Annotated in this window: 50 protein-coding genes and 3 pseudogenes; 29 read left to right on the top strand and 24 right to left on the bottom strand. The window is 71.0% G+C overall.

Annotated elements, in window-relative coordinates; all coding sequences use genetic code 11:
- The first annotated feature begins 208 nt into the window (after window positions 1-208).
- The 3 genes from ACF1AG_RS28730 (at window position 209) to ACF1AG_RS28720 (ending at window position 3597) form a co-directional block, all read left to right on the top strand.
- Window positions 209-1273: a PP2C family protein-serine/threonine phosphatase gene (locus ACF1AG_RS28730; protein ID WP_359600866.1), complete on the top strand. Its 1065-nt coding sequence runs from the start codon at window positions 209-211 to the stop codon at window positions 1271-1273.
- 290 nt (window positions 1274-1563) lie between these two features.
- Window positions 1564-2904, top strand: coding sequence for a transcriptional regulator (locus ACF1AG_RS28725; RefSeq protein ID WP_359600867.1), 1341 nt, complete (start codon window positions 1564-1566; stop codon window positions 2902-2904).
- Between the two features lie 165 nt (window positions 2905-3069).
- A complete protein-coding gene (locus tag ACF1AG_RS28720) occupies window positions 3070-3597 on the top strand; it encodes an NUDIX hydrolase (protein ID WP_359600868.1) in 528 nt (175 codons plus the stop codon).
- Window positions 3598-3777: 180 nt separating this feature from the next.
- Here ACF1AG_RS28720 and ACF1AG_RS28715 read toward each other — a convergent pair whose 3' ends face one another.
- Window positions 3778-4638 (bottom strand): 3-hydroxybutyryl-CoA dehydrogenase, encoded by an 861-nt coding sequence (locus ACF1AG_RS28715; protein WP_359605532.1) that lies wholly within the window; start codon window positions 4636-4638, stop codon window positions 3778-3780.
- Window positions 4639-4800: 162 nt separating this feature from the next.
- On the opposite strand from ACF1AG_RS28715, the gene ACF1AG_RS28710 reads away from it, so the two are divergent.
- The gene (locus tag ACF1AG_RS28710; protein ID WP_391810615.1) at window positions 4801-6090 is read left to right on the top strand and encodes a glycoside hydrolase family 10 protein; all 1290 of its coding nucleotides are present in this window, start codon (window positions 4801-4803) and stop codon (window positions 6088-6090) included.
- On the opposite strand, the gene ACF1AG_RS28705 is transcribed toward ACF1AG_RS28710, so the two are convergent.
- Both ACF1AG_RS28705 and ACF1AG_RS28700 read right to left on the bottom strand, forming a co-directional pair.
- Entirely contained in the window at window positions 6091-6291 is a 201-nt protein-coding gene (locus tag ACF1AG_RS28705) for a DUF1918 domain-containing protein (RefSeq protein ID WP_033275010.1), read from the bottom strand. It lies immediately after the preceding gene.
- 223 nt (window positions 6292-6514) lie between these two features.
- Window positions 6515-7432: a DMT family transporter gene (locus ACF1AG_RS28700; RefSeq protein ID WP_359605536.1), complete on the bottom strand. Its 918-nt coding sequence runs from the start codon at window positions 7430-7432 to the stop codon at window positions 6515-6517.
- Between ACF1AG_RS28700 and ACF1AG_RS28695 the strand changes: the two genes are divergently transcribed.
- The 3 genes from ACF1AG_RS28695 (at window position 7431) to ACF1AG_RS28685 (ending at window position 10077) form a co-directional block, all read left to right on the top strand.
- Window positions 7431-8867: a PLP-dependent aminotransferase family protein gene (locus ACF1AG_RS28695; protein ID WP_391810614.1), complete on the top strand. Its 1437-nt coding sequence runs from the start codon at window positions 7431-7433 to the stop codon at window positions 8865-8867. The genes ACF1AG_RS28700 and ACF1AG_RS28695 overlap by 2 nt on opposite strands.
- 40 nt (window positions 8868-8907) lie before the next feature.
- Entirely contained in the window at window positions 8908-9351 is a 444-nt protein-coding gene (locus tag ACF1AG_RS28690) for a GNAT family N-acetyltransferase (RefSeq protein ID WP_359605540.1), read from the top strand.
- Between the two features lie 132 nt (window positions 9352-9483).
- Window positions 9484-10077: a histidine phosphatase family protein gene (locus ACF1AG_RS28685; RefSeq protein WP_359605542.1), complete on the top strand. Its 594-nt coding sequence runs from the start codon at window positions 9484-9486 to the stop codon at window positions 10075-10077.
- A gap of 550 nt (window positions 10078-10627) precedes the next feature.
- Here the strand turns inward: ACF1AG_RS28685 and ACF1AG_RS28680 are convergent.
- On the bottom strand, window positions 10628-12460 hold the full coding sequence (locus ACF1AG_RS28680) for a beta-galactosidase (RefSeq protein ID WP_391810613.1): 1833 nt from the start codon (window positions 12458-12460) through the stop codon (window positions 10628-10630).
- Window positions 12457-12561, bottom strand: a pseudogene (locus ACF1AG_RS28675) (carbohydrate ABC transporter permease); the annotation flags it as partial. The pseudogene ACF1AG_RS28675 and the gene ACF1AG_RS28680, both read right to left, overlap by 4 nt.
- Window positions 12562-12849: 288 nt before the next feature.
- On the opposite strand from ACF1AG_RS28675, the gene ACF1AG_RS28670 reads away from it, so the two are divergent.
- Window positions 12850-13890 carry a LacI family DNA-binding transcriptional regulator gene (locus ACF1AG_RS28670; RefSeq protein WP_391810612.1) on the top strand — a complete coding sequence of 347 codons (1041 nt, stop codon included), beginning with the start codon at window positions 12850-12852 and terminating at the stop codon, window positions 13888-13890.
- A 23-nt stretch (window positions 13891-13913) separates the two neighbouring features.
- On the opposite strand, the gene ACF1AG_RS28665 is transcribed toward ACF1AG_RS28670, so the two are convergent.
- Window positions 13914-14363, bottom strand: coding sequence for a DUF6314 family protein (locus tag ACF1AG_RS28665; RefSeq protein ID WP_359605548.1), 450 nt, complete (start codon window positions 14361-14363; stop codon window positions 13914-13916).
- A 201-nt stretch (window positions 14364-14564) separates the two neighbouring features.
- On the opposite strand from ACF1AG_RS28665, the gene ACF1AG_RS28660 reads away from it, so the two are divergent.
- A complete protein-coding gene (locus tag ACF1AG_RS28660; RefSeq protein WP_387796712.1) occupies window positions 14565-14876 on the top strand; it encodes a hypothetical protein in 312 nt (103 codons plus the stop codon).
- 139 nt (window positions 14877-15015) lie between these two features.
- Here ACF1AG_RS28660 and ACF1AG_RS28655 read toward each other — a convergent pair whose 3' ends face one another.
- From ACF1AG_RS28655 to ACF1AG_RS28640, 4 genes are all read right to left on the bottom strand, one after another.
- Entirely contained in the window at window positions 15016-15597 is a 582-nt protein-coding gene (locus ACF1AG_RS28655) for a hypothetical protein (protein WP_387796714.1), read from the bottom strand.
- 146 nt (window positions 15598-15743) lie between these two features.
- Window positions 15744-16514 (bottom strand): transposase, encoded by a 771-nt coding sequence (locus ACF1AG_RS28650; RefSeq protein WP_387796716.1) that lies wholly within the window; start codon window positions 16512-16514, stop codon window positions 15744-15746.
- 39 nt (window positions 16515-16553) lie between these two features.
- Window positions 16554-17288 carry a hypothetical protein gene (locus tag ACF1AG_RS28645; RefSeq protein WP_387796718.1) on the bottom strand — a complete coding sequence of 245 codons (735 nt, stop codon included), beginning with the start codon at window positions 17286-17288 and terminating at the stop codon, window positions 16554-16556.
- A 789-nt stretch (window positions 17289-18077) separates the two neighbouring features.
- The gene (locus ACF1AG_RS28640; protein ID WP_391810611.1) at window positions 18078-19166 is read right to left on the bottom strand and encodes a TetR/AcrR family transcriptional regulator; all 1089 of its coding nucleotides are present in this window, start codon (window positions 19164-19166) and stop codon (window positions 18078-18080) included.
- On the opposite strand from ACF1AG_RS28640, the gene ACF1AG_RS28635 reads away from it, so the two are divergent.
- Together ACF1AG_RS28635 and ACF1AG_RS28630 are read left to right on the top strand one after the other, a co-directional pair.
- Window positions 19165-19323, top strand: coding sequence for a hypothetical protein (locus tag ACF1AG_RS28635; RefSeq protein WP_387796722.1), 159 nt, complete (start codon window positions 19165-19167; stop codon window positions 19321-19323). The two genes, ACF1AG_RS28640 and ACF1AG_RS28635, sit on opposite strands and share 2 nt — an antisense overlap.
- 520 nt (window positions 19324-19843) lie before the next feature.
- Window positions 19844-20587, top strand: a complete 744-nt coding sequence (locus ACF1AG_RS28630) for an IclR family transcriptional regulator (protein ID WP_391810610.1) — start codon at window positions 19844-19846, stop codon at window positions 20585-20587.
- Window positions 20588-20704: 117 nt separating this feature from the next.
- Here ACF1AG_RS28630 and ACF1AG_RS28625 read toward each other — a convergent pair whose 3' ends face one another.
- The 3 genes from ACF1AG_RS28625 to ACF1AG_RS28615 form a co-directional block, all read right to left on the bottom strand.
- Window positions 20705-21265: a nitroreductase family protein gene (locus ACF1AG_RS28625; protein ID WP_387796725.1), complete on the bottom strand. Its 561-nt coding sequence runs from the start codon at window positions 21263-21265 to the stop codon at window positions 20705-20707.
- Between the two features lie 142 nt (window positions 21266-21407).
- Window positions 21408-23027 (bottom strand): long-chain fatty acid--CoA ligase, encoded by a 1620-nt coding sequence (locus ACF1AG_RS28620; RefSeq protein WP_391810609.1) that lies wholly within the window; start codon window positions 23025-23027, stop codon window positions 21408-21410.
- A complete protein-coding gene (locus ACF1AG_RS28615) occupies window positions 23024-23905 on the bottom strand; it encodes a TIGR03620 family F420-dependent LLM class oxidoreductase (RefSeq protein ID WP_387796729.1) in 882 nt (293 codons plus the stop codon). Before ACF1AG_RS28615 ends, ACF1AG_RS28620 begins: the two co-directional genes overlap by 4 nt.
- A gap of 236 nt (window positions 23906-24141) precedes the next feature.
- On the opposite strand from ACF1AG_RS28615, the gene ACF1AG_RS28610 reads away from it, so the two are divergent.
- From ACF1AG_RS28610 to ACF1AG_RS28580, 7 genes are all read left to right on the top strand, one after another.
- A complete protein-coding gene (locus tag ACF1AG_RS28610) occupies window positions 24142-24972 on the top strand; it encodes an oxaloacetate decarboxylase (protein WP_391810608.1) in 831 nt (276 codons plus the stop codon).
- Window positions 24973-24985: 13 nt separating this feature from the next.
- Window positions 24986-26227, top strand: a complete 1242-nt coding sequence (locus ACF1AG_RS28605) for an aconitase/3-isopropylmalate dehydratase large subunit family protein (RefSeq protein WP_387796732.1) — start codon at window positions 24986-24988, stop codon at window positions 26225-26227.
- Window positions 26224-26727 (top strand): 3-isopropylmalate dehydratase, encoded by a 504-nt coding sequence (locus tag ACF1AG_RS28600; protein WP_387796734.1) that lies wholly within the window; start codon window positions 26224-26226, stop codon window positions 26725-26727. Before ACF1AG_RS28605 ends, ACF1AG_RS28600 begins: the two co-directional genes overlap by 4 nt.
- 195 nt (window positions 26728-26922) lie before the next feature.
- Window positions 26923-27486 carry a cupin domain-containing protein gene (locus tag ACF1AG_RS28595; RefSeq protein ID WP_387796736.1) on the top strand — a complete coding sequence of 188 codons (564 nt, stop codon included), beginning with the start codon at window positions 26923-26925 and terminating at the stop codon, window positions 27484-27486.
- On the top strand, window positions 27479-28237 hold the full coding sequence (locus tag ACF1AG_RS28590; RefSeq protein ID WP_387796738.1) for a hypothetical protein: 759 nt from the start codon (window positions 27479-27481) through the stop codon (window positions 28235-28237). The genes ACF1AG_RS28595 and ACF1AG_RS28590 overlap by 8 nt, the downstream gene beginning before the upstream one ends.
- Window positions 28237-30270 carry an FAD-dependent oxidoreductase gene (locus ACF1AG_RS28585; RefSeq protein ID WP_387796740.1) on the top strand — a complete coding sequence of 678 codons (2034 nt, stop codon included), beginning with the start codon at window positions 28237-28239 and terminating at the stop codon, window positions 30268-30270. Before ACF1AG_RS28590 ends, ACF1AG_RS28585 begins: the two co-directional genes overlap by 1 nt.
- A gap of 102 nt (window positions 30271-30372) precedes the next feature.
- Window positions 30373-31836: an MFS transporter gene (locus tag ACF1AG_RS28580; RefSeq protein WP_391810607.1), complete on the top strand. Its 1464-nt coding sequence runs from the start codon at window positions 30373-30375 to the stop codon at window positions 31834-31836.
- Between the two features lie 230 nt (window positions 31837-32066).
- On the opposite strand, the gene ACF1AG_RS28575 is transcribed toward ACF1AG_RS28580, so the two are convergent.
- The 4 genes and pseudogenes from ACF1AG_RS28575 to ACF1AG_RS28560 all read right to left on the bottom strand — a co-directional run bounded on the left by ACF1AG_RS28575 (window position 32067) and on the right by ACF1AG_RS28560 (window position 36015).
- Entirely contained in the window at window positions 32067-32660 is a 594-nt protein-coding gene (locus ACF1AG_RS28575) for a TetR/AcrR family transcriptional regulator (protein WP_391810622.1), read from the bottom strand.
- Window positions 32661-32706: 46 nt separating this feature from the next.
- Window positions 32707-33994, bottom strand: a pseudogene (locus tag ACF1AG_RS28570) (YhgE/Pip domain-containing protein).
- A gap of 267 nt (window positions 33995-34261) precedes the next feature.
- Window positions 34262-35173 carry a fumarylacetoacetate hydrolase family protein gene (locus ACF1AG_RS28565; RefSeq protein WP_387796746.1) on the bottom strand — a complete coding sequence of 304 codons (912 nt, stop codon included), beginning with the start codon at window positions 35171-35173 and terminating at the stop codon, window positions 34262-34264.
- A gap of 296 nt (window positions 35174-35469) precedes the next feature.
- On the bottom strand, window positions 35470-36015 hold the full coding sequence (locus tag ACF1AG_RS28560; RefSeq protein WP_387796748.1) for a cupin domain-containing protein: 546 nt from the start codon (window positions 36013-36015) through the stop codon (window positions 35470-35472).
- A 225-nt stretch (window positions 36016-36240) separates the two neighbouring features.
- Between ACF1AG_RS28560 and ACF1AG_RS28555 the strand changes: the two genes are divergently transcribed.
- Complete coding sequence (locus ACF1AG_RS28555) at window positions 36241-36924, top strand: TetR/AcrR family transcriptional regulator (RefSeq protein ID WP_359605554.1); 684 nt, start codon at window positions 36241-36243, stop codon at window positions 36922-36924.
- A 443-nt stretch (window positions 36925-37367) separates the two neighbouring features.
- On the opposite strand, the pseudogene ACF1AG_RS28550 reads toward ACF1AG_RS28555, so the two are convergent.
- Window positions 37368-38159: pseudogene (locus tag ACF1AG_RS28550) on the bottom strand (hypothetical protein); the annotation flags it as partial.
- Window positions 38160-38869: 710 nt separating this feature from the next.
- Between ACF1AG_RS28550 and argC the strand changes: the two are divergent.
- Genes argC through ACF1AG_RS28525 form a run of 5 tightly spaced genes read left to right on the top strand, consistent with a single transcriptional unit; the run spans window position 38870 to window position 43721 of the window.
- Window positions 38870-39898 carry an N-acetyl-gamma-glutamyl-phosphate reductase gene (argC, locus tag ACF1AG_RS28545; RefSeq protein WP_391810606.1) on the top strand — a complete coding sequence of 343 codons (1029 nt, stop codon included), beginning with the start codon at window positions 38870-38872 and terminating at the stop codon, window positions 39896-39898.
- Entirely contained in the window at window positions 39895-41046 is a 1152-nt protein-coding gene (gene argJ, locus ACF1AG_RS28540) for a bifunctional glutamate N-acetyltransferase/amino-acid acetyltransferase ArgJ (RefSeq protein ID WP_359605815.1), read from the top strand. Before argC ends, argJ begins: the two co-directional genes overlap by 4 nt.
- On the top strand, window positions 41043-41954 hold the full coding sequence (gene argB / locus ACF1AG_RS28535; protein ID WP_391810605.1) for an acetylglutamate kinase: 912 nt from the start codon (window positions 41043-41045) through the stop codon (window positions 41952-41954). The genes argJ and argB overlap by 4 nt, the downstream gene beginning before the upstream one ends.
- Window positions 41951-43156: an acetylornithine transaminase gene (locus ACF1AG_RS28530; RefSeq protein WP_391810604.1), complete on the top strand. Its 1206-nt coding sequence runs from the start codon at window positions 41951-41953 to the stop codon at window positions 43154-43156. The genes argB and ACF1AG_RS28530 overlap by 4 nt, the downstream gene beginning before the upstream one ends.
- A gap of 7 nt (window positions 43157-43163) precedes the next feature.
- Entirely contained in the window at window positions 43164-43721 is a 558-nt protein-coding gene (locus ACF1AG_RS28525) for an arginine repressor (protein WP_391810603.1), read from the top strand.
- Between the two features lie 123 nt (window positions 43722-43844).
- On the opposite strand, the gene ACF1AG_RS28520 is transcribed toward ACF1AG_RS28525, so the two are convergent.
- The 6 genes from ACF1AG_RS28520 to ACF1AG_RS28495 form a co-directional block, all read right to left on the bottom strand.
- Complete coding sequence (locus tag ACF1AG_RS28520; protein WP_359605833.1) at window positions 43845-44582, bottom strand: FAD:protein FMN transferase; 738 nt, start codon at window positions 44580-44582, stop codon at window positions 43845-43847.
- Window positions 44583-44637: 55 nt separating this feature from the next.
- The gene (locus tag ACF1AG_RS28515) at window positions 44638-45405 is read right to left on the bottom strand and encodes an FMN-binding protein (protein ID WP_391810602.1); all 768 of its coding nucleotides are present in this window, start codon (window positions 45403-45405) and stop codon (window positions 44638-44640) included.
- Between the two features lie 53 nt (window positions 45406-45458).
- Window positions 45459-46841, bottom strand: a complete 1383-nt coding sequence (locus ACF1AG_RS28510; protein WP_359605824.1) for a ferredoxin reductase family protein — start codon at window positions 46839-46841, stop codon at window positions 45459-45461.
- 88 nt (window positions 46842-46929) lie between these two features.
- Complete coding sequence (locus ACF1AG_RS28505) at window positions 46930-47634, bottom strand: L,D-transpeptidase family protein (RefSeq protein ID WP_359750328.1); 705 nt, start codon at window positions 47632-47634, stop codon at window positions 46930-46932.
- Between the two features lie 3 nt (window positions 47635-47637).
- Window positions 47638-48225 (bottom strand): pyridoxamine 5'-phosphate oxidase family protein, encoded by a 588-nt coding sequence (locus ACF1AG_RS28500; RefSeq protein ID WP_359605827.1) that lies wholly within the window; start codon window positions 48223-48225, stop codon window positions 47638-47640.
- A gap of 122 nt (window positions 48226-48347) precedes the next feature.
- Complete coding sequence (locus ACF1AG_RS28495) at window positions 48348-49223, bottom strand: hypothetical protein (protein WP_387796759.1); 876 nt, start codon at window positions 49221-49223, stop codon at window positions 48348-48350.
- Between the two features lie 216 nt (window positions 49224-49439).
- On the opposite strand from ACF1AG_RS28495, the gene ACF1AG_RS28490 reads away from it, so the two are divergent.
- The 5 genes from ACF1AG_RS28490 to ACF1AG_RS28470 all read left to right on the top strand — a co-directional run bounded on the left by ACF1AG_RS28490 (window position 49440) and on the right by ACF1AG_RS28470 (window position 55687).
- Window positions 49440-50633 (top strand): argininosuccinate synthase, encoded by a 1194-nt coding sequence (locus tag ACF1AG_RS28490; RefSeq protein ID WP_181383152.1) that lies wholly within the window; start codon window positions 49440-49442, stop codon window positions 50631-50633.
- 103 nt (window positions 50634-50736) lie between these two features.
- The gene (gene argH, locus ACF1AG_RS28485; protein ID WP_387796760.1) at window positions 50737-52167 is read left to right on the top strand and encodes an argininosuccinate lyase; all 1431 of its coding nucleotides are present in this window, start codon (window positions 50737-50739) and stop codon (window positions 52165-52167) included.
- 368 nt (window positions 52168-52535) lie between these two features.
- Window positions 52536-53513, top strand: a complete 978-nt coding sequence (locus tag ACF1AG_RS28480; protein ID WP_359608001.1) for an aldo/keto reductase — start codon at window positions 52536-52538, stop codon at window positions 53511-53513.
- Between the two features lie 84 nt (window positions 53514-53597).
- On the top strand, window positions 53598-54167 hold the full coding sequence (locus ACF1AG_RS28475; RefSeq protein ID WP_359608003.1) for a TetR/AcrR family transcriptional regulator: 570 nt from the start codon (window positions 53598-53600) through the stop codon (window positions 54165-54167).
- Window positions 54164-55687 (top strand): MFS transporter, encoded by a 1524-nt coding sequence (locus ACF1AG_RS28470; RefSeq protein WP_387796762.1) that lies wholly within the window; start codon window positions 54164-54166, stop codon window positions 55685-55687. Before ACF1AG_RS28475 ends, ACF1AG_RS28470 begins: the two co-directional genes overlap by 4 nt.
- Window positions 55688-55903: the final 216 nt, after the last annotated feature.

Raw genomic sequence — 55903 nt, 5'->3', positions numbered from 1 at the left:
GGTGGGTTCCGGTTCGGGCATATGCGGGGGTGGGCGAGGGCATGTCAGGGCTGGTCAGTGAGCGGAACTCCGGCGTCCTACCGGTTACTCACTCGTTCGGGTGACTGAGCCGGGTGATGCGTCCGGAACGGCCGTCACGGTCGACAGAATCGGACCGGCCTCTCGAGGCCGGTCTGCGCTGTCCGGGCCTATTTGGGGGGCCATCGGCATGATCCGCTTCATTCCTGGGGCTCCCCGCGGGGCGCCACCCCGGTTCCTGTCACGGCTGCGCTCCCTCGCGGTGCCGACGGCGTGGGGCGCCGTCGCGGTGGCCTACCGGCTGACCTGCCCGCTCGCCCGGGACGACGCCCTCGGCGCACGCCTGGTCAGCAGCGCCGTGCTGTGCGCCGTGGGGACCGGGATCGTCCTGCACTTCCGGCGCCGCATGCTCCGCGAGGTCCGGCACGCCCGCCGGATCGCCGAGGCCGCCCAGAGCGTGCTGCTTCGGCCCCCGCCGCCACGGGTCGAGGGCCTGGCCGTCGCCGCCGTCCACCTCTCCGCGGAGCGGGGCGCCCGCATCGGCGGCGACCTGTACGACGTGACGGCCACCGAGCACGGCGTACGGGCCGTCATCGGGGACGTCCGCGGTCACGGTCTCGGCGCCGTCCGTACCGGCGCCGCCGTCCTCGGCAGCTTCCGCGAGGCCGCCCACGACGAGAAGACCCTCGCCGGGGTGCTGCGCCGCCTGGAGCGCGCCATGGACCGGCACCTGCGCGAGCGGGCGCACAGCGACCACCACGCCCCGGACGGCGCACCCGCCGCCGAGGACTTCGTCACCGTCCTGCTGCTGGAGATCCTCCCGGACGGCGAGGTGTACGCCCTCAACTGCGGCCACCCGTGGCCGTACCGGCTGACCGGCGCGGGCGCCGAGCCGCTGGCCCACGCCGAGCCTTTCCCGCCGCTCGGCCTGTTCCCGCTGCCCGGCGAGCCGGCCGCCACCCCGTGCGGCCGGGTGCTCCCCGGCGACATCCTCGTCCTGCACACCGACGGCGCGGAGGAGGCCCGCGACGCCGGCGGCCGCTTCTTCCCGCTCGGCGAGGTCCTCGCCGAAGCGGCCCGCGACCGCCCGCAGACGCCCCAGGCCGTCCTGCGGACGGTCCTCACCGCCCTGCTCGACCACAGCGCCGGCCCGCCGAAGGACGACGTGGCCCTGCTGATCATCAGAAACGAACGCTGCTCCCCGCCCACGCGGCAGACCCGCGGTGTCTCCCGCTCGGCCACGGCGGACCGGTAACCGCACGCGTCGCCCGGCCACGGCCGGCCCGGGGGCGCCGCGCGAGGCCGGCGGCCGTCCGCCCCGCCACGGAGTGTCGGGCAGGCGGCCGGGCGGACGGCGAACATTCGGGCCGCCGCTGTACGAGGGGGAGCCGGCGGCCCGGCCGGCCTCTTTCGAGGCAATTCAGTCAACCGGCCGGGCACGCTCTGCGACAGCGCGTGCACACTGCGGATGCGGGCACTCCGTTCACACCCCGTGTGAACGCGCAGCCACTACCCTGTCCGCACCGAGCCACCGGGGGGCCCGACATGCAGCCCAACACTCTGCTGGACGCGATCCTCGACGAGGCCGGCATCTCCCACGCGGGGCTGGCCGCACACGTCAACCAGGCGGGGCGGGCACGCGGCCTGACGCTGCGCTACGAACACACCGCCGTGGCCCGGTGGCTGAAGGGACAGCGCCCCCGGGGTCAGGTGCCCGACCTGATCTGCGAAGTGCTCGCCGCCCGGCTGCGCCGCCCCGTCACCCTCGACGACATCGGCCTGGGCGTCCCCGGTGACCCGGCCGTCCCGCACACCGGTTCGCTCTCCGGCTTCGTCGAGCGGGCCACCGCCCTGTGGCGTTCCGACCAGCAGGGCCGCCCGCACCTCCTCGGCGCCCCCGCCGTCACCGGCACCCCGGCCGTGATGCCCGTCTGGGAGTGGGAGAACCCGCCCGAGGACGTGGACGTCTCGCGCGGCGGACCGCACCGGGTCACCCCCGCCGACCTGGAGATGCTGCGTGCCGCCCGCGCCCACTACGAGCAGATGTACCGCAAGGCCGGTGGCATGGCGACCCGCGCCCGTGTCGTCGGCTTCCTCAACGCCGAGGCGGCCCCGCTGCTGCGCGGCAGCTACACCGACGCCACCGGCCGCCAACTCCACCGCGCCACAGGCGGGTTGGTCGCCATCGCGGGGATCTGCGCCTACGACTCCGACGCCCACGGCCTCGCCCAGCGCTACTTCCACCAGGCACTGCGGCTCGCCAAGGCGAGCGGCGACCGGGGCCTCGGCGCGTACGTCATCGCTCTGCTCGTCAACCAGTCCCTGTACATGCGGGAGTTCCGGCAGGCCGTCGCCTTCGCGGAGGCCGCGCTGCGCGCCGCCGGTCGCCGCATCACGCCCGCGCTCGCCTCGGACCTGTACGCGATGCAGGCGAAGGCGTACGCCCATCTCGGAGACGCGGCAGGCGCCTTGTCCCGCATCCGGCGGGCCGAGGAGTCCGCCGAGCGCATTCACCGCGGCCACGAGCCCGACGAGACCGGCTATGTCCAGCCGGGCCTGGTCAACGTGCAGGTGGCGGAAGCGCTGTTGAGCCTCGGCGAGCTGGCGGCGGCGGGCGAGCACGCGGCGGCGGCCGTGGACACCCCGGCGCACGACCGGGGCCGGGTGCACCGGCTGGCCATGCTGTGCACCGTCGAACTGCGCCAGGGCAACGCCGACCGGGCGGTGGCCGTCGCCGTACAGATGGCCGAACAGGCCCGCGGCATGGAGTCGCAGCGGCTGCGCGACCGGCTGCGCGAGGTGCGCGAGCATCTGATCCGCAGCGGGTGCGCGGACACCGCCGAGGCCGCCGAACTCATCGACGGAGCCCTGCGGGTACCGCTGTAGACGGCCGGGGCGGCCTCCGGCGTGCGAGGGGCGGCCGTGACCGGGCCGCGCCCGGCGCGTGCCTCGCCGCGCCGCCCCATGCGTCACGGGCGGCCCTCCGTGCGCCTGCTGTACGGCCGCCGCTGCTGCGATATTGCCCCTTACCCATCGGAAGGCGGCAGAACCATGCAGTGGACGAAACAGAACGAACAGCCTGTGTACTCAAACCGCTGGTTCAGCGTCAATCTGGCGGATGTCGAACTCCCCGACGGCCGACACCTCGACCACTTCCTCATACGGCTGAGGCCCGTCGCCGTGGCCACGGTCGTCAACGACGCCAACGAGGTCCTGCTGCTGTGGCGGCACCGCTTCATCACCGACAGCTGGGGCTGGGAGCTCGCGGCGGGCGTCGTCGAGGACGGCGAGGACGTCGCCGACGCGGCGGCCCGGGAGCTGGAGGAGGAGACCGGCTGGCGTCCGGGCCCGCTGCACCACCTGATGAGCGTGGAGCCGTCCAACGGCCTCACCGACGCCCGCCACCACATCTTCTGGTCCGACGAGGGCGAGTACGTCGGCGATCCCGTCGACGCGTTCGAGTCGGACCGCCGCGAGTGGGTCCCGCTGAAGGTGGTCCCGGACCTGATCACCCGCGGCGAGGTCCCCGCGGCCAACATGGCGGCCGCCTTACTCCTCCTGCACCACCTGCGCCTCTAGGAAGAGGGACGGACGAACGGCGCGCACGTACCGGCCCTGCTCACCCTGGTCCGGCGCCCCGCCGGCCCTCCGCGCTGCACGCCCTGCTCACCCACTGCCGGCGGGCGTTCGGCGGAGACACCGCGGGTCCCCGGCCGGACGACCGGCCGGGGACCCGCGGTGTCTCCGAGATTCGTACGGTCACTCGTACGAGTAGAAGCCCGACCCCGTCTTGCGGCCCAGGCGGCCCGCGTCGACCATGCGCTGGAGCAGCGGGGGAGCCGCGTACAGCGGCTCCTTGTACTCCTCGTACATCGAGTAGGCGACCGAGGCGACCGTGTCCAGGCCGATCAGGTCGGAGAGCTTGAGCGGGCCCATCGGGTGGGCGCAGCCCATCTCCATGCCGTTGTCGATGTCCTCACGGCTGGCGATGCCCGACTCGAACATCCGGATCGCGGAGAGCAGGTACGGGATCAGCAGCGCGTTGACCACGAAGCCGGAGCGGTCCTGGGCGCGGATCGCGTGCTTGCCCAGCACCTTCTCGGTGAAGACCTGCGCGCGGCTCAGCGTGCCCTCGGAGGTGGTGAGCGCCGGGATCAGCTCGACCAGCTGCTGCACCGGGGCGGGGTTGAAGAAGTGGATGCCGATGACGTGGTCCGGGCGGGACGTGGCGACGGCCAGCTTCACCAGCGGGATGGAGGAGGTGTTCGACGCCAGGATCGCGTCGGGGCGGGTCACCACCTGGTCGAGCACCTGGAAGATCTCCGTCTTCACCTGCTCGTTCTCGACGACGGCCTCGATCACCAGGTCACGGTCGGCGAACTCGCCGAGGTCCGTGGTGAAGGTCAGCCGGGCCTGCGTGGCCTCGAGCTCCTCCTCGCTGATCTTGCCGCGCTCCGCCGCCTTCGACAGGGAGTTGAACAGCCGGGTACGGCCGATCTCCAGGGCTTCGCCGGTGGTTTCGGCGACCTTGACGTCCAGCCCGGCACGGGCGCACACCTCGGCGATACCCGCGCCCATCTGACCGCAGCCCACCACTCCGACGCGTTCGATGTCGGTCACATCGTCCCTTTCGCTACTGCTTACGGCTGTGGCAGGGTGCCGGGTCCCGGCGCCTGCTCCGTTCGTGCACGTTACTCCGAAGTATCGATGATCGATCGCGGGGGTGGGGCATCCTGGCCGGGGACCCGCCCTGGCCAGGCGGTTCTACGACGATCGTGACAGATGTCGCCACAGCGGAGGCAGGGGGCGAGGGTGCGGGTGTCACGCAGGAACTTCACGGCGGCGGTGCTGGCCGTGCTGGCGACGACGGCGCAGGGGTCCGCCGCACCGCGGCGGGTGCCGGACGCGGGCACGGCGGGCGGGCCCGGGCGGGGAGGCGCGGCGAGCGGTGAGATGCGGGGCATGTGGGTGGCCACCGTCACCAACCGGGACTGGCCGTCCAGGCCCGGCCTGAGCGCCGGCCGGCAGCGCGCCGAACTGCTCGCCCACCTCGACGCGGCCGTCCACGCCCGCCTCAACACGGTGATGCTCCAGGTGCGGCCGACGGCCGACGCGCTGTGGCCGTCGCCGCACGAGCCGTGGTCGGAGTACCTCACCGGCGCGCAGGGCGCCGACCCCGGCTGGGACCCGCTCGGCACGGCTGTCGCGGAGGCGCACGCCCGCGGGCTGGAGCTGCACGCCTGGTTCAACCCGTACCGGGTCGCCATGCACGCCGACCCCACGCGGCTCGCCGCCTCCCATCCGGCTCGCCGCAACCCCGGCTGGGTGATCCCGTACGCCGGGAAGCTCTACTACGACCCGGGGCTGCCCGAGGTCCGGGCGTTCGTGCGGGAGGCGATGCTGGACGCGGTGCGCCGCTACCCGGTCGACGGGGTCCACTTCGACGACTACTTCTACCCGTACCCGGTGGCCGGGCAGACCTTCGACGACGACGCCGCCTACGACCGGTACGGGGCCGGCTTCCCGGACCGCGCGGCCTGGCGGCGGGACAACGTCGACCGGCTGGTCCACGAGACGGCCGAGGAGATCCGGACGGTCCGCCCCGGCACGCGCTTCGGCATCAGCCCTTTCGGGGTGTGGCGCAACGCCGACGTCGACCCGCGGGGCTCCGCCACCCGCGCGGGCGTGCAGTCGTACGACGACCTGCACGCGGACACCCGGAAGTGGGCGCTGGAGAACTGGATCGACTACATCTGCCCGCAGCTGTACTGGAACATCGGCTTCGCCGCGGCCGACTACGCGAAGCTGCTGCCCTGGTGGGCCGACGTCGTGCGCGGCTCGGGCACGCGGCTGTACGCCGGGGAGGCGCTGTACAAGGCGGGGGACCCGGCGCAGCCCGCTGCCTGGCAGGACCCCGCCGAACTGTCCCGTCACCTCACGCTCGTGAAGATGTACCCCGAGGTGCGGGGACACGTGTTCTTCGCGGCGCGCGAGGTGACGGCCGATCCGGTCGGGGCGATGGCACGGGTGGTGGCCGACCACTACGGCCGCCCCGCCGGGCCCCCGTCCTGATCAGTGCCGGGTCACGACCTCCCGGTGCCGGATCTCGGTGTCGGGGCCGGGGGAGCAGATGCCCTCGTGCCCGTCCTCGAACCGGACCCGGTAAGGCGGGTCGCCGTCCCGGCCGAGCACTTCGACGATCTCGCCGGCCTTGTCGTGCTGGCCGACCACCCTGCCGTGCTGGACAAGCCGGTCGCCCACGGTTGCGCGCATCGTCGCCTCCTCACCTGACGGGAGCAGCGGTTCATGCTCCTACGAGTCTACGGCGGGGGCCCCACGACGGCAGCGGTCCGACCGCGACGCCGGGCCACGCGGCCGGATCCGGACCCCCTCGACAGGAGCGCAGCTGCCGGGTGCCGTGTCCCGGACGACACGCCCCCGCCGTGCCGCGCCCCGTTCAGCCGGCCGCGTCCGTGGACCGGCCCCACGCCGTGGGCTAACCCCGCGCCCGCTGGGTCACCGCGATGCACACCAGGACCGCCACCGCCGTGAGCGGGGCCGCCAGGGGGAGGTGTTCGCCCAGGAGGAAGACCGACCAGAACAGGGTCAGCAGGGGCTGCGCGAGCTGGAGCTGGCTGGCCTTCGGGATGCCGATGGAGGCCATGCCCCGGTACCAGACGATCAGGCCGAGGAACTGGGAGCCCGCCGCCACCCACAGCAGGCCGGTCACGCTGTGCGCGGTGAGGTGGACCGGCTCCGCGGTCAGGGCCACCGCGGCCACCGGCACCGTGAGCGGCAGGCACAGCACCAGCGCCCAGCCGATGACCTGCCAGCCCGGCATGGCGCCGGCCAGCCGGCCGCCCTCGGTGTAACCGGCAGCGCAGATCAGCAGGGCGCCGAAGAGGTAGAGGTCCGCCGTCGTCAGCGCGCCCCCGCTCTGCTGCACGGTGAACGCCACCACCGCCGCCGCGCCGGCGAGGGCCGCCGCCCAGAAGGTGCGCGAGGGCCGTGTGCCCGTCCGCAGGGACGAGAAGAGGGCCGTGGTGAGCGGCAGCAGGCCGACGACGACCGCGGCGTGCGCCGTCGTGGACGTCTGCAGCGCCAGCGTGGTCAGCATCGGGAAGCCGAGCACCACACCCGCCGCGACCACCGCGAGCCCCGCCCAGTGGCGGCGGACGGGGAGCGGGACGCGCAGGGCCAGCAGACAGCCCCCGGCGATCACCGCAGCGAGCACGCTGCGCACCGCCACCAGCGACCAGGGACCGAAGCCCTCCAGGCCCCAGGCGGTGGCGGGGAAGGTCAGGGAGAAGGCGACCACCCCGAGGGCGGCCTGCAGGGTGCCGAAGCCAGGGCCGCGCGAGGGAGCGGGAACTGCTATCGGAACCGCGGCAGTAGCGCTACTCTGTGCTCTCATGCAAGAGCGTAGCAGCGTCGGCGAACTGGCGGAACAGCTTCGACAGGAGCTCGATCGCTACTCTCCTGGTGAGAAGCTCCCGTCCAGCCGTGCCCTCGTCGAGCGGTTTCGCGTCAGCCCCGTCACCGTCTCCAGGGCCCTGGCGCGGCTCGCCGCCGAAGGGCTGGTCGTCACCCGCCCCGGCGCCGGCGCCTTTCGTGCCGCGCCCCGCACACCGGCCGCCCCCACCGGTGACACCTCCTGGCAGGAGGTCGCCCTCAGTGCCGACGGCGCCGCCGACCTCGTCCCGCGCTCGGTCGACGCGTCCGGCGTCCTCGTCTCGCTCGCCGCCCCCGCACCCGGAGTGATCGAGTTCAACGGCGGCTACCTGCACCCCTCGCTCCAGCCGGAGCGCGCCATGGCCGCCGCGCTGGCCCGCGCCGGGCGCAGGCCGGGGGCATGGGGGAGGCCGCCCATGGAAGGCCTGCCCGAACTGCGCGAATGGTTCGCGCGCGCCGTCGGCGGGCCCGTCACGGCGGCCGGCGTGCTGGTCACCGCAGGCGGACAGTCCGCCCTCACCACGGCCCTGCGCGCCCTCGCCCCACCCGGCGCGCCCGTCCTCGTCGAGTCGCCCACCTACCCCGGCATGCTCGCCATCGCCCGCGCCGCCGGACTCCGCCCGGTGCCCGTCCCGGTCGACGCCCACGGCGTACGCCCGTCCCTGCTCGCCGACGCCTTCCGCGCGACCGGCGCCCGCGTCTTCGTCTGCCAGCCCCTCTTCCAGAACCCGACCGGCGCCGTCCTCGCCCCCGAGCGGCGCGCCGAGGTGCTGCGCATCGCCCGGCAGGCCGGCGCGTTCGTCGTTGAGGACGACTTCGTACGGAGGCTCGTGCACGAGGACGCGGGCCCGCTGCCGCGCCCGCTCGCCGCCGACGACCCCGACGGCGTGGTGGTGCACGTCAGCTCGCTGACCAAGGCCACCTCGCCCAGCTTCCGGGTGAGCGCCCTCGCCGCGCACGGCCCGGTGCTGGAGCGGCTGCGGGCCATCCAGATCGTCGACACCTTCTTCGTGCCGCGCCCGCTCCAGGAGGCCACCCTGGAACTGGTCGGCTCCGCCGCCTGGCCCCGTCACCTGCGCTCCATCGCCGCCGCCCTGCGCACCCGCCGCGACGCCATGACCGCCGCGCTCCGCCTCCAGCTGCCCGACCTCGCCCTGCCGCACGTCCCCTCCGGCGGCTACCACCTGTGGCTGCGCCTCCCCGACGGCGCGTCCGAGTCCGCCCTGACCGCTGCCGCCCTGCGCGCGGGGGTCGCCGTCACCCCCGGACGTCCCTACTTCAGCGCCGAACCGTCCGCCGGGCACCTGCGCCTGAGCTTCGCCGCCGTGGCCGGCACGGGTGAGATCACGGAGGGCGTGCACCGGCTGCGCTCGGCCTGGTTCCAGGTGGTGGGATAAGAGGTCGACGCCCGCCGCCACCGGCTGCCAGCATCGGCGCATGACTGCCGCCCCACGCCTCCCCGAAGGCTACGAGATCTCCACCGACCCCGCCCGGATCGACGCCGGCACGGTGCACCGGTGGCTGTCCACCGACGCGTACTGGGCCCTCGGCCGCCCCCGCGAGACACAGGACAAGGCGATCGGCGGCTCGCTCAACTTCGGCGTGTACGACACCGTCACGGGCGCGCAGGTGGCGTACGCCCGCGTCATCACCGACCGGGCCACCTTCGCCTGGCTGTGCGACGTGTACGTGGACCCCGCCGTCCGCGGCAAGGGCCTCGGCACGGCGCTCGTCACCGTGGTACGGGACGACGTGCGCGAGTACGGCGTACGGCGCGTCCTGCTCGCCACGCACGACGCGCACGAGGTGTACGCGCCCCTGGGGTTCCGGCCACTGGAGCGGCCGGACCAGTGGATGGCGCTCATCTTCGAGCAGGCCTGACACCGGCTCAGGTGGGTGCGTACGGCCGGGTTGTGCCGTATGCCCCCGGCGGAGGGTGAGGGCTGGGCCACCATGCGTCATGGCCGGCCGACGCCTCTTGACCAGCCGACCCCGGCGGCTGACCATCGCGGCATGGCACTTCGGGTCACGTTCGTCGCCGCAGCGGGGAGCTCCACGGTGCTGTCCGAGCGCTTCGAGGACCCCCGGCCGCTGGACCAGGCCGGATGGAGCGAGGTGCAACGCGTCGCGCACGACCTGCTGCCGCTGGCCGCGGCCGACCTGCGCTACTGCTCCCCGGCCCCGCGCAGCCGCGCGACCGGGGAAGGTCTCGGCTACGCGCCGCTCGTCCAGCTCGCCCTTCGCGACTGCGACATGGGGCGCTGGCGCGGACTGACCCTCGGCGAGGCGATGGCCCGTGAGCCGGAGGCGGTGGACGCGTGGCTGGCCGACCCGCGGTCCACGCCCCACGGCGGCGAGTCCCTGCTGGACTTCATCGGACGCGTCGGCAACTGGCTCGACACCCGGCCCGCCGAGGACGGCTGCCGGGTGGTCGCGGTGGCCGAGCCGTCGGTGATCCGCGCGGCGCTCGTCTACGCGCTGAGGGCGCCGCCCGCCACCTACTGGAGCATCGACGTGCGGTCGCTGTCGACGATCAGTGTCGCCGGTCTGCCGGGCCGGTGGAGCCTGCGGCTGGAGAGCGTGTGCGGCCAGCCCACCCGCGCGTAGGCCCGACGTGCCGGGCCCCGGCCCACCCGCCCGTACCGGTCGACGAGGTCCGGTATCCCCGGCCGGCCCGCGCACCAGCGGCCCGCGTCGCCGACGGCGAGCCGCCCCGGTGCGGGCCGCCCGAGCAGGGCGGCCGGCGCCACCGGGGGTCACCGAGTCAGGGCAGGGCAACGGCCGGCCTGCCACTTGCGCGGACGCCGCTGCCTCACGGCGCCGGGGTCCTCCCTTGCCCGGGGTGTGCCGTGCCCCGGGGCCGCCTCCTGCCTGGGGTGTGGTTCCCGGCAGCGGGGTCCTCTCTCGTCTGGGGCGTGGCCCCTGGCAGCGGGATTCTCTCCTGTCTGGGGTGTGGCCCCTGGCAGCGGGATTCTCTCCTGTCTGGGGTGTGCCGCCCCCGGCACCGGGACCCTCCCTTGTCCGGGAGGGACCGCCCGCCCCGGAACCGGGGTGGTCCCGCCGGTCCCCGTGACGACGAGCGCGGCGCACCGCGACGCCCGTGGCCGCGGTGCATACGTGCCGCAGCTCGGGGGCGACGCCGTGGCCACCGTCGCCGTCAGTCGAAGGTCTCGACGTACTCCTCCGGCGGGCCGAGCTCGGGGCGGTCGCACAGGACGATCCGTTCGCCGAAGCGCTCCGTCTCCAGCACCGTCAGAGTGTTGTCACCGGCGCGCAGCAGCGGCCGCGGGAGGTAGAGCGTCCGCTGCGGGCCGGTCTCCCAGTAGCGGCCCAGCAGGGTGCCGTTGATCCAGAGGAACCCCTTGCCGAAGCCGGGGAGGGCGACGAAGGCGTCCGCGGGCTCGGCGACCTCCAGCCGTGCCTCGGCGAAGCCCGCCCGCCCACGGGGGGCCGCGGCGGAGGCGGCCCGGGAGATGTCCCCGGGTGTCCACTCGTCCAGCGGCAGCCGGTGCATGCTCCAGTTGTGCACCTGCCGGCGGTCCACCAGCACACTGCCGAGGATGCCCTTCCCCTGGCCGAGCAGCGGGCCGTAGTTGATCCTGCCCTGGTTCTCCACCAGCAGCTCGAGCCGCACGCGTCGTCCGGCGCCACGCACGGTGACCGAGGCGGAGTCGCCGTCCAGCACGCCCACGGGTTCTCCGTCGACGAACACCTGTGCACGGTCGTGCAGTTGCCGCACGGACACGGTCACGTTCTCCGGCGGGAGGAGCGGTTCCGCCGTGTACAGCACCAGGCCGGCGGCCTGCCCCAGTTCGCCGAAGCTCAGCGGCACGGGTGCGCGTACCGGCTCGGCCGCGGCGCGCAGCCCTTCCAGCAGGGCCGCACGCCGGGTCAGCTCCAGTGTGTGCGGCTCCAGCAGGGGCGGGTCCGCGGGCACGGGCCGGCCCGCCACGGTGGGATCGACGGCGGCCAGCCGCTCCCGCAGGGCGAAGAACTTCGGGGTGAGGGCGCCGTGTTCCGCGACCGGCGCGTCCGAGTCGTAGCTGGTGACGGTCGGCCGGAGCCGCTCGCCGTCGTGATTGGCGCCCGACCAGAGGCCGAAGTTGGTGCCGCCGTGCGCCATGTACAGACTCACCGAACCGCCCTCGGCGAGGATTCCGTCCAGGGCGTCCGCCGCGCTGTCGGCCGAACGCACGTGGTGGTGCTCCCCCCAGTGGTCGAACCAGCCGTTCCAGAACTCCGCGCAGAAGAAGGGCTCGCCCTGCCGCCGTGCCCGCATCAGTGCCGCGGCCTGAGCGGGTCGGGAACCGAACGTGGCGGCCGCCAGTTCCCCGGCCAGCGAGCCGCCGTCCTGCATCAGCGTCGTCGGGCCGTCGGCCGTGTAGAGGAGTTCCGTGATCCCCCGCCCGGTCAGCGCGTCCCGCACCCAGCGCACGTAGGAGTGGTCGTCGCCGTAGCTGCCGTACTCGTTCTCGATCTGCACGGCCACCACCGGACCGCCCCGGCCGGCCTGGAGGGCGGCGATCCGGGGGATCAGCTCGTCGAACCACCGGCCCACCGCCTCCAGGAAGGGCGGATGGGAGGTCCGCAGCCGCATGCCGGGGGTGTCCGTGAGCCAGGCCGGCAGCCCGCCGTTGTCCCATTCCGCGCAGATGTAGGGGCCCGGCCGCACGACGGCGTCCAGCCCCTGCTCCTGGGCGAGCCGCACGAAGCGTTCCAGGTCGCGCGGGCCCGTGAAGTCGACGTCACCCCGGGCGCGCTCGTGGAAGTTCCAGGGCACGTAGGTGTCCACCGTGTTGAGCCCGAGGGCGGACAGCCTCCGGAGCCGGTCGGCCCACTGATCGGGATGGACACGGAAGTAGTGCAGGGAGCCCGCCAGGACGCGGTGCGGGTGCCCCTCGCGCAGCAGCACCCCGTCGGTGGAGGTGAGGGCGGGCGGTTCGCCGGCAAGGGAGCCGTGTTCCACGGCGCCGGGCTCGGAGACGGTCATTTCAAGGCTCCCGCGGTCATGCCCGCGCGCCAGAACCGCTGCAGTGAGAGGAAGGCGAGCAGGAGGGGGACGACGGACACGAGCGAGCCCACGACGACGAGCGCGGGCGGTACCGCGACATGGCTAGGTGTCGACGATTCCAGCAGACCGGCTGATCGATCTCTTCACGACTCCTCTTCGAGGGAGGCGAGACAAGGGGTGACCGCCGCGCGATCCGGGGGAGTCGGCGTGCAGTCGAGTGCCGAGTGACCGTCGACGGCTCGAACTATGGCAGATGTTGTTATCGATGCCAACGGTGTGACAGAGCTGGGGCGTTCGAAGGCAGAAGGGCAGGCTTTGCCCGGTGTGTCAGCGATATCGTCGAGGACCACGGTCTCGAGGAAGGACCCATGGTGAAGCAGAATGCCGGCGCGAAGCGGCCACCAGGGATGGCGGACGTGGCGCGAGCCGCCGGGGTGTCGGCGCAGACGGTGTCCCGTGTGCTCTCGGGCCGTCCGAACGTTCAGGAGCGCACGCGCGACAAGGTCATGGCGGCCGTGGAGCAACTCGGGTACCGGCGCAACAACGCCGCCCGGGTGCTCTCCTCGGGGCGCAGCCGCACCATCGGGGTGGTGACGCTGCGGCCCCACTACTACTCGGGCGCCCTCCTCACCTCCGGCATCGAGAGCGCGGCCCGCGAGGCCGGGTACACGGTGAACGCGGCGGCGACCTCCTCGCTCGACACGTCCGCGATCGAGGACGCCCTGTCCCGGCTGGCCGACCAGGACGTCGAGGGCGTCGTCCTGGCCGTGCCGCTCATCCATGCCAGCCGCCGGATCGAGCAGCTGACCGCGTCGGTCCCCACGGTCACGATCGACGGCTCCCGCACCTCCGCGACCGAGGTGGTGGCCGTCGACCAGGCGCTCGCCGCGCGTCTGGCCACCCAGCACCTGCTCGACCTGGGCCACGACTCGGTGTGGCACGTGACCGGTCCCGAGGAGTGGCTGGAGGCCGCCGGCAGGCGTGACGGCTGGCGCGACACCCTCGCGGCGGCCGGCCGGCCTGTGCCTCCCGCGCTGGAAGGCGACTGGTCTCCCGCATCCGGATACCGCAACGGCCTCGTCCTGGGACGCATCCCCGACGTGACCGCTGTCTTCGTCGCCAGTGACGAGATGGCCTTCGGGGTGATCAAGGCGCTGCACGAGGCCGGCCGCCGGGTTCCCGAGGACATCTCGGTGGTGGGCGTGGACAACATCGAACTCGCCGAGTACAGCTGGCCGCCGCTCACCACCGTGGCACAGCCGTTCGCGGAGATGGGGGCGCTGGCGGTGACGCAGCTGCTGCGGTCCATCGCCGCTCCGGGCGCCCTGTCGGGACCGAAGCCGGTGGAACCGCGCCTCGTCGTCCGTTCGAGCACCGCACCGCCCCGTGCCTCGGGGGGCGATGGCTGAGCGCGGCCGTGGCCCGCAAGGGCCTATGCCCCGTCGGCGCGCGTGTGGTCGGTGACGAGTTCCAGATCTTTCGCCGGGCCCCGCACCCGCCACACCATGCGCCAGTGGTCCGCGTCACGGACGGTGAACTCGCCCCGGTAGAGGTCGGCCGAGCAGGGGTGGTCGGCGACGTGCCGGCCGGACCTGAGGTCCAGGCCGTGGAAGAAGCGGCCGTCCGCGAACCGTACGTCAGCCGTGCCCTCCGGGCCCCGTAGAAAGCGGAGCGTGCGCTCGGCGGGCCGGGTGACGCCCCGCCAGGTGAAGTCGCCCGACTCCCGCTGGAGCAGGCCGTCGCCGTCCTCGAGCGGCTCGAACACCACGCTCCCGGTGAACCGCCCCTCGTCCCCGCTCGCCAGGTCCCGCACGACACGCTCGGCCCGCCAGGTGCCGCCCAGATACGCCAGTACGTCGGGTACCGGCCAGAACTCGCCCATGGCGTCCCGCTCTCCCGTGCTCTCTCGTGCTCCGCCGTGCCGCACGCCCCATTGACGTGCTCCTGCCCCTCCCTATCTTGCCGTTCGTTCCGGGGCGTGGCGCCCACGTTCGAGTTCACCTTCCCGCCGCACTCGGTGACGTTCATGAAGATCGACCGGTGCTGACACCGGCCGGCCCCGCAGGGCTAGTCTCTGGTTCTCATGAGCGGCATAGCGGTCTGGAAGCGGGTGCGGCGGTCGGACAGGGCCGTCGCGCCCTTCGCCGGCGCGGTGAGCGCGCTGGTGGGTGTGGTGCTGCTGTGGGTGGCGATCGGCGGCATCGGCAACCCCACCACACGTGAGGAGGAGAACGCCGCGCAGGAGCTGGCGTTGCGGATCTTCGGCTGCTGGCTGCTGGGCGGAGCGGTGCTGTACGGGGTGCTCGGCATGTTCCGCGCCCTGCTCGGTCACCTGGCCGCCCTCCTGGTCGCACCCCTCGCGGTGATCGTCGCCCTCCTGGTCCTGGCCGTCTGAGTACGAGCCGGTGCCGGTGGTTGTGACCGAGAGTTTTAGCTGGCGGATCATGGTCTGAACCATGCAGGCCGGGAGCCCGTGGGGAATTCTTGTTGGCGGATCTTGAGGGGGTTAGTTGGCGGATCAAAACTCTCAGTGTTCACTGTGCGTGAGCGTCGGGCTGCTCATTGGGTATGGAGGGGCTGACTGCACCCGAGTCGATGTCCCGGGCGAGCTGTTGGGCATATTCGGCGAGGAGTTTCCGCAGGTCGGCATAGTGTCGAAAGGTGTCTGGGCGGACGAGGTTGTACCAGGTGGTGTTGCGGCGGAGGGCCCATTCGAGCTGGATGTGTTGAGGCTGTTCGGCCTCGATGGTGCGCGGGGCGAAGAGATGCTCGCCTTGTGTGACCTGTACCCAGATGTAGACGGAGGCGTCCTGGCGTTTGCGGTCACCGACCGGTGGCCGGATGGGGCCGGGAAGCGGTGACAACTCGCTGACCAGGGCATCCCAATCGTCCCCAGGAAGAGCCCAGTCCCTGAGTGCCTCGCGTCGGCGCTGGTAGTCGATGAGCGGTCGCCGGGGTGCTCGGAGTTCGGCGCCGAGCTCGCGGAGGACTCGTTCGAACTCGGCTGGACTGCGTCCTGCGCGCTCCCAGCGTTTGAAGTCGGTGTTGGTTCTGAACCGCACCAGGCCCGGGGTGATGCCGAGGTAGCGCGCAGCATCATCGAGGGGTCCGCCCATTACCTCCTGGACGAGCCGGACTGCAGCGGTTCGGCGTAGCACCTTCGGGGCGATTCCGGTAATGGGTGCGAAGTATCTCTCATGCCAGGCTAAGCGCTGTCCCGTAATGATCTACGGCATGCTGGGTGACCAGCGTCGTTCCCCGGTCACCCGGCGAGGGTGAGGTTGTGGAGGCGGGCGATGCCGAGCATGGCGTGGTGGACGCCGTCACCTTTGAGACGGCAGTCGCGGAGGATCTTCCAGGTCTTCATGCGGGCGAAGGCGTGCTCGATGCGGGCGCGGACCTTGCGGTGTGAGCGGTTGTGCTCCTCTTTCCAGGCCGGAAGGCCAGCCTGGCCGGGTGCTCGGCGGTGCGGGATGACCAGGCCGGTGCCCCTGTAGCCGCCGTCGGCGATCACCATGGTGCGGCCGACGGCGGCCTTGGCACCGGACAACTCCCACGCCTTGCAGTCGTTGCGGTTGCCGGGCAGCGGTCGACCGACGGCGACGACGAGCCGAGTATCGGCGTCGATGACGACCTGGTGGTTGGTGGAGTACCGGTAGTCCTTGGACTGCTCGGCGATGCTGTGGTCGCGGGTGGGGACCAGAGTGCCGTCCACGATCAGGACGGTGTCCGTGCGGAACCGCTTGCGCTGCCGGGGTGCGAGCGCTGGTCCGAGGTGGTCGATGATGCGGTCGGCCGCGGACTTGGACACCCCGAACAGCGGTGCCAGTTGGCGCAGGGTGAGGTTGGTGCGCCAGTAGGCGGCGACCAACAGCACCCGGTCCTCCAGCGGCAGGCCCCACGGCCGGCCCCTGCGGACCGGGTCGGCGCCCTCGCGCCGGAGCGCGGTGATCAGCTTGCCGAATTGCCTTGGGCTCAGCCCGCTGAACGGGGGTATCCACGCGGGATCCGAAGCCGTGATGACGCCAGCCATTTCAAGATCATCGCAAGTGGCCGGGGCGCCTCTCCCTGTTCAGTACGTTTCAAGGGCTGGAGGAAGGTTCGCGGTCGTGTGCGCTTCCGCGATGTTGAACACACTGGCGCAAGCCGGGCACTCTGCCCGGCCAAAGAGGTATCTGATGCCCTCGGCGAGCCGCTGCTGCCCGTCCCGGTCGGCTGTGGCGTGCATCCATCGGCCAGGGTCGCGAAGCTCCTTGGCCGGGGCAGGCCGCAGCGACCGCCGCTCGATGTCGCCCTGATCCCAGTCTCGAATGGCCGCGTAGCAGCCGTAGTCGCCGACGGCGATGGTTACCTCTGCTTCGCAGCCGGGGCAGGAGACGGCATAGAAGTCGTCGGCGAAGTCTCCCAAGGAGGCGCTCCAGTGGTACTGCCCTGCAAGGGCGAGCAGATCACCGAAGAGCCGGTTGTAGTCGGCCGGAGGCGTCCGAAGCCGCTGGTCCACGAGTTCCCGCAACCGGTCGACCTCGTTCGGACAGCCCGCGAGCAGAGCTTCACCGTCGGGGTGCCGCAACGTGCCACGCACGATGGCACTGGCCAATTCGAGTGCCTGGGTACACGCGGGAGCTAGAGCTGCCAAGCGCGGGAGAGCTGCGAAGCTCGCCGCGGAGACTGTCTCACCGTGGAGGCAGAGACGGTCCCACAGCTCGTCCCACGCCTCCGGTGCTACCTCTCGCTCCACCTGATCCAGGAGCAGGGGTACCCGCCCAACCGCCCCGTGAGCATCGACCACCTGCGTCCAGTTCGTCACGAGGGCATTCAACTGTTCCCACAGCCTTGCTGCCAACCTGCAGAATGGCAGGGCCATGAGCTCCCAAGCCATTGCGGGACAGCCCTTACTCACGGCAGCACACTTTTTCCGCGAAGAGGGCCCAGCACTGGAATTACGTACAAGACGGCGTGGGCGCACTACTATTCGCCTGCGAACGCGCTCGCCCCAGGCCCGTGTTGCGGCTGATGAAGGTGTGCGGTGTGGTGTCGAGGCGGACACGGGCCCACCCTCTGTGTACGGGGATGGCATCCGGTGGGTGCGCAGGTGCCGATGACCGCGGACCGGCGAGCCATGGATGGCGGAAGCAGCCCGCGGGGTGCTGCGGCGGGCCGAACTGCCCGGCCGTATCAAGCCACACGCGTTCCGGCACACGACCACCAACAAGATCCCTCGACGTCACAGACAACGACCCCTGGGTGGCCAAGGAGCACTCCCCGGAGTTCACCTCCGCGCTGAAGACGGCCTGGGGTGAGGAATCATGAACGAGCGCGTCCGCACCCTGCTGCCCGTCATCACCTCGGATCAGCCGAGCCGTACCACCGGTGACAGCCTGGAGGTCCTCATGCACTGATGCAGGCGCCCGGCTTCGACGTCGCGCTGTTCCGCCGGGACGTGATCCGCATCCCGGCGGAGCACGAGGCCTACGGGTGGATCTGCAGGGTTTCCCAGTGCGAGCGGGCTCACGGAGCCGTGCCGGTCGTTCTGCGCGAACCATGGGCTGCGAGGCGCAAGCTCAAAATCTCACGCGGATGCCGCAGCGAAGATCTGCTACTCAAGGCGCTGAACCGTGGACAGGCAGGCTGGCCAGCCGCGGCTGAGCAAGTCGATGACGACGTCGAGGGTGTGGCGAGGGGCAGTGTCATCTTGGGCGAGGAACGGGATCTGCAGGATGCAGCAGGCCAGTAGGCGTGCAGTCATGTCGTCAGGGGCGAGGCCGGCTTCCTTGGCGATCGCGGTGGCGAGCGTGTCCTGGCTCGCGATCGAGGAGTTCAGCGCGAAGTCGCGCAGTTCCGGGGTGGTGCGCACCAGTTCGAGTACGCGTTGCTGGTCGGCGTTCAGGTCGCTGGCGAAGGGTCCGCGGGTGGACATGTGGTCACGTACGGCCTGCGGGATGGTCTGCCCAGTGGAGCGCTGTCGCACCGCGTCCACCAGTGCGGCCGAGCGGCTGGTGAGCTGGCCGCCGGGGAACACGAGGCTGGCCTTGCCGTCGGGGAAGTACGTGAAAAGTGTCGCGATGGAGACGCCGGCGGCTTCGGCGATCTCGCGGACACCGACCTGGTCGTAGCCGCGCTCGGTGAACAGGTCCACGGCGGTGTCGGTGATGGCCCGGCGGGTGAGGGCCTTCTTGCGTTCCCGTAGACCGGCGGGACGGGCTGGTGACTGCGGCTCGGTCACGGGGGCGGGCCGGGGCGTGTGTCCCAGCTCGGGGGCAGGCCAGCCGTTCTTGAGCAGGTCGATGGTGCTGTCGATCGCGCGCTGCGGGTCCTCGCGGTGCCAGGGCTGGGCGCGGTCGAGGATGAAGCGCGCTATCGCCCGTGCCGCGATGACCGCATCCGGGGCGTTCGGACTCTTTTCGATGAGGGCATCCGCCAGGGCCTGTTCATTGCTCAGCCCTATCCGCCGGGCGTAGCTGCGCAGTGCCGGAGTGCTGGCGGTGAGCTCGGTGAACGCCTGCTGCTGCGGATCGTCGGGGACGGTGCCGATGCTCAGCAGCATGTCACGCAGGCAGTCCAGGGCGCAGGTTCCGCTGGGGCAGTCGCGAACCGCTGTGGCGAGTCCGGCGCGGATGTCGTCCTCGCGATCGAAGACCAGGGCCTCCTTGGTCGGGAAGTGCTTGAACAGGCCGCTCATGGACATGTCCGCAGCCTCGGCGACGTCCTTGACGCTGACCTTCCCGCGCAGCGAACACACCCAGAGGGAATCCGCCACCGGCCAGGAGCTGATCTTCCACCCGGACGCCCCGCAGCCCCTCCTCGACATGTTCACCGCCGGTCCGGACCAGGCAGCGCACTGACGCCACACGAGGTGCTGCACCGTCAGACCGGCTCATTCAGCACAGCTGCCTTCACTCAAGGATCGAGGCAAGTCATGACCATGACTGCTATCACCGGTGCCTGGGCCTTCGACGGCGAGACGCCCGGAGGCCACCCCCAGTGAACTGTTCCCCGAGGGGTTCCGCCCCGACCCGCCTGCCGGCGCAAAGCCCAGCGGCAAGGCCCCGGTCATGCCCGCCTCCACCACCCCGGAGGAACTAACTCCGTGTCCAGGGCGCGAACCGTCGTCGTGCCTGATCGTGCCGCTCTTCGGCAACGATAGGGAATCGTCGCCGGTCATCCCGAGCCGACGGCCGCAGGGCCCGGGGTACGCCCGGGATCGGACATGGTCGCCGGTATCCGGCAGTCCGCCGAACGGGCCGACCGGGCCCGCACGGTGGCGGTTCGGCGTCACCGGCGCGTCCCCAGGCGGCCGACCAGCTTGGCCAGGAAAGGCAAGACGCTCCCGGCACCGTCGATGTGCACCTTTAGACTGAGCGTATGCCTGAGACCTCTAAGGCGCGCCCCGGGGGAGCGGACACGGCGAAGCGCGCCCTGCGCGTACTCGACGTCGTGGGCCGGTCGGAACAACCGCTCATGCTGGAGGAGGTCGTGAGGCAGACCGGCTTCGGCAGGAGCATGACCTACCGGCTGCTGCGGGCACTGCAGGAAGAAGAATTCCTTGAGCACGCCCCGGGCGGCGGCTACAGCGTCGGAGGTCGGCTGTACTCGCTCGCCGCTGCCGTCCTGCCCAGCTTCGACACCGACAACGCCTACCTGCCCCTGCTCCAGACGATCGCCGCCGAGAGCGGGGAGACCTGCACGCTGCACCGGCGGGTCGGTGCCAGCGTCGTCCTGGTGCTCGGTGCCGAGTCGACCCTGCACCCGCTGCGCCGGGTCTGGACCCCGGGCGAACTGACCCCGGTCGTCCGCGGGAGTGCAGGGACGGCGCTCCTGGCCAACCTCGGCCAGGACGAACTGACCGCGGTGCTGGACACGTTGCCCGCCGAAGCAACCAGCGGGGTGCGGGAACGAGCCGCCGAGGCGCGCAAGTTGGGCTACGTCCTGTCCTTCGGCGCCAACCACCCCGGGGTCCACGGTGTGGCGACCCCGGTGCCGGGCGCCGACCTGGCGGTATCGGTGTCCGGTCCCGGGCACCGATGGACCCAGGAGCGGATGACCGCGTTTGCTCCCCATCTGATCGAGCTGGTGCACACCTTCTCGCGGCCTGCCCCGCGCGGCTGAGACGCGCCTCGCAGTGCTGCGCCCAGGCCTGGGCGCAGCAGATGTCGTACGGGCTGGGAGCAGGCGGGCGGCGCTGGTGGTTGCTGCGTTCACCTCGCCGTGCCACATGTTCGGCTGTTACCGCGCCGGTACCCATGGGGCGGATCGCAGGTGCGCGATGCTGTGCCGGTCACGATCCTGTGCGGGGCCGTCTGCTGGCTTGCCCACGGCGACCATGGAGACGATCACCCAGCCGGGGTTCGGGTTCAACTCCTTGGTGAGCCCTTCCAGGTCGAAGGCCCGGAATTGGCGCGCGGCCAGTTTCAGGGCCTGGGCTTGTACCGTCAGGTGAGCGGTGGCCTGGCCGAGGTCGTAGTCCGCGAAGCCGGAGAAGAGCAGCTCCGTGTCGTCGACGTGCCGGTGCGCCAGGGTGACGACGAGCAGACCGGCATCCGTCGCCCAGCGCGCCGAGCTCGGCGCGAGGTGCGGCAGTACACGGTCGTACTCCGGCTCACCGGGCCTGGCGGTGAAGAAGCCCCACGGCTGGGTGTTCCCCGCCGACGGCGCCCACCGTGCGGCTTCCAGCAGCAGCTTCAGGGCGCGGTCGTCGACAGCCGCCGACGGATCGAATCGGGAAGGGCTGAAGCGCCCGGCGAGCAGCGGGTGTATGCCGCTGGGCGGCTCTTGAGGGTGGTGCATATCGGCTACAACCGGCGCCCGCGAGGGCGTATTCCGGTCGGCTAGACCGGGGCGGACCAGGCATCCGGCCGCCCGGGCCCAGCGCATCCCGGATCTGCTGAAGCGCAGTATGAGCAGCGAGTCGCCGGGCGGGACGAGTGCGTCATCCGCTGGTGCTGCCGCCCTCGCGTGCGCCCAGGCCGCGCTTGAGGATCTTGCCGGTGGCGGTCATGGGCAGCGTGGCGGCGAACTCGACGATCCGCGGATACTTGTAGCCGGCCATCTTCTCCTTGCACCAGGCGATCAGTTCCGTCTCGCTCAGGTCGGATCCCGGCCGACGGACGACGACGGCTTTGATCTCCTCGCCGTGGCTGGGGTGGGGTACGCCGATCACGGCGCACAGCGAGATGTCCGGGTGGGTCAGGAGACGTTCTTCGATCTCGCGCGGGTACACGTTGAAGCCGCCGCGGATGATGAGGTCCTTGGAGCGGTCGACGATGTAGTACCAGCCGTCCGCGTCGCGGCGTGCCAGGTCGCCGGTGCGCAGCCAGCCGTTCCTGAGGGCCTCGGCGGTGGCTTCCGGGCGGCCGAAGTAGCCCTTCATCACGTTGTGGCCGCGTACGGCGATCTCGCCGACGTCACGGCCGGGCGGAAGGTCTGTCCAGGAGCCGGGCCGCAGGAGTTTCATTTCCACGCCGGGCACCGGCAGCCCGATCGAACCCGCCTTGGCCGGGGCGCCGAACGGCGAGAACGCCGCGATGGGGCTGGTCTCGGAGAGGCCGTACCCCTCCAGGATGGTCACGCCGAAGACGCGCTCGAAGGCGGCGTGGATCTCGCCCGGGAGTGCGGCACCCCCGGAGTTGGCTACCCGCAGGTGCTGGGTGAAGGCGGCGATCGAGGAGGCACCGCTGTTGTCGCCGGCCTCCTTCTGCATCTGGTCGATCGCGTTGAGCAGGGCCCAGTACATGGTCGGAACGGCGGCGAAGACGGTGATCTTCTCGTCGGCCATCAGGGTCAGCGCCGCCTGGGGTTCGAAGCGCGGCATGAGGACGCTCGTGCCGGCGAAGGCGATGACGCCGTTCTGGCAGACGGTCTGGCCGAACGAGTGGAACAGCGGCAGGGCGGACAGGTGCCGGTCGGGACGGTCGGGGCTGGCTTCGAACAGCAGCCGGCCCAGCAGGGCGTTGTCGCGCAGGTTGCGGTGGCGCAGCTCGGCGCCCTTGGGCGTGCCGGTGGTGCCGGAGGTGTAGAGGATGACGGCGGTGTCGTCCTCGTCGACCGCCACCATGGTGTGGTCGACGGGGGTGTCGGCGAGCGCGGAGCCCAGGGTGCGCGCCTCGGGGTGCGGCGGGGCGCCAGCGGGGTCGGTGGTGATGCTGACGAACTGCCGGCACTGGGGGGCGTGCTGGAAGCCGGCCCAGCCTTCGGAGTCCATGGCCAGCCCGGCGACGTCTTGGTGGCAGAAGTACACCGAGGCGCCGGAGTCGTTGAGGTGGTAGGCGATCTCGCTGCGCTTCAGGAGCGTGTTGAGCGGGACGACGGCCGCGCCGGCTCGGAGGATCCCGTAGTAGGCGATCGTGAACTCGGGGATGTTGGGGCAGGTGAGCGCGACAACATCGCCGCGGCCTACGCCCAGTTCGGTGAGCAGGTTCGCGCATGCGCGGGATGCGAGGTCGAGTTCGCGGTAGGTCAGGCGCCGCGCGCCCGCCACGATCGCCTCGCGGCCGGGGAAGTGGGCGGCGGTCGTCTCCAGCAGGTAGGCGAGATTCGCGGTGGGGTTCACGGCCGGATCTCCTCGGCGAGAGCGGCCAGTTGGGCCAGCCCTCCGTCGTGGGCGTGCAGGGGGTGTGCGGCCACGCGCGTGGCGCCGGCGGCGAGGTGCTCCTCGATCCTGCGGGCCACCGCATCGGGGCCGCCGATGGCGACCATCTCGTGGACCAGCTTCTCGGTGGCCTGCCCGTTGACCTCGACCTCCGTGTGTCCCAGGGCCTGCAGGTGGTGGACGTAGTTGGGCAGGGCGAGGCGTGAGGCGACGTAGGCGGCGCCCAGCGGCATCGCCGCGTCGATGTCGTCGGTGATGATGAACGCCTGCTGGGGCACCAGCAGCGGGCGGTCGCCGAGCAGGGTGCGTGCCGCCGCGGTGTGGTCGGGGGTGACGAAGAAGGTGTGCACCCCGGCGGCGCGTTCACGGGCCAGGTCCTGCATCCTCGGCCGCAACGCGGCCAGTACCACCGGGGGTCTTGCATCGCCGGTGTCGAACCGTCCGGTCTGGTCCAGGGAGTCGAGGTAGGAGGCCATGTAGGCCAGCGGCTTGGTGTGCTGGTGGCCCCGCTCGGCGTTGCGCACGGCGTGGCTGGTGCCCAGCCCCATCACGAACCGTCCGGGGAAGGCGAGTTCCAGGGTGTGCCCGGCGGCGGCCGCGGCCGTGGCGTCGCGTGCGTAGACGTTGGCGATGCCCGTCGCGACGCCGAGCCGCTCGGTGGCCGCCAGCAGTAGTGCGGCCTGGGTGAACGCCTCGCGGCTGGTGGGGGTCTCCGGGAACCACAGGCGGGCGAACCCCAGCCGCTCCACCTCAGCGGCGATGGCCGGGAGCCCATCGCCGCTGACACCCGCGAGCGTCAGCCAGGCGTCCACCCGGCCGGCACGTCGTTGTTCGACCACAATCGCCTCGATTCCAATATGTGAAACCTAATGTTTCGCCAAGTGGGTTTCGTAGACGGTAGGCGGCGCCGCAGCCGCGCGTCAACGGCTTCCCGACGAGCCTCGCCGAGCGCACCCTCCAGGGCTCGGACCGTCCCGACCGGTTGACACGCAGGGGGTACCGTCTTAATTTCAGTTGCACAATGTAGATGCAGAGGTTTCAGAAAGTGGAATCGACAGTGAATGCATCAGGTGCAATGACGCACAAACTTCTTGCCCGTGACACCTTGGTGACGGCCCCGGCGGTCTACGACGGCATCACCGCCCAACTGGTTCGGCGGATGGGTTTCTCCGCCGCCTACATGACCGGCGCGGGCGTGGCCGCCTCCGCCCACGGGCTGCCCGACATCGGCCTGGTGACGGCCAGTGAGATGACACAGCGGGCGGCCATGCTGGTGGACGTTCTCGAGGACATCCCGCTGATCGCCGACGCCGACACCGGCTACGGCTCACCCCTCAATGTCGTACGCACGGTGCGCTCCTACGAGCGCGCCGGGGTCGCGGCGATCCAGCTGGAGGACCAGGCGTTCCCCAAGCGCTGCGGCCATCTGCCCGACAAGGAACTGATCAGCCGGGAGGCGTTCCTGAAGAAGCTGGGGGCCGCGCTCGACACCCGGGACCGCGCATTGATCGTGGCGCGCACCGACGCCCGGGGCGTGCTCGGCCTGGATGAGGCCATCGAGCGGGCCAACGCCTACGCGCAGGCCGGGGCCGATGTGATCTTCGTCGAGGCGCCCGTCAGCCGCGAGGAGGTCGAGCGGATCGCCCGGGAGGTCGACGCGCCGCTGCTCATCAACCTGGTCCAGGGCGGCCTGACGCCGGACGAGGGGCCGCAGGTGCTGCAGCAGCTGGGCTATGCGCTCGCCATCCATCCGAGCAACCCGCTGGCCGCCGTCATGGACGCCGCCATCGGATCCCTCCAGCGGCTCGGCGGCCGCGATCCGCGGACCGGATCGCAGGGGGTGGCCGCCTTCTTCGACCTTCTCGGGCTGCGGGAATGGTCAGCCATCGGTGACAAGTGGAGTTGAGACCGCTATGGGCATGAACATCGTCGAGAAAATCATGGCCCGCGCTGCGGGCCGCGAGAAGGCGTCGGTCGGCGACACCGTCGTCGTCGATGTGGACATGACGGTCCTCATCGACCTGCAGTTCACCGTCGGCTGGGAGGACCCTGTCAAGATCGCCGACGCGGACCGGGTCGCCGTGGTGATGGACCACGCCGTGCCGGCGCCCTCCGTGCAGGACGCTCTGGGCGGTGAACGGGCCCGCTCGTTCGCGCGTGAGTACGGCATCCGGCGGTTCTACGATGTCGGACAGCACGGGATCTGCCACCAGGTGATCGCCGAGAACGGTCTGGCCCTGCCCGGCCAGGTCCTGGCCTGCACCGATTCCCACACCTGCGCGGCCGGGGCCTACAACACGGCCGCCCGGGGACTGGGCCCGGCCGAGGTCTACTCCATCATGTGCACGGGCAAGACCTGGTTCACCGTCGAGCCCACGATCCGCTACCAGTTCGTGGGGGCCAAGCCCGAGCACGTCAGCGGCAAGGACATCTTCCTGCACATCGCCGGAACCTTCGGGGATGTCACCAACCACAATCTCGAGTACGGCGGCCCCGGCCTTGTGAGCCTGCCGCTGAACGACCGGCGCACCATCGCCACCCAGGGCGCAGAAGTCTCCGCCGACTTCAGCATCTTCGAGGCCGACGCGCTCACCCGCGACTACATACGCAGCGTCAGCGACCAGCCCTTTACCGAGGTCGCGCCGGACGCCGACGCCCAGTACGCCGACGTCCGTGTGATCGACCTCAGCTCGCTCGTGCCCTATGTCGCCCGCCCCGGCACCGTCAGCAACAACGCCCTGCCTGTCTCGGCCATCGAGCACCGCAAGGTCGACCAGTGCTTCATCGGCTCCTGCGCCAACGGCCAGCTCGAGGACCTGCGGATCGCCGCCGAGGTGCTGCGCGGCAAGACGGTCGCCTCCGGGGTGCGGCTGATCGTGACCCCGGCCTCGCAGGCCGTTTACCGCGACGCGATGCGGCTGGGCTACCTGCAGGACATCGCGGACGCTGGCGGCGTGGTCACCAACTCCACCTGCGGCGCCTGCTTCGGCTACCACATGGGGCTCATCGGTCCGGGGGAAGTCTGCCTGACCGCGTCGACCCGCAACTTCAAGGGCCGCATGGGCAGCACGGAGGCGGAGATCTACATGGCATCCCCCGCCACGGTCGCCGCGTCCGCGGTGACCGGTGTGATCACCGACGCGCGAGAGGTGCAGTCATGACGGACATCATCGAGGGCCGCGTGTGGGTGGTGGGCGACTCCGTCAACACCGACGCCATGTATCCCGGGTTCGCCATGCGCCTCGAACCCGAAGAGGCAGCCCAGCACGTGTTCTACGAGCTGCGCCCCGGCTGGAGCGAACAGGTTCGCCCCGGCGACATCGTGGTCGCGGGCCGCAACTTCGGCGTGGGCTCCTCCCGTCCCGTGGCCAACCTCTTTCGCATCCTTGGCGTCCGCGCCCTGCTCGCCGACCAGTTCAACTCGCTGTTCTACCGCAACTGCATCAACTTCGGCCTGCCCGCCCTGACGGTTCCGGGCGTGCGGGCCGCCTTCGAGGACGGGCAGCAGGCACGCATCGCCCTCGCTGCCGGGCACGTCGACAACACCAGCACGAACGCCTCCTTCGACGTACCCGGACTGCCGCCGATGCTCCTCGACCTGCTCGATGCCGGCGGCCTCATGCAGCGCCTGGCCGACCAGGGCTACCGGCGCGCCGGCTGACCAGGCCGCGGCCACACACTGCAGCGAGGCGCCGTCAGCTCGCACTCCTCGCTCGTAGCAGACCCGGGCACTGTCACCTCACCCGCGGCCGGGGCGCACCCACGACACAAGGCCACATTCATCAGGACGGCACACCGGCCGTCCGCGGCGTTCTGGGCATCTGCGTGAGCGCCGTGAGAAGGGAGCCGCACCACCATGACGTACGAGTACAAGGGCGATGAGCCGACCTCCCCGCCACCCCGCTTGGTGCTCACCGGGGTCACCGATGCCGGTCGGTCGACGATCGTCTCCGACGGCCCGACGGCCGTCGTTTACGGCAGCCCGTTCGTGACCGCGGCCGCCCTGTGGGAGGCCGAGAAGCTCCCGCCACAGCCGGGCGGCAACCACCACCCGGTCCTGCACGAGGACTTCGCACCACACACCGGCCTGCGCGTCTTCATCAGCGTCTTTCCGCCCGCCTCGCAGTGGGCCGACAACCCCGAGATGGTGCGCGAAGTCCTGGCCGCGGCCGGCATGGAGCCGGAGGGCGACCGCCCGCCCGGCTTCCACGCCACCGACACCATCGACATCCAGACCGTCGTCGACGGCGAGATCTACTGCCTCACCGACGAAAAGGAAGTCCTGCTCACCCAGGGCGACACCATCATCATGAACGGCATCCAGCACGCCTGGATCAACCGCTCCGACAAGCCCGCCACCGTACTCGCCACCATGATCGCCAACAGCCCGGCACTCACAGAGGAGAAGCGCCATGCCTGATGTCTACGGTTACCGGCTCAAGCTCGGAGTCGTCACCCCGTCCGTGAACACCGTCGTGCAGTACGAGTACGACCAGATGCGCCCGAAGGGCGTGACCAACCACCTCGCCCGTATCCACGTCCCCAACATCGTCACCCGCGACGACAGCGCCCTGCAGCAGTCTGTCAGCGACCTCGACAGCGCGCTTGACGCCGCGGTCGAGCGGGTGCTGAGCGCCGAGGTCGACGTGGTGGTCCTGGGCGTCTCTATCGAGGCGATCTACGGTGACCCGGAGGCGGGGCAGCGGATCGAACAGCGGCTGCGGGCGCGCCTGGACGTGCCCGACCTGCGCCTGGTGCATGCCGGTGACGCCATCCCCGCGGCGCTGCGCGCCTACGGGATCACGGACGGTCCGATCGCGCTGCTGACCCCGTACGGTCCGGCGGGCGAACCACACCTGGGAGCGTTCGTCGAACGCTGCGGGTACAAGATGCACGCCGTGCGCCACCTCGTCTCGCCGTCCCTGGTGCAGATCGCGCACAACCCGCCCGCGGCCATCCGGCCGCTCGTGGAGGAGCTTGCCGACAGCGGAGCGCAGGCGATCGTGCAGTTCGGCGCGAACCTGCCCTTCGGCCCGGTCGCCAGCCAGGCCGAAGCCGACCTGGGCCTGCCGGTCATCGCCGTCAACACCGCCACCTACTGGCACGCGCTGCGCACCAGCGGCATCACCGACCAGATCGACGGCTTCGGCCGGCTGCTCGCGGAGCACTGATGACCACGCCAAGCAGCGCACCGGCAGCCGGCCACCGGACCTACCCGCACCTGCTGTCCCCGATCACGCTCGGGCCCAAAACGATCCGGAACCGGGTGTGGCAGACCGCGCACGCCACCGAGTTCGCCACCGACGGCACCATCCCCGACGCCAGCGTCGAGTACTACCGGGAGCGGGCGCTGGGCGGGGTGGGCGCCATCACCATGGAAGCCATGGCGGTGCACCCCACCACCCAGCCCCGGCGCGGCGTCATCCTCGCCTACGACGAGCGGGTGGTCGCCGGGTACCGGGCGGTGGCCGAGGCGGTCCAGGCACACGGCACCCGGCTCTTCGCCCAGTTGTGGCACCGCGGCCGGCAGACCGACGGCCAGATCAGCCGCCTGCCCACCTGGGCACCCAGCCCCGTGCCCGACGTCGCCTACCGCGAGATCCCGCACGAGATGACCGCCGCCGAGATCGACGAACTCGTCGACGGCTACGTCCTCGCCGCCCGCTACGCCGTCGAGGGCGGCGTCGACGGCATCGAAATCCACGGCGTCTCCCACGGCTACCTGATCAACCAGTTCCTCTCCCCGGCCACCAACCACCGCACCGACGAGTACGGCGGATCCCTGGAGAACCGGATGCGGCTGCTGCGCCGCGTCACCGACGCCGTGCGCGCCGTCGTCCCCGCGGACCGCATCCTCGGTATCCGCGTCAACAGCAGCGACGGCGCGATGCCGGGCGGCCTGGACAACGCGGCCTGGTGCGAGATCGCCGCCGTCATCGCCGGCTGGGGCGTGTTCGACTACATGTCGACGACCCAGGGCACCTACATGGACTTCATGTCAATCTTCGGGACCTCCGCGGCCCGCCCGGTCGGCTACGAGGTCGAGGACACCGCACGCCTGAAGCAGGCCGTCGGCGCGCTCCCCGTGATCGCCGTCGGCCGTATCACCACCCCAGAGACCGCCGAGGAGATCATCGCCTCCGGTCGGGCCGACATGGTGGGCATGGCACGGCAGTTGATCGCCGACCCGATGTGGGTGCGCAAGGCCGAAGAGGACCGCGCCGATGACATCCGACCGTGCATCGGCTCCAACTTCTGCGTCGCCACCCAGGCCCGCAACGCCCCGCTAGGCTGCATCCACAACCCCGAAGTCGGCCGCGAACGCCAGTTCCGCGAGATGCCCGCCTCGGCCGGCGGCAAACGGGTGGCGGTCGTGGGCGGCGGACCGGCCGGGCTACGCGCGGCCCTCACCGCGAGCGAGCGCGGCCACCACGTCACCCTGTTCGAGAGAGCCGCCGAACTCGGCGGCCAGGTCAACCTGTTGACCCAGGCGCCCACCTACCGCGAGTGGTCCGGCGTGGTCAGCTGGCTGCAGGCCCAGCTGGAGAAGACCTCCGCCACCGTCGAGCTGAAACACGAGGTCACCGCCGACGAACTGAGCGGCGGAGCCTTCGACGCGGTCATCCTCGCCACCGGCTCCACCCCGCTGCGCCACGGCTGGCCGGCCGCGCGTCCCGCGCAGTGGGCCCCGGGCGCCCCGGCCCTGCCGGGAGCCGACCAGTTCAACGTGTTCACCCCGGCCGACGTGCTCTCGGGCCAGGCGGAGATCCTGCGCAATGTTTTGATCATCGATGACACCGGCGAGCGGCACCCGTTCGCCGTGGCCGAATACCTCGCAGAACGCCGTCACCCCGTCCACGTGGTGACGATCTTTCCGCAGATCGCCCACCTCACCGGCGGAGCCCTGGACCACGGATTCGTCTACGGCTCACTGCGGCGGCGCGGCGTCACCTTCCAGACGAACACCGCCGTGAAGGCCATCGACGGCGACGAAGTCGTCCTCGTCGACATCCACACCGGCGCCGAGACCCGTCGGACGGATGTCGATGCGGTCGTCCTCTCGGTCGGCAACGCGGCCGACGACGCGCTCGCCCGCCAACTGGCCGCCACCGGGCTGGAGATCTACTCCGTCGGCGACTGCCAGGCACCACGAAAGATTTTCAACGCCATCTGGGAAGGCGACCAAGCCGCACGCCGCCTCTGAGTAATCCCGCGGCACACCCGGCCGAAGTACGGCGCCGGGCGTGCCGCCGCTCAGCACCGCGCCGTACCTGCATGGGTCCACCCTCTGCTCAAGGGAGAGCACATGTCTGCACCACAGACAGCGGGTAGCATCATCGCACCACCCTCAGCACGGATCGAACGCCTCCCCGGAACCAGCCGTGAGCACCTCGTCTGGACCGCGGTGCTGAGCCTGATGTTCCTGTGCGACATCGCCGACGTGTACGCGTTCGCCTACGTCGCCCCACAACTGCGGTCCCAATGGGGCCTGTCGATCACCGACGTCGGGGCCCTGACCTCCTTCACGTTCCTCGGCATGTTCGTCGGCGCCCTGACCGGCGGACATCTGGCCGACCGGATCGGGCGCAAGCGCACCCTCACCACCGCCGCGATCGCCTACGCCACCTGCTCGATCCTGTGCGCGCTCGCCCCCACCTACGGCGTCCTGGCCGTGCTCCGCTTCCTGACCGGTGTCGGCGTGCAGGCCGCAACCAGCGCACTGCTCGTGTACATCGTGGAGATGTTCCCGCGCACCTCCCGCGGCCGGTACATGTCACTCATGATCGGCATCGGCAGCCTCGGCATTCCGCTGATGGCCATCGCAGCGCGCCAGATAGTCCCCATCAGCGCGGACGCCTGGCGATGGGTGTTCGTGATCGGCGGCATCGGGCTCCTCCCTGCGGTACTCGTGGCCTGGCTCCTGCCCGAATCGGTCCGCTGGCTCGAACTCAACGGCCGCACCGAGCAGGCCGAGCAGGTCGCCGACCGCCTCGAGAAGGCAGCCGAAGCACGCACCGGCCAGCCCCTGCCGGCAGCCGACGTACACCCCGCGGAGCCGCACTACACCGTCAAGCACCTGGCCCGGCCGCCCTACCGCAAACGCACCGTGGTGATCTGCCTGACGATGTTCCTCGGCATCTTCGGCGCCTACGGCTTCACCAACTGGGTGCCGACCATGCTCGTTGAGAAGGGCTACTCCTCACAGAAGTCCCTCACCATCACCGCCATCCTGGCCATCGCTCCGGTCGTCGGCGCACTGGCCGCCGCGCCGATCGCCGACCGCTGGCAGCGCCGACGCGTCATGCTCGTCCTCAGCGCCCTCGTCGCGGCAGCCATGGTGATCTTCGCCTTCACCACCAGCGTGCCGGTATTGGTGGCCGCGGGATTCATCGCGGCCTTCCTCATCCAGACCAACGCCGCCGTGATGTACGCCTACTTGCCCGAGATCTTTCCGACCTCCGTACGCGGAGCCGGCTCCGGCCTGGCCAACGGATTCGGGCGCCTGGCCGGCGTCGCCAGCGGCCTGGCCATCGCCGCGATCGCCGAGGTACTCGGCTTCACCGGCGTGTTCGTCACCACCGCGATCGTCATCCTCGCCGGCGGCCTGATCATCTGCTTCTTCGGCGAGAACACCCACAACCGGGCGCTACTCGACATCACCGACGCGGCCGCGGAGCCTGCCGGGCCGAGCCGCGCGGGACAGGCACCCCGACCGAGTGGCCTGCTACCGGCAAGGCGCCGCCTGCGGCGCGTCCGGAAGGTCGTGTAAGTCCGCGATCCGGTGCCCGGGGCAGGACCGGGTGACCCCGCCCCGGGCACCGGCGCCAGGCACGGAAATGTCCTGCCTATCAGTCCGGCACGGCTTCGTGAGCCGCGCGCAGAAACGGATGCCGGCTCGCAGCCGTCCTCTCCGCTGACTGCGAAGATCGAGGCCGGATCCTGGCTGGGCGACGGCCTTGGCCCCGCTCCCGTCGCACGGAGCGTGACACTTGGGCGGTGTCATGGTCCGGCGACGAGGGTGGGGAGGACCACGGCGTCGATGTACGACGTGAGGTAGGCCTGCGTGGGCGGCTGCCCATCGATGAGCTTGCGGGTGGTGAAGGCCCCGGTCAGCATGTGGATCACGTACGGGAGCGCCGGGCTGTCGGGCCGAATCTCGCCTCGGTCCACCGCTCGCTGCAGCATCCGGTTGAGATCGGCCAGTTCGGGTTCGATGACCCGGTCCCTGAGGGCAGTGAGCAGTTCCGGGTGGGTGTGCACGGCCGTCATCAAGCCGCGTATCAGCGCGTTGTTCTGCTCCATCTGGTGATCGTCGTCGCGGCGCACCATGGCGTGCAGATCACCGCGCAGCGACCCGGTGTCGAGCGCGCCGAACCGCGGCTTCCGGCTGCGCAGTGCCTTGACGACCAGCTGGGCCTTGCCGTCCCACAGGCGGTAGAGCGTCGCTTTGCTGGTGCGGGTGCGGGCAGCCACGGCGTCCATCGTCAGGGCCTCGTACCCGACTTCACGAATCAGGCCGCGTACGACTGCGTACAGCTCAGCCTCGCGCTCGGGCGTCATCCGACGGCGGCGCGGTGCTGCTTCCACCACCATGCCCTCACCCATGCGTCCCCTCTCAGGATCCTACGAGCGGCCACCGTCAAGCGGGTTGCGGCGTAAGGCGTTTGAGGCCCTTGCGGTCGTAGTAGAGGGTCATGGCGAAGCCGAAGAGCAGGGCGAGCGCGGTACCGATAGCGATCATGGTCCAGGCGCGGGCCAGGCCGGCGTCGGCGCGGGCGTCGAAGAACAGCAGGGCCCGGAGCCCCTCGCTGAGCTGACGCATCGGTTCGAAGGCGCTCAGGAACCGGTAGAAGGCGGGAACAGCGTGCAGGGGGATGGTGGCGCCGGAGGAGGGCACAGCCAGGACGAAGAACACGAACATCGAGACGAGTTGACCGAGCCCGCCGAACGCCGCGGTGATGGCCTGCACGCCCAGGCCGACCGCGAGGGCCGCGCAGTAGGAGAAGATCCACAGCAGCGGCAGGTGGGAGGCGTCCATGTTCAGGATGCCGACGGTGCCGAGCATGACCAGGGAGACGGTGACGGCGGTGATGCCCGCGGTCATGGCCATCTTCAGGAGCAGGGTCTGGGTCCGGCTGATGGGCACAGTCGGGCGGCGGGTGTGCCAGGGGCCGATCTCGCTGTCCGCGTAGCCGAGGGCGGTGTCGACCCCGAGGTTGATCAGGTTGGCGCCCATGAATCCGGCCAGGACCAGCAGCAGCGTGTAGTAGAAGGCGTTCAGCCCCAGCCCGGTGTTCTCGCCGATGGGGTGGCCGACCTGGGTGGCGATCTGGACCGGGTCGGTCAGCAGCAGGTTCGTGGTGGAATTCGTGCCGGTCCCGGTGGCCGCGGTGAGTTGCTTGCCGATGGAGTGCGACGCCTGTTGGGCGGCGGTAGTGGCGATCTTGCTCGCAAGAGAGGATCCGAGGCTGCCCATGCCGGGGTTGGTCAGCACCGTCATGGTGGGCCTGGCCGTCGCGTCGGCGGTGGTGAGCGCGCTGACCGAGCTGGTGAAGCCGGCCGGGATCACCAGCGCGCCGTAGATCTTCCCGGAAGCCAGCTCGTCCTGCGCCTGGGCCCGGGTGAGCTGGCGCCAGGCGGCCTTGTCGCTCGAGGTGTCGGAGGTGACGGTCCGGGTGATCTGCGTGCCCAGGTTCTCCTGCTGCCCCGCCAGCGGCTTGCCCGTGTCGGCGTTGACGATCGCCACCGGCAGATCGTGCAGATCCCGATTCGGATTGACGATGCCGCCCATGTACAGCAGGGACAACAGCAGTGCGAGCACCCCGGTGAGGAGGGAGGGTAGGGGCCAGCCACAACTTGGGACGGTGCAGGAGCGCGGAAGCAGTCGCCCGATAGGCGGCGTGATGATGCGGGCTGTCGGCAGCCATGACTCTCTCCGTGGGGGTGCTTCCAACTGTTCGGTCAAGCTCAAAGGGCACAGCCAGGCTGTTTGCTCGCGCCCAGCGGCAGTCGGCGTGGCTCTTGCGCACGGTGTGCAGGGCGGCTGCCTGACGGGGCAAGGAGAAGGACCTCGCCATGGCCGTCGTTGCAAGGGCCGCTCGCCGCTGAGAACGCCCTGGATTGCGCGTTCATCCGGCCACGCACCTGCGACCCCGGTCTCATATGAGGGGCCCGCCGTGCCGTCGGTTGCCAACTCAGATGATCGGGTGCTCGATCGTGCCGATGCCGGGGAGGTCGAGGCGGATGGTGTCACCGGGGGCGATCCAGTGGTTCATCTCCATGCCGCTGCCATACGTCAGGCAGCCGATGCTGAACATCTCGCCCGGCACGAGCTGCTCGGACTGTGATGCGTGGGCCAGCAGCTCCCCGAGCCCATAGTGGGCGTCCGAGGTGAACGGCCGCGCGACGACCTCACCATTGACCGTCACGGTCCCCTTCAGGTCGCGCCAGGAACCGATCACCTCGTCGGCGGTCACGGCAGTGGCCGACATCGAGTTGAGGAAATGCTTGCCCTTCTGCGGTCCCGTACCGCTCTGCATCTCGGGAATCTGGACGTCCCGCGCGCTGAAGTCGCACATCACGACGAAGGCACCGATCGCCTTCTCGGCCTCCTGCGGCGTCGCGTCGAGCAGCGGCTGGTTGATCACGAACGCGAGCTGCAGCTCGTAGTCGAGCGCCTTGGTGTAAGACGGGAACGCGACGGGGGTGCCGCTCGGCACGAAGGTCACCGTGTTGTTCAGGTAGTAGATGGGCTTCTCGTACCAAAGCTTGTTCGGGCGCAGCGCCTTCACCGGCCGACGGGTTACCGTCTCGATTCCCCGGGCCACGGTGGCCAAGCGCGGCATGAAGCGCCGCGCGTACCCCTTCGCCCCGTCGATGTTGTGCTTCTCGGAGATCGTGAAGTCGCGCACCGACAGCGGCCGGAACGGAAGGACGACGTCCCCGTCCGCCACGCGAAGCCGCCGTAGCTGCTCCAGCTCCCACTCCTGGCTGAACGGCGACGCATACCCCAGGGCGTTCTCGGTGGGCGCCCAGGTCGCCCCGTCCAGGCTCGTCTCGGTCACGATGTGGCCGGGGGCGGCGAAGCGCCGACGTACGTGAGTCATGGGTGCTCTCCTGACATGCAGTTTCACTATTCGAAACTTGCGGTTACAGACAACGAAATTAGCGTAGGGAGGGTGACACGGAGCGGCAATCCGGCCGTGGCGCGTGCTGACTGGCTCTTCTTCAGGTCTCCCGCGTTGAGGGCGGCCGCGGCATTCAACGCCACGCCGTCACACCCGACGCCCGAAGCGGACCAACGCGACCCCGCGGGGGCTCCGCCTGCGCGGGTGGGCGTCCGTCACCGCCCCCGCCCGAGGCGGCCCCGGTCGGCGGCACCGGACATCCGGTGCGGCGCCCCTTATGCGTTGCGGACCGGGTTGGCGATCATGGTGGCGAGTACGGTGGCGGGCTTGTCGGAGCGGTTGATCCAGGCGTGCTGGATGCCGTTCATGATGATGGTGTCGCCCTGGGTGAGCAGGACTTCCTTTTCGTCGGTGAGGCAGTAGATCTCGCCGTCGACGACGGTCTGGATGTCGATGGTGTCGGTGGCGTGGAAGCCGGGCGGGCGGTCGCCCTCCGGCTCCATGCCGGCCGCGGCCAGGACTTCGCGCACCATCTCGGGGTTGTCCGCCCACTGCGACTGGGGCGGGAAGGTACTCAGGAAGACGCGCGCCCCAGTGTGCGGTGCGAAGTCCTCGTGCAGGACCGGGTGGTGGTTGCCGCCCGGCTGTGGCGGGAGCTTCTCGGCCTCCCACAGGGCGGCCGCGGTCACGAACGGGCTGCCGTAAACGACGGCCGTCGGGCCGTCGGAGACGATCGTCGACCGACCGGCATCGGTGACCCCGGTAATTACCAGACGTGACGCGCCACTGGCCGACTGATCGCCCTTGTTCTCGTCCGACATGATTGCGATTCCTTTCCGGCGGCACTCACGCAGATGCCCAGAGCGCCGCGGACGGCTGGCATGCCGCCCACTCATCGTGCTGTCCTCCTTGCGGCTGCGCCGCGCGCAAGGGGCGAGAGATCCCGCATCCTCACAGGGAGAACACTGTTCACTCCCCATTGTGCGCGAACACTGTTCTCTGTCAAGTTCAGTGTTCTCGATGCGGAACATGGAACACTGGCCGATATGACGGCAGCCTCAATTCGCGCGCGGACACGCGCTCAGCTCACGGCCGAGATCAAGACGGTGGCCCGGCGGCACCTGGCCGAGCAGGGACCCGGCTTGTCCCTGCGTGCGGTGGCCCGGGACCTGGACATGGCCCCTTCAGCCTTGTACCGGTATTTCGACGGCCGGGACGAGCTGCTGACGGCTCTGATCATCGACGCCTACGACAGCGTGGGCGCAGCGGCCGAGAGCGCCGCCGCCACGTCAGGCTCCTACGCGCAACGCTGTCTCGGGATCAGCCAGTCGGTGCGGCACTGGGCTCTGGCGCATCCCCATGAGTGGGCGCTGATCTACGGAAGCCCGATCCCCGGCTACGCCGCGCCGCAGGACACGAACCGTGCCGCAGCCCGAGGTGCGCTCGCGCTCGGCGGCGTGGTGAGTGAGGCGTTCTCGGCCGGCTGTGTACAGGCCGCCGCGCCTTTGAGTGGAACCCTGGGTGACGAGGCGCAGGCGCTGGCCGAGGAACGCCTGCCGGGCCTGCCGGGGCAAGTGGTGGCCCGCGTGCTCGGCGCGTGGCTGCAGCTGTGCGGCGCGGTGAGTGCGGAGATCTTCGGTCAGTTGCAGGGCACCATCGACGCGCGCGAGGACTTTCTTGAGTTCCAGATGCGGGGGGCGATCGCATGGGTGGGGCTTGAGGGCGGGTGATGTCCCTCGCTGGTAGCCCGCGCATCATGACGCCCCCACCAACTAACAAGATCACCCGCCCTGCTGGGGCAAGCGGCACTGCGGGGTGCCTCGAAGCTCTCGGATAGCTGCGGGAGGTCTGGGGGTGGGCGGGACATGAAGTGATCCCTTGAGGTCCAACACCTCCGTTTTGCCACCATGGATCACCTCCCCTGGATGACGAAACGTCCGGCGTGCATGTGTCGGAATCTCGGGGGTCATTCCACGTTCCGACGACCCCCTTCCGGTCAACTGCCGCCGGAAGTTGTCTTCTTGAGGCTTCCCGCATGAGTTCATTGGCAGGGTCCGACCAATGCGTTGTGTCGCCGACCACGCAGCACGACCTGGCCTGGCGGACCTGCCGGCTCATTCGACAACAAGCCCCCCGGCGTCGATGTGCCTGGCAAGCGTTCTCCCGTGATCTATCAGAACTTCCCGCAGGTCGGCGGAGTACCGCTGCAGATCACTGCGGGACTTGAGTAATCGCGGATGAGGGGTGCTGCTGCCATGCGCAGACGTTGCGAGCAGGAGCCCTCGTACTTGGCGAAGATCGAGGCCAAGCCGGTGCGGGCGGGCGTGTTTGTTAGGCCGGACTCGAACGACTTGGCGAGGACGTCGCTAAGGCGATCGCTCTGCAGCAGTGAGTGAGCGGCGCCGAGTATGGCGCCACAGGCCATGGAGTTGGTGGGGCTGGCGTCGTGGGCCCGAAGCGTGCCGAAGTAGCTGCGGCCTCGGGCTTCTGTGTCGACAGCGGAGACGAGTGCAGAGTCGACTCGGTGCCGACTGGAGGGCCACGTCGCGGTGACGACCACGGTGAGGAAGTGGAGGGCGCTGAAGTATTCGTTCGCTTCGCTGCATTCTTCCGAGGAGCCGAGAAGTGTGAGGAGGTCCCGCTGCAGGCCGAGTAGCTGCGGGGTGGGTTGAATAGTGGGAAGAGGAACCAGATCGAGGCGAGTTCGGCAAGGTGACTGAATACGCTTTCCGGCCCTGGGCGAGAACAGATAGCGGCACTCGGCTGGGTGGAGACCGTGGAACCCGTCGTAGGGGATCAGTCCGGTGGGTTCTAGGCCGCCTGCCGCTGGTCGATGACATCGCGGGCATTGGTGGTGGAGAAAGCACTCGTGCTGCATGCAGGCAAAGACAATGCCGAGGTGCCATTCCCTTTTCCACGGCCCGCCGTACCTGCGCTGGGCCGAAGTATCGCTCCCGGCAAGGCATAAGGGGCAATATCAGGGAAAAGTGCCCAAGAGCCACCTGTTCATCGGAGGCGAATAGCCGGGCCGAGTTGGTAGTGACCGGCGAATTGGCTGGTAGGAGTGCCCCCAAGCCCCCAAAGTGAGCCCGCGTGCTTCATTGCGCGAGAGCCTGGTAGCCCGGACGAATGAGTCGAGCGATGGGCCGGGCAAGTCCACAAGGAGGTTGCGCGTGAGATGGCCGTTGGTGGACGGCGGCAGGCCGATGGAGCGGCCAAGGTCGGCGGGGCTCAGGTCGAGCCGAAACGAGAGGCGCAGCAGGTAGCCGGGCAGCGACTCGCCAGGCAACGGGTCAAGGCTCCGGGGAAGGGGGTGCACATCACCTCAGCAAAGCCCTCGGGGCGGGGAGGCGGCGCGACTTCAGGCAATCCGGCGCACGAGGTGACGTGGCCCCTAACATGCCGCCGACCGAGGCGGCCAGGTTCGCGAGCGGGTACTGGCGCGCGAGCCCGGCCTGAAGGGGGCTACGAGGTCGGGCGAAAGGGCGAAGGTGCGTGCTCATAGGCGGCGATCTGAGTTACCAAGCGTTACGGGATCAAAGATCCGCCATCTCGTGTGCTCGCCCGCCAACCAAAACTCTCGGTCACAGTGGTGTCCGGCGGATCCTCCCACGACACGTTGCATAAACGTGCAGCGATACGTATAGTCATGCCATCCAGGAGGAGGGTTTTTCCATGGCGGTACGTGCGGCGGTGGCCGGAGCGAGCGGGTATGCGGGCGGTGAGCTGCTGCGTCTGCTCCTGACGCACCCCGAGGTCGAGATCGGCGCCCTGACCGGCAACTCCAACGCCGGGCAGCGCCTGGGCGCGCTCCAACCGCACCTGCTGCCGCTGGCCGACCGGGTGCTTGAGCCGACCACCCCCGAGGTGCTCGCCGGGCACGACGTCGTCTTCCTCGCGCTGCCGCACGGCCAGTCCGCCGCCGTCGCCGAGCAGCTCGGCGACGAGGTGCTCGTGATCGACATGGGCGCCGACTTCCGCCTGAAGGACGCCGCCGACTGGGAGGCCTTCTACGCCTCCCCGCACGCCGGCACCTGGCCCTACGGCCTGCCCGAACTGCCGGGTGGCCGCGCCGCGCTGGAGGGGTCCAAGCGTGTCGCGGTGCCCGGTTGCTACCCCACCGCCGTCTCCCTCGCCCTGTTCCCGGCCTACGCCGCCGGGCTCGCCGAGGCCGAGGCCGTGGTCGTCGCCGCGTCCGGCACCTCCGGCGCGGGCAAGTCGGCCAAGCCGCACCTGCTGGGCAGCGAGGTCATGGGCTCCATGTCGCCGTACGGCGTGGGCGGCGGGCACCGGCACACCCCCGAGATGATCCAGAACCTCAGCGCGGCGGCCGGCGAGCGCGTCACCGTCTCCTTCACGCCGACCCTGACGCCGATGCCCCGCGGCATCCTCGCCACCTGCTCCGCGAAGGCGAAGCCCGGCGTCACCGCGGAGTCCGTGCGCGCCGCCTACGAGAAGGCGTACGCCGACGAACCGTTCGTGCGCCTCCTGCCCGAGGGTCAGTGGCCCGCCACCGCCTCCGTGTACGGCTCCAACGCCGTCCAGGTGCAGGTCGCCCACGACACGGCCGCCGGCCGGATCGTCGTGATCAGCGCCATCGACAACCTCACCAAGGGCACCGCGGGCGGTGCCGTCCAGAGCATGAACATCGCCCTGGGTCTCGACGAGACCACGGGACTTTCGACGATCGGAGTTGCGCCGTGAGTGTGACGGCAGCAAAGGGATTCACGGCGGCGGGCATCGCCGCCGGGATCAAGGAGAACGGCAACCCCGACCTGGCCCTCGTGGTCAACAACGGCCCCCGGCGCGCCGCCGCCGGCGTCTTCACCTCCAACCGCGTGAAGGCCGCGCCCGTCCTCTGGTCCGAACAGGTCCTCAAGAGCGGGCAGCTCGCCGCCGTCGTCCTCAACTCCGGCGGCGCCAACGCCTGCACCGGTCCCAAGGGCTTCCAGGACACCCACGCCACCGCCGAGAAGGCCGCCGAGGCGCTGGGCGTGGGCGCGGGCGAGGTCGCCGTCTGCTCGACCGGCCTCATCGGCGTCCTGCTCCCCATGGACAAGCTGCTCCCGGGCGTCGAGACCGCCGCCGCCCAGCTCTCCGAGCACGGCGGCGAGAAGGCCGCCATCGCCATCAAGACCACCGACACCGTCCACAAGACGTCCGTGGTCACCAAGGACGGCTGGACCGTCGGCGGCATGGCCAAGGGCGCGGGCATGCTCGCCCCCGGCCTCGCCACCATGCTGGTCGTCCTCACCACCGACGCCGACGTCGACGGCGAGACCCTGGACAAGGCGCTGCGCGCGGCCACCAAGGTCACCTTCGACCGCGTCGACTCCGACGGCTGCATGTCCACCAACGACACCGTGCTGCTCCTCGCCTCCGGAGCCTCCGGCGTCACCCCGGCCTACGAGGACTTCGCCGAGGCCGTACGGACCGTCTGCGACGACCTCGGCCAGCAGCTGATCCGCGACGCCGAGGGCGCCAGCAAGGACATCAAGGTCGAGGTGGTGGGCGCCGCGACCGAGGACGACGCCGTCGAGGTGGGCCGCTCCATCGCCCGCAACAACCTCCTCAAGTGCGCCGTCCACGGCGAGGACCCCAACTGGGGCCGCGTCCTCTCCGCCATCGGCACCACCCAGGCCGCCTTCGAGCCCGACCGGCTCAACGTCGCCATCAACGGCGTCTGGGTGTGCAAGAACGGCGGCGTCGGCGAGGACCGCGACAAGGTCGACATGCGCTACCGCGAGGTGCACATCGTCGCCGACCTGTCCGCCGGTGACGCCACCGCCACCATCTGGACCAACGACCTCACCGCCGACTACGTCCACGAGAACAGCGCCTACTCCTCATGACCGTCACCCGTAAGCACACCGCGCTGCCCAAGGCGCAGATCCTCATCGAGGCGCTGCCCTGGCTGACCCGGCACCACGGCAAGACCGTCGTCATCAAGTTCGGCGGCAACGCCATGGTCGACGAGGACCTGAAGGCCGCCTTCGCCCAGGACGTCGTCTTCCTGCGGCACGCCGGACTGAAGCCCGTCGTCGTGCACGGCGGCGGCCCGCAGATCAGCCGCGCGCTGAAGACCCACGGCATCGTCAGCGAGTTCAAGGCCGGCCTGCGCGTCACCACCGAGGACGCCATGGACGTCGTCCGCATGGTGCTCGCCGGGCAGGTCCAGCGTGAGCTGGTCGGCCTGCTCAACCGGCACGGACCGCTCGCCGTCGGCCTCACCGGCGAGGACGCGCACACCCTCACCGCCGTCAAGCACCAGCCCGAGATCGACGGAGAGCTGGTCGACATCGGGCGGGTGGGCGAGATCACCGAGATCGACACGGGCGCGATCGAGGCCCTGCTCGCCGACGGCCGCATCCCCGTCGTCTCGTCGATCGCCCGCTCCCAGGACGATGGTGATTCGGGGCATGTCTACAACGTCAATGCTGATACGGCGGCTGCGGCACTCGCTGCTGCTCTGGGCGCCGAAACCCTCATGGTCCTCACGGACGTCGAGGGCCTCTACGAGGACTGGCCGAACAGTGACGAGGTGATCAGCCGTCTCACCGCGTCCCAGCTCGAGAAGCTCCTGCCGGACCTGTCCTCCGGCATGGTGCCCAAGATGGAGGGCTGTCTCCACGCCGTCCGCAACGGGGTGAACACCGCCCGCGTCATCGACGGCCGGGTCCAGCACTCGATCCTGCTGGAGATCTTCACGGACGAGGGCATCGGCACCATGGTCGTGCCCGACGAACAGGGGGATTCGTGAGCAACGCGGAACTGACCGCCCGGTGGCAGGGCGCGCTGATGAACAACTACGGCACGCCCCGCATCCCCCTCGTGCGCGGCGAGGGCCAGCGGCTCTGGGACGCCGACGGCAAGGAGTACCTCGACTTCGTCGGCGGCATCGCCACCAACGCCCTCGGCCACGGCCACCCGGCGATCGTCGAGGCCGTCACCCGGCAGATCTCCTCCCTCGGCCACATCTCCAACCTCTTCCTCGCCGAGCCGACCGTCGCCCTCGCCGAACGGCTGCTCCAGCTCTTCGGCCGGGACGGCAGGGTCTTCTTCTGCAACTCCGGCGCCGAGGCCAACGAGGCCGCCTTCAAGATCGGCCGGCTCACCGGACGCACCCACGTCGTCGCGACCGAGGGCGCTTTCCACGGCCGCACCATGGGCGCCCTCGCGCTCACCGGCCAGGCCGGCAAGCGGGAGCCGTTCCTGCCGCTGCCCGGGGACGTCACCCACGTGCCGTTCGGCGACGCCCAGGCCCTGGACGCGGCCGTCACCGAGGACACGGCCCTCGTCATCCTCGAACCCATCCAGGGCGAACTCGGCGTCGTCGTCCCGCCCTCCGGCTACCTCAAGGCCGCCCGCGCCATCACGGCCGCCAAGGGCGCGCTGCTCGTGCTGGACGAGGTGCAGACCGGCGTCGGCCGGACCGGCGACTGGTTCGCCTACCAGGCCCACGAGGGCGTCCTGCCGGATGTCGTCACCCTCGCCAAGCAGCTCGGCGGCGGACTGCCGCTCGGCGCCACCGTCGCCTTCGGCCGCGCCTCCCAGCTGCTCCGGCCCGGCCACCACGGCACGACCTTCGGCGGCAACCCGGTCGCCTGCGCCGCAGGACTCGCGGTACTCGACACCATCGCCGGCGACGGACTGCTGGAGAACGCCAAGCGGCAGGGCGAGAAGCTGCGCGAGGGGATCGAGGGCCTCGGGCACGCCTTGATCGACCACGTCCGGGGAGCGGGCCTGCTCCTGGGTATCGTGCTCACCGAGCCGCTCGCGCCCCAGGCGCAAGAGGCGGCTCAGGACGCCGGGTTCCTCGTGAACGCCGCCGCTCCCGACGTCGTACGGCTCATGCCGCCGCTGAACCTCGGGGACGACGCGGTGGCCGCGCTCCTCGGGGCGCTGCCCGGCATCCTGGACGCCGCCGGACGCGCGGGTGGGGAAGGACGATCCGGAGAATGAGACGACGATGAGCCAGGAGCAGGACCAGGAGCGTACGGCGGATCAGGGCGGGCAGGCCGGTCCCGCCGTGCCGCAGACCCGCACCGCACGGCACCGCCGGATCGTGGACATCCTCAACCGGCAGCCGGTGCGGTCGCAGAGCCAGCTCGCGAAGCTGCTCGCCGACGACGGGCTGAGCGTCACCCAGGCGACGCTCTCCCGCGACCTCGACGAGCTGAACGCGGTGAAGATCCGCAACAACGACGGGGACCTGATCTACGCGGTGCCGAGCGAGGGCGGGTTCCGTACGCCGCGGGCGCCGCTGGGGGAGTCGGCGAAGGAGGAGCGGATGCGGCGGCTGTCGGCGGAGCTGCTGATCTCCGCGGAGGCCTCCGCGAATCTCGTCGTGCTGCGGACGCCTCCGGGGGCGGCGCAGTTCCTGGCGTCCGCGATCGACCAGGCCGAGTTGCACGACATTCTCGGCACCATCGCCGGGGACGACACGCTGTTGCTGATCAGCCGGGAGCCCACGGGTGGGCAGGCTCTCGCCGATCACCTGCTGCGGTTGGCTCAGAACGGCCACTGAAGGGGCTTGTTCGGTTCGTCGCCGAGTGCGCCCCGGTGGGGGCCGGGCGCGCAGTTCCGCGCCCCTGAGGGTGTTGCGGTGGATGTGTCTCGTGAAGGGACGCGCCCCTTCAGGGGGTTGCCCTCAACCCAGCCAAGTGGCGAGGTTCGCCGTGCAGCGGACCTCGTCCCCTGCTGTGATCAGGAGGGCCTCCGTGTCGGGGAGGGCCTCCAGCCAGCTCAGGCCCTCCCGTGAGCCCATCGCGAAGGCCGCCGTGGCCCAGCAGTCCGCCCAGGTCAGGCGGGGGGCGACCACCGTCACCGCGACCAGGTCGGTCACCGCCGAGCGTCCCGTGCGCGGGTCGACGATGTGGTCACCGCGCTCCGCCGTGCCGGACGTGGCCACCGCCAGCTCCCCCGCCCCGGCGGCGGAGACCACCGCGGCGAGGCCGCCAGGGCGCAGCGGGTCCGACACGCCGACACGCCAGGGCCGCCCCGTGCCCGGTGAGCCGAGCAGCTGTACGTCGCCGCCGCCGTTGACGCTCACGCCGGATGCCCCGGCCGCGAGAAGCCGGCGGGCCGCGCGCTCGGTGGCCCAGCCCTTGACGATGCCGGTCGGGTCGAGCCGGCCCCGGTAGCGCGTGCTGAACCAGCCGTCGCTGACCTGCTCCGCCTCCGCGGCCAGCTCCAGCACCTCGGCGACCTCGGGGGCACACTGCCCGACGTCCAGCTCGCCGCGCGCCAGCCGGGATATCTGGGTGTCCTCGCGGTAGGTGCTGAACACCTCGTCGACCCTGCGCAGTCCGGCGGCGGCCTCCTCCAGCGCCGCGCGCACCGCGCCGGGTTCCCCGCCGCGGACGTCGAGGGAGAAGACGGTCCCCATCGTCTCCACCACACGACGCTCCGCGGCGGGCGCCTCAACGGGTTCCGCCACCGTTTCAGCCACCGGCCTTGTCCAGGGCCGACTGGAGGGACTCCCGGTAGCCCGCGCTGGTGTAGGTGGCGCCGGAGACGGCGTCGATGTCCGCCGTGCCGGCCTGCACGGCCGCCTGGTTGAGCTTGGGGACGGCGTCGGAGGTGACCTGGTCGCTCTGGCCGCCCTTGGGGGCCTGGACGGCCTCGGCCCTGGTGATCTTCCCGCCGCTGACGGTGATACGCACCTGGACCGGGCCGTACTGGGTCTGCGCGACCTCACCGGTGACCGTCCGCGCCTGGGCGGCGTCGCCACCGCCTGTGTCGTCGCCGCCCGTGTCGGCGGGTGCGGAGGCGCGCGCCTTGTCCAGGGCCGACTGGAGGGACTCCTGGTAACCCGCGCTGGTGTAGGTCGCGCCCGACACCGCGTCGATGTCCGCGCTCTGCGCCTGCACGGCGGCTTGGTTGAGCCTGGGCACGGCGTTGGAGGTGACCTGGTCGCTCTGGCCGCCCTTGGGGGCCTGGACGGCCTCGGCCTTGGTGATCTTCCCGCCGCTGACGGTCAGCCGTACCTGCACCGCGCCGTACTGGGTCTGCGCCGCGTCGCCGGTGACCGTGCCGTCACCGATGGGCCGGGCGCCGCCCTGCACGGACTCCGCCGCGGGCGGGGCGCCGCCCGCCGCCTCGGCCGACCCCGGGTCGGACGCGGGTTTGAGCGACAGCAGCAGCACGATCCCGGAGACGGTGGCGGCGGTCGCCAGGACGGCGCGCCGGACGGGGTGACTCTTCCTCATCGCTTCTCAAGCTCCTGATGGGTAACGGGCGACCGGGGCCGACGGCCCGCCGCTCACATCTCGAACGACTCGTGGTGGATCCGTCGCGCGGGGACTCCCGCGTCCCGCAGGGCCGCGTACACCTGCTGGGCGAATCCGGGCGGACCGCACATGAAGACGTCGTGGCGGTCGACGTCGGGGATCTTGCGGCGCAGGCTCTCCGCCGAGATGTCCGGGCGTTCCCCCTCGGGGCTGTTCACCGCGTACATCAGCCGGGCGCCGCGCTCGTCGGCGATCTTCGCCAGCTCGCCCCACAGCGCCAGGTCCTGCGTGCTGTTGGCCCGGTACAGCAGGGTGATGTCACCGGAGGCGCCGGGCAGCGTCTCGAACAGGGCGCGCATCGGGGTGATGCCGACGCCGCCCGCGACCAGCAGGACCTTGCCGCGGCTGCGGCGCTGCGCGGTCAGCGCGCCGTAGGGGCCCTCCGCCCACACCCGGGTGCCGGGCTCCAGCTCCCGCAGCCGGGAGCTGTGGTCGCCGATCGCCTTGACGGTGATCCGCAGCATGTCGGGGCGGGGCGCCGCGGACAGCGAGTACGGGTGGGAGCTGAACCGCATCCCGGGCGCCAGGAAGCGCCAGCGGAAGAACTGCCCGGCCTCGGCGCCCATCCGGTGCAGCCGGTGCCCGCTGATCAGCACCGACACGACACCGGGCGTCTCCTCGATCACCGCCTGTACGCGCATCTGGTGCCGCAGGTTCAGACGGACCGGGGTGATGATCCGGTACCAGAGGACCAGCGCGGTCACGGCGCCGTAGAGGCCGTACCAGAAGGTCTTCGCGGACGGGGTGACGGCGAACTCGTTGCCGGTGGTGATCTGGTGCCAGAACGTCAGGAACACCGCCGCGTACGTCAGCAGGTGCACGTGGTACCAGCCGTCGTACGGCAGCCGGCGCCGGACCGGGCCGACCGACAGGAGGGCGATCACGAAGAGCAGGCCGGTGCCGATGGCGGCCTTGCCCATGTCGGGCAGCGTGTTGATGGAGGTGATCGTCTGGGACGCGATGTCGGTGAGGGTCCTGCCGGCCTGCCGGGCGTAGCCCCACATGATCAGGAAGACGTGGGCGATCACCAGGCTGACGGTGTAGCGGCCGCTCATCGCGTGCCAGCGGGCGACCCGGTCCGAGCCCACCCGCCGCTCCAGCGCGGGCACCCTGGCCATCTGCAGCACGACCAGGGCCATCAGATATCCGGCGAGCAGACCGGTGATCCGGCCCGCGGCGATGATCTTCCCGGTGGTGTCCGCGATCGACGGCGTGCTCGTCCACCAGAGCCACAGCACGGCCACCGCGCCCGCGCCCACGGCGAGCAGCAGCGGCACGGCGGGGGAGCGGCGCGGACGGATGCGGCGCATCGTCTGGCGGCGGGCGGCACGGCCGCCGGCGAGCGTGGTGGTCACGGTTCCTCCGTGGGACTCGGCCCTTGGCCCTCACATACGTGCCGCCACGCGGGAGTGTTCAGCGGGAACCGTGGATTCCCCGCCCGTTTCAGTAGCGGGTGATCGCGGTGCGCCCGCCCGTGGTGCCGATCGCGAGGTGCGGGTCCCGCGCGGGGTTCGCCCAGCGCAGGATCCGGCGCATCGCGCTCTTCGGCACGGACACGCAACCCGCCGTCGCGCCACGGCCGTTGACGTGCAGGAAGATGCCGGCGCCCCGGCCGCGCACCGGACGGCGGTAGTTGAAGTCAACGACCAGGGCGTGCGCGTACTGCGTGCGGTAGGTGATCAGGTGCTCGGCCTGGCTCGCCCGGCAGTCGGCCGCGCGGGGTTCGGTCCAGCGGTTGTAGACGCGGGAGTCGTTGTCCTGGCACCACCAGGAGTTCTGCCGCACGCGGCGGTAGGGGGAGCGGGTGCCGGAGGGTGCCGCCTCGATGCCGAAGGCGTAGGGCAGGCCGTACAGCCCGGTGGGGGTGGTGTTCGTGCCCTGCTTGCGGGTCGTGCCCTCGGTGAGTCCGTTCGCGCCGAAGCGGGCCTTGGCGGACCCGGCCGCCACCCAGCGTCCGCCCTTGCGGTCCCACCAGGTGACCGTGCCGGTGGTCGACCCGGTCCGCGCCGCCACCGCCGTGATGAGCTGGGTGCCGCCCCCGGTGTCCGCCATCCGTTCCGGCAGCGGCGACGCGGGGCGCTGCGCGGTGCCGAGCGTGAGCAGGGACAGGGACACGAGGACGGCGACGGTGACACGGCGTGGGCGCATGGCTCACATGCTGGAGGGGGGCAGCGGCAACGGCAGCCCGGGAAGTCCGTCCAGACTCGTCGCGACGTGCTCCTTCTTGGTGAAGTACGCGTCCAGGGAGGCGTCGTCCTCCCTGGCGAACCGCCTCTCGTGCAGGTCCCGCTCACCCTCGTACGCCATGTAGGGCACGGCGTAGCCGCAGGTGTCCCGGATCAGCTCGGCACGGACGACCACGACCGCGCGCAGTCCGTGGTTCCACGGGTCGATGCCGGGGAAGCGGGCGAGCAGCTCCTTGAACCGCGGGTCGTCGCGGAACACGGGCTCCCCGCGCCCGTGCACGCGCACGATGTTCGGCGGGCCCTGGAAGGCGCACCACATCAGGGTGATCCGGCCGTTCTCCCGGAGATGGGCGACGGTCTCGGCGTTCGAGCCGGCGAAGTCCAGGTAGGCGACGGTGAGGTCGTCCAGGACCGCGAAGGAACCCTTGAGTCCCTTGGGGGAGAGATTGACCGTGCCGTCGGCGGACAGGGGAGCGGTGGCGGTGAAGAAGACAGGCTGCTCCTCGATGAAGGTGCGGAGCCGCCCGTCGATGCGCTCATACGTTTTTCCCATGTTCACGGATTATCCGGGGAGATCTTTCGCCTGTCTAAGCATTTGACGGCCTTGCCTCGAAGGGGGATGACCGTGGCCGCCCCGGCCGGCGCTTGAACGGGGCGGCCACAGCGCCTGTCACGTCACTTGGTGAGCGTGCAGGCGGCGAGGGAGTCGAGACCGGCGGGGCGGTCGGCGGTGCGGCCGATGGCGGTGGCGATGCGGTTGACGGTGGCGACTCGCTTGTCCTCGAGGGGGCCGAGGATGGCGTTCTGGACGAAGTCGGGTCCGCCCTGGCCGACGGTGTCGACGAGTCGCTTGTTCGCCTCGGCGACCTGCTGGTCGAGCTGCTGCAGATTGCGGGTGATCTCGTCCTGGGCGGAGGCGGGGATCGCGGGGAGCCGCGAGGCGACGTCCGGGCAGGAGACCGTGCCGGCGCCGGAGGCGTCCCCTCCCTGACCGGCGCCCGCGTCACCGCCGCCCGCGCCCGTGTCACCGCCCGCGTCCTCGGCCGGCGGCGCGGAGGACTCGGCGTCGCCGGTCTCCTCCTGACCCGGAGCGGCCGGGTCGTCCTGGGCGTCGAGCGTGCAGGCGGCGAGGGAGTCGAGACCGGCGGGGCGGTCGGCGGTGCGGCCGATGGCGGTGGCGATGCGGTTGACGGTGGCGACTCGCTTGTCCTCGAGGGGGCCGAGGATGGCGTTCTGGACGAAGTCGGGTCCGCCCTGGCCGACGGTGTCGACGAGTCGCTTGTTCGCCTCGGCGACCTGCTGGTCGAGCTGCTGCAGATTGCGGGTGATCTCGTCCTGGGCGGAGGCGGGGATCGCGGGGAGCCGCGAGGCGACGTCCGGGCAGGAGACCGTGCCGGGCCCGGCCAGGGTCCTGGCGTCCGCACCGCCGCCCTCGGACGACTCGCCCGCGAGCGCGGTGCCCGCGATCACGGCGCCGGTCAGTGCCACAGCGGCGGCGCCGCCGGCCAGGCCGACACGGCGCTTGCTGTACTTCGGAAGAGCCCTGGACATGCGAATGCCTCACTCGGAGTCGGGGGTGTCTCGGGTGGAGCGACGCGGCGCCTGCGTCCGGCGAGTCATACGCGCAAGCGGTTTCCCGTGTTCAACTTCCGCGCCACATCGCTCCGGTGCGGTCCCGGCAGGCGCCCCGCGACCTGGGGAATTGACGAATCATGCGGACTCCTGCATACTCATGCATGTCAGCGAATGCACTGTGAGGAGAAACCCGTGACCGAGCGCGTCGTACTCGCCTACTCAGGCGGTCTGGACACCTCCGTCGCCATCGGCTGGATCGCCGAGGAGACGGGCGCCGAGGTCATCGCCGTTGCGGTCGACGTCGGCCAGGGCGGCGAGGACCTGGACGTCATCCGCAAGCGCGCGCTCGCCTGCGGTGCCGTCGAGGCCGAGGTCGCGGACGCCAAGGACGAGTTCGCCGAGGAGTACTGCCTCCCGGCGATCAAGGCCAACGCCCTCTACATGGACCGCTACCCGCTGGTCTCCGCGCTGTCCCGGCCGACGATCGTCAAGCACCTCGTCGCCGCCGCGCAGAAGCACGGCGCCACCACCGTCGCCCACGGCTGCACCGGCAAGGGCAACGACCAGGTCCGCTTCGAGGCCGGCATCGTCGCCCTCGCCCCCGACCTGAAGTGCATCGCCCCGGTCCGCGACTACGCGATGACCCGGGACAAGGCCATCGCCTTCTGCGAGGCCAAGGGCCTGCCGATCGCCACCACCAAGAAGTCCCCGTACTCCATCGACCAGAACGTCTTCGGGCGTGCCGTCGAGACCGGCTTCCTCGAGGACATCTGGAACGCGCCCATCGAGGACGTCTACGAGTACACCCAGAACCCGGCCGTGGCCCGGGAGCCCGACGAGGTCGTCATCACCTTCAAGGAGGGCGTCCCGGTCGCCATCGACGGCAAGCCCGTCACCGTCCTCCAGGCCATCCAGCAGCTCAACGAGCGCGCCGGCGCCCAGGGCATCGGCCGGATCGACATGGTCGAGGACCGCCTCGTCGGCATCAAGTCCCGCGAGGTCTACGAGGCCCCCGGCGCGATCGCCCTGATCACCGCCCACCAGGAGCTGGAGAACGTCACGGTCGAGCGCGAGCTGGCCCGCTACAAGCGGCAGGTCGAGCAGCGCTGGGGCGAGCTGGTCTACGACGGCCAGTGGTTCTCCCCGCTGAAGCGCGCCCTGGACGGCTTCATCGCCGAGGCCAACCAGCACGTCAACGGCGACATCCGGATGACCCTGCACGGCGGCCGCGCCGTCGTCACCGGCCGGCGCTCGGAGTCGTCCCTGTACGACTTCAACCTGGCCACCTACGACACCGGCGACACCTTCGACCAGGCCGCGGCCAAGGGCTTCATCGACATCTACAGCCTGTCGTCGAAGATCGCGGCCAAGCGCGACCTCGCCTGAGCCGCACCGCCTGACTACCCCTCACACGCACTAGCCTGACAGCCGCCTCTCCACGCGCCCGTGGGGAGGCGGCGGCACATCCGGAACCCTCGAGGAGCACGCAGTGAGCAGCAACAGCGGTGACGTCCGGCTCTGGGGCGGCCGTTTCGCCGACGGTCCCGCCGAGGCCCTGGAGAAGCTGTCCGCGTCCGTCCACTTCGACTGGCGGCTCGCCCCCTACGACATCGCCGGCTCCCGCGCCCACGCGCGCGTGCTCCACCAGGCGGGCCTCCTCACCGAGGACGAGCTGACCCGCATGATCGAAGGACTCGACCAGCTCGAGGCCGACGTCGCCTCGGGCGCCTTCACCGGCACCATCGCCGACGAGGACGTCCACACCGCACTGGAGCGCGGCCTGCTGGAGCGCCTCGGGCCGGACCTCGGCGGCAAGCTGCGCGCCGGACGGTCCCGGAACGACCAGGTCGCGACCCTCTTCCGGATGTACCTGCGCGACCACGCCCGCGTCATCGGCGGTCTGATCGCCGACCTCCAGGACGCCCTGATCGGCCTCGCCGAGGCCCACCCGGACGTCGCGATGCCCGGCCGCACCCACCTCCAGCACGCCCAGCCGGTGCTCTTCGCCCACCACGTCCTCGCCCACGTGCAGTCCCTCTCCCGGGACGCCGAGCGGCTGCGCCAGTGGGACGAGCGGACCGCCGTCTCCCCGTACGGCTCCGGCGCCCTCGCGGGCTCCTCGCTCGGCCTGGACCCGGAGGCGGTCGCCAAGGACCTCGGCTTCGAGCACGGCAGCGCCGGCAACTCCATCGACGGCACGGCCTCCCGTGACTTCGTCGCCGAGTTCGCCTTCATCACCGCGATGATCGGCGTGAACATCTCCCGGATCGCCGAGGAGATCATCATCTGGAACACGAAGGAGTTCTCCTTCGTGACCCTGCACGACGCCTTCTCCACCGGCTCGTCGATCATGCCGCAGAAGAAGAACCCGGACATCGCCGAGCTGGCGCGCGGCAAGTCCGGCCGCCTCATCGGCAACCTCACCGGCCTGATGGCCACGCTCAAGGCCCTCCCGCTCGCGTACAACCGCGACCTCCAGGAGGACAAGGAGCCGGTCTTCGACTCCATCGACCAGCTGGAGATCCTGCTGCCGGCCTTCACCGGGATGATGGCCACGCTCACCGTGCACCGGGAGCGCATGGAGGAACTGGCCCCCGCCGGCTTCTCCCTCGCCACGGACATCGCCGAGTGGCTGGTCCGCCAGGGCGTGCCCTTCCGCGTCGCCCACGAGGTGGCCGGCGAGTGCGTGAAAGTCGCCGAGTCGGAGGGCAAGGAACTGGACGACCTCACGGACGAGCAGTTCGCGAAGATCTCCGCCCACCTCACCCCGGAGGTCCGCACGGTCCTCAACGTCCCCGGAGCCCTGGCCTCCCGCAACGGCAGGGGCGGCACGGCCCCGAGCGCGGTCGCGACGCAGCTGGCGGAACTGAAGGAGAACGTGACCCTCCAGCACAAGTGGTCCACGGCGAAGAAGCGGTAGACGCGGAGAACTGCGCGCCAACCCCTCACGCCGCCGCCGTTCCCCGCGCCCACCTCCAGGGGCGCGGGGAACGGCGCGACCAGCCCCGACGAAGCCGCACGCAACCGCGCTCCCGGGGGAAGCACCCACCTCCAGGGGCGCGGGGAACGGCGCGAACACCCCCCACGGCGCCGCACGCAAAGCACCCCCGGAGGAACAACCCACCCCCAGGGGCGCGGGGAACGGCGCGACCAGCCCTCACGGCGCCGCACGCACCCCGCCCCACCCCACCCCACCCCCGGCAAGTCCCGAGCTCATAGGCGAGGGCAGACCCACCCCACGGGTTACCTTGGGCACCGCCGAACCCGGAGCCGACCGACGGAGTCGACATGCCCTTCTCCCGCCTGGCCACCGCCACCACCCCCACCGCGCACCTGGGCGTGGGTCTCGCCGCGGTAGGCCGCCCCGCCTACATCACCCTCGACCGAGCCGCCGACCTCGGAGAAGGCGACGACCGCACGGTCGAGAACCTCCGCACCCGCACCCACGAACTCCTCGACGCCGCCTACGCCCAAGGCGTCCGCTACGTCGACGCGGCCCGCTCCTACGGCCGCAGCGAGGAGTTCCTCGCGGACTGGCTGACGAGCCGCCCCGACGTCACCGACGTGGTCGTCGGCAGCAAGTGGGGCTACACCTACACCGCCGGCTGGACCACCGACGCGGAACGTCACGAGGTCAAGGACCACTCCCTCGCCGCGTACGAACGCCAGCGCGCAGAGACGGACGCGATCCTCGGCGACCGCCTCGACCTCTACCAGATCCACTCGCTCACCCCGGACAGCCCGGCCCTCAACGACAAGGACCTGCACGCCCGCCTCGCCGAGGCCGCGGCCCAGGGCCTCACCGTCGGCTTCTCCACCAGCGGCCCTCGCCAGGCGGACGCGATCCGCGCGGCCCTCGCGGTCACCGTCGACGGCGAACCCCTGTTCCGCACCGTGCAGTCCACCTACAACGTCCTGGAGACCTCCGCGGGCCCCGCACTGACCGAGGCGCACGACGCCGGACTCACGGTGATCGTGAAGGAGGGCATGGCCAACGGCCGCCTGGCCGCACCGCACGCCCCCGAGCCGTTGCGCGCGGTCGCCGAGGAGACGGGCCTGGGCTGCGACGCGGTCGCCCTCGCCGTCATCCTGCGCGAGCCGTGGGCGGGCGTCGTCCTGTCCGGCGCGGCGACGGTCGTTCAGCTGACCTCGAACCTGCACGCGGCGGCCGTCGACCTCACCGACGACCATCTCGCCCGCCTGGCCCCGCTGACGGAAACTCCCGAGGCGTACTGGCAGCACCGGGGCACGCTGCCCTGGCACTAGCACGACGCACCGCGCGCACCCTGCCCGTGAGATGTGCGGGTCTCCAGTGAGACATCAATGTCTCACATGCGGTACTGTCGTCTCATGGCTGTCGACCGAGACCATGTGCTGCGCAGCGCCGCGGCCCTGCTGACCCGAAAATCCACCGCGACCATGGACGAGGTCGCCAAGGCCGCCGGGATCAGCCGCGCCACCCTGCACCGGCAGTTCGCCGGCCGGGACGCGCTGGTGCGCGCGCTCGAGGCGCTGGGCATCGCCGAGTGCGAGGCCGCCCTCGCCGCCGCCCGCACCGGCGAGGGTCCCGCCACCGACGCCGTACGGCGCCTGGTCGCCGAGATCGAACCGCACGCGGGCCTGCTCGCCTTCCTCTACTCCGAGAACCAGCTCTTCGAGGGCGAGGAGCAGAACGAGGGCTGGGCGAGGATCGACGAGACCTTCGCCGCGCTTTTCCGGCGTGGCCAGTCGAGCGGCGAGTTCCGTATCGACCTCGCCCCGGCCTGGCTCACCGAGGCTCTCTACGGCCTGCTCGCCTCCGCCGCCTGGGCGGTCGCCGAAGGCAGGGTCGCCCCCAAGGACTTCACCCACATGATCGTCGAGCTGCTGCTCGGCGGCGTACGACGCCCGGAAGAACCGGCGGCAAGGAAGCACTCATGACCAGCGCCATAAGGACGGCAGGCCCGACCGAGGAGACGGCACCCCGCCCCGGCCGCTGGCTCGCCCTGTCGGTCCTCGTCCTGGCCGTCCTGCTGGTGGCCGTCGACGCGACCGTCCTCGGCCTCGCCACCCCGTACATCAGCGAGGACCTCGCACCCACCGGCTCCCAGCTGCTGTGGATCGGCGACGTGTACTCCTTCGTGCTCGCCGGACTGCTCGTGTCGATGGGCAGCCTCGGCGACCGCATCGGCCGCAAGCGCATCCTGCTCTACGGCGCCGCCGCGTTCGGCCTGATCTCCGTGCTGAACGCCTACGCGCACACGCCCGAGGTGATGATCGCGGCGCGCGCCCTGCTCGGCGTCGCCGGGGCCACGCTGATGCCGGCCACCCTCGCGCTGATCCGCAACCTCTTCCACGACCCGCGCGAGCGGAGCCTCGCCATCGGCATCTGGGGCGCGACCGCCTCCGCGGGCACGGCGGTCGGCCCGATCCTCGGCGGACTGCTCCTCGAACACTTCTGGTGGGGCTCGGTCTTCCTGATCAACCTGCCGGTCATGGCGGTCCTGGTGGTCGTAGGCGCCAAGCTGCTCCCGGAGTCCCGTAGCCCGGAGCCGGGTCCGTGGGACCTGCCCAGCGTGGCCCTGTCCCTCGCCGGGATGATCGGCGTGGTCTACGCGGTGAAGGAGATCGCGAGCCACGGCGCCGGCGCGGCCGCTCTCGCGGCGGGTCTGCTGGGCGCGGCCGCCCTGTACCTGTTCGTCCGCCGTCAGCTGGCGCTCCCGAAGCCACTGCTGGACATGCGGCTGTTCCGCAGCCGGGGCTTCAGCGGAGCGGTGCTCGCCGACCTCCTCACCGTCCTCGGCCTGTCCGGCCTGGTCTTCTTCCTCTCCCAGTACCTGCAACTGGTCCAGGGACGGCGTCCGTTCGAGGCGGGTCTCGCGGAACTTCCCGCCGCGATCGGCGCGGTGGCGGCCGGCCTGATCGCGGGCCGCACCGCCCGCCGCTTCTCGGTCCGCTCGGTCGTCGCCGGAGGGCTGGCGGCGATCGGCCTGGCCCTGGCCGCCCTCACCGTCATCGGCCAGTCCACCGGCTACCCCCTGCTGGGCACGGCCCTCCTGGTGGTCGGCGCGGGCGCGGGCTTCTCCTTCACGGTGACGGCGGACGTGATCCTCTCCAGCGTCCCGAAGGAACAGGCAGGCGCGGCCTCCGCCGTCTCGGAGACGGCCTACGAACTGGGCGCGGCCCTGGGCATCGCGGTCCTGGGCTCGATCGTCACAGGCGTCTACCGCGACTTCCCCGCCCCGGAGGGCACGCCGGCATCGGCCCACGAATCCCTGGGCAGCGCGGTGGAAGCAGCGACCCACCTTCCCGCCGCCACCGCGGCCCCCATGCTCGACGCAGCCCGGGAGGCCTTCGTCAACGGCCTCGCCCTGGCCGCAGGCACAGGAGCAGCGGTCCTGCTTGCCGCCTCAGTAGCCGCATGGTTCATGCTCCGCGACCAGAAGCTGGACATCGCCTGAGCGGTAGACGCCCCAGCGCCGCGGGGAACACCCACCCCCGACGGAAGCGCTCCCCAGGGGCGCGGGGAACTGCGCGACACACCCCCGCCCACCCGCAGGTGACCCACAAACCGCGGCGGGGGGGGGGGGGGGGCCCCCCCCCCCCCCCCCCCCCCCCCCCCGGCCCCCCCCCCCCCCCCCCCCCCCCCCCCCCCCCCCCCCGGGGGGGGGGGGGGG

The organism is Streptomyces sp. NPDC014764, assembly GCF_043082785.1.
Lineage (GTDB): Bacteria > Actinomycetota > Actinomycetes > Streptomycetales > Streptomycetaceae > Streptomyces > Streptomyces althioticus.
The sequence above is the reverse complement of the archived record's forward strand: the minus strand, read 5'-3'. Positions and strand labels throughout refer to the sequence as shown.

Excerpts from the sequence above, each read along its gene's own strand:
- ACF1AG_RS28515 (WP_391810602.1), bottom strand. The coding sequence starts at position 45,405 with ATGAGGAAGAGTCACCCCGTCCGGCGCGCCGTCCTGGCGACCGCCGCC.
- ACF1AG_RS28660 (WP_387796712.1), top strand. The coding sequence starts at position 14,565 with ATGAGCGGCATAGCGGTCTGGAAGCGGGTGCGGCGGTCGGACAGGGCC.
- ACF1AG_RS28585 (WP_387796740.1), top strand. The coding sequence starts at position 28,237 with ATGACCACGCCAAGCAGCGCACCGGCAGCCGGCCACCGGACCTACCCG.
- ACF1AG_RS28695 (WP_391810614.1), top strand. The coding sequence starts at position 7,431 with ATGCAAGAGCGTAGCAGCGTCGGCGAACTGGCGGAACAGCTTCGACAG.
- ACF1AG_RS28680 (WP_391810613.1), bottom strand. The coding sequence starts at position 12,460 with ATGACCGTCTCCGAGCCCGGCGCCGTGGAACACGGCTCCCTTGCCGGC.
- ACF1AG_RS28725 (WP_359600867.1), top strand. The coding sequence starts at position 1,564 with ATGCAGCCCAACACTCTGCTGGACGCGATCCTCGACGAGGCCGGCATC.
- ACF1AG_RS28665 (WP_359605548.1), bottom strand. The coding sequence starts at position 14,363 with ATGGGCGAGTTCTGGCCGGTACCCGACGTACTGGCGTATCTGGGCGGC.
- ACF1AG_RS28700 (WP_359605536.1), bottom strand. The coding sequence starts at position 7,432 with ATGAGAGCACAGAGTAGCGCTACTGCCGCGGTTCCGATAGCAGTTCCC.
- ACF1AG_RS28630 (WP_391810610.1), top strand. The coding sequence starts at position 19,844 with ATGCCTGAGACCTCTAAGGCGCGCCCCGGGGGAGCGGACACGGCGAAG.
- ACF1AG_RS28470 (WP_387796762.1), top strand. The coding sequence starts at position 54,164 with ATGACCAGCGCCATAAGGACGGCAGGCCCGACCGAGGAGACGGCACCC.
- ACF1AG_RS28600 (WP_387796734.1), top strand. The coding sequence starts at position 26,224 with ATGACGGACATCATCGAGGGCCGCGTGTGGGTGGTGGGCGACTCCGTC.
- ACF1AG_RS28590 (WP_387796738.1), top strand. The coding sequence starts at position 27,479 with ATGCCTGATGTCTACGGTTACCGGCTCAAGCTCGGAGTCGTCACCCCG.
- ACF1AG_RS28690 (WP_359605540.1), top strand. The coding sequence starts at position 8,908 with ATGACTGCCGCCCCACGCCTCCCCGAAGGCTACGAGATCTCCACCGAC.
- ACF1AG_RS28525 (WP_391810603.1), top strand. The coding sequence starts at position 43,164 with ATGAGCCAGGAGCAGGACCAGGAGCGTACGGCGGATCAGGGCGGGCAG.
- ACF1AG_RS28575 (WP_391810622.1), bottom strand. The coding sequence starts at position 32,660 with ATGGTGGTGGAAGCAGCACCGCGCCGCCGTCGGATGACGCCCGAGCGC.
- ACF1AG_RS28730 (WP_359600866.1), top strand. The coding sequence starts at position 209 with ATGATCCGCTTCATTCCTGGGGCTCCCCGCGGGGCGCCACCCCGGTTC.
- ACF1AG_RS28670 (WP_391810612.1), top strand. The coding sequence starts at position 12,850 with ATGGTGAAGCAGAATGCCGGCGCGAAGCGGCCACCAGGGATGGCGGAC.
- ACF1AG_RS28475 (WP_359608003.1), top strand. The coding sequence starts at position 53,598 with ATGGCTGTCGACCGAGACCATGTGCTGCGCAGCGCCGCGGCCCTGCTG.
- ACF1AG_RS28595 (WP_387796736.1), top strand. The coding sequence starts at position 26,923 with ATGACGTACGAGTACAAGGGCGATGAGCCGACCTCCCCGCCACCCCGC.
- argB (WP_391810605.1), top strand. The coding sequence starts at position 41,043 with ATGACCGTCACCCGTAAGCACACCGCGCTGCCCAAGGCGCAGATCCTC.
- ACF1AG_RS28555 (WP_359605554.1), top strand. The coding sequence starts at position 36,241 with ATGACGGCAGCCTCAATTCGCGCGCGGACACGCGCTCAGCTCACGGCC.
- ACF1AG_RS28705 (WP_033275010.1), bottom strand. The coding sequence starts at position 6,291 with ATGCGCGCAACCGTGGGCGACCGGCTTGTCCAGCACGGCAGGGTGGTC.
- ACF1AG_RS28565 (WP_387796746.1), bottom strand. The coding sequence starts at position 35,173 with ATGACTCACGTACGTCGGCGCTTCGCCGCCCCCGGCCACATCGTGACC.
- ACF1AG_RS28505 (WP_359750328.1), bottom strand. The coding sequence starts at position 47,634 with ATGCGCCCACGCCGTGTCACCGTCGCCGTCCTCGTGTCCCTGTCCCTG.
- ACF1AG_RS28520 (WP_359605833.1), bottom strand. The coding sequence starts at position 44,582 with ATGGGGACCGTCTTCTCCCTCGACGTCCGCGGCGGGGAACCCGGCGCG.
- argC (WP_391810606.1), top strand. The coding sequence starts at position 38,870 with ATGGCGGTACGTGCGGCGGTGGCCGGAGCGAGCGGGTATGCGGGCGGT.
- ACF1AG_RS28605 (WP_387796732.1), top strand. The coding sequence starts at position 24,986 with ATGAACATCGTCGAGAAAATCATGGCCCGCGCTGCGGGCCGCGAGAAG.
- ACF1AG_RS28710 (WP_391810615.1), top strand. The coding sequence starts at position 4,801 with ATGTCGCCACAGCGGAGGCAGGGGGCGAGGGTGCGGGTGTCACGCAGG.
- ACF1AG_RS28480 (WP_359608001.1), top strand. The coding sequence starts at position 52,536 with ATGCCCTTCTCCCGCCTGGCCACCGCCACCACCCCCACCGCGCACCTG.
- ACF1AG_RS28640 (WP_391810611.1), bottom strand. The coding sequence starts at position 19,166 with ATGTCCATGAGCGGCCTGTTCAAGCACTTCCCGACCAAGGAGGCCCTG.
- ACF1AG_RS28685 (WP_359605542.1), top strand. The coding sequence starts at position 9,484 with ATGGCACTTCGGGTCACGTTCGTCGCCGCAGCGGGGAGCTCCACGGTG.
- ACF1AG_RS28655 (WP_387796714.1), bottom strand. The coding sequence starts at position 15,597 with ATGGGCGGACCCCTCGATGATGCTGCGCGCTACCTCGGCATCACCCCG.
- ACF1AG_RS28580 (WP_391810607.1), top strand. The coding sequence starts at position 30,373 with ATGTCTGCACCACAGACAGCGGGTAGCATCATCGCACCACCCTCAGCA.
- ACF1AG_RS28560 (WP_387796748.1), bottom strand. The coding sequence starts at position 36,015 with ATGTCGGACGAGAACAAGGGCGATCAGTCGGCCAGTGGCGCGTCACGT.
- ACF1AG_RS28720 (WP_359600868.1), top strand. The coding sequence starts at position 3,070 with ATGCAGTGGACGAAACAGAACGAACAGCCTGTGTACTCAAACCGCTGG.
- ACF1AG_RS28610 (WP_391810608.1), top strand. The coding sequence starts at position 24,142 with ATGACGCACAAACTTCTTGCCCGTGACACCTTGGTGACGGCCCCGGCG.
- ACF1AG_RS28650 (WP_387796716.1), bottom strand. The coding sequence starts at position 16,514 with ATGGCTGGCGTCATCACGGCTTCGGATCCCGCGTGGATACCCCCGTTC.
- ACF1AG_RS28635 (WP_387796722.1), top strand. The coding sequence starts at position 19,165 with ATGTCCGCAGCCTCGGCGACGTCCTTGACGCTGACCTTCCCGCGCAGC.
- ACF1AG_RS28495 (WP_387796759.1), bottom strand. The coding sequence starts at position 49,223 with ATGTCCAGGGCTCTTCCGAAGTACAGCAAGCGCCGTGTCGGCCTGGCC.
- ACF1AG_RS28625 (WP_387796725.1), bottom strand. The coding sequence starts at position 21,265 with ATGCACCACCCTCAAGAGCCGCCCAGCGGCATACACCCGCTGCTCGCC.
- ACF1AG_RS28500 (WP_359605827.1), bottom strand. The coding sequence starts at position 48,225 with ATGGGAAAAACGTATGAGCGCATCGACGGGCGGCTCCGCACCTTCATC.